Below are 56292 nucleotides of genomic sequence, written 5' to 3' on the forward strand. Positions count from 1 at the left end.
CGGCCAGCTCGGCCTCGGCCTGACGCAATTGCTGATCCACCTCGGGCGCGTCGATTTCGGCCAGCAACTGGCCAGCCTTGACGGCATCGCCGATGTCCACCAGGCGGCGCTTGAGGTAGCCACTGGTGCGCGCATAAATGGGCGCGTCGGACCAGGCCTGCACGGTGCCGGGCAGCACCAGGTCTTCGGTCGACTGACCCTTCGAGGGCGCGGTGACCAGCACCGTCGGCTTGGAGGCGCCTTGGGTCGCTTCGCGCAAGGCGTCCTTGGCCTGCACCGTGCTGAACAGGCGCCAACCCACCAGGGACAGCAGCACGACGGCGGTCAGCAGCACCGGCAGGGACAGGCCTGTGCTGCGGGAAACGCGAGACGCAGGGTTGGGATGAAGTCGCATGGTGACCTTCCGGATCAGGACGCCACGGCGTCGCCAGAGCGGCGGCCGTGCACAAGGGAAAACACAATCGGGACGAAAAAGAGCGTGGCCACGGTGGCGAAAAGCAGGCCGCCGATGACCGCGCGGCCCAGCGGCGCGTTCTGCTCGCCACCTTCGCCAAAGCCCAGGGCCATGGGCACCATGCCCACGACCATGGCCAGCGCCGTCATCAGCACGGGGCGGAAGCGCGTGAAGCCGGCTTCCAATGCGGCACGCAAGGCGGGGATGCCGTGGTCCAGCCGCTCACGCGCGAAGCTCACGATCAGGATGCTGTTGGCGGTGGCCACGCCCATGCACATGATGGCGCCCGTCAAGGCTGGCACGTTGATGGTGGTGTGCGTGAGGAACAACATCACCACGATGCCCGCCAGCGCGGCCGGCAAGGCGCTGATGATGATCAAGGGATCGAGCCAGCTCTGGAAGTTGATGACGATGAGAAGGTAAACCAGCACGATGGCGCCGGCCAGGCCCAGCAGCAGGCCGTTGAAGGACGAGGTCATGGTCTGGACCTGGCCGCGCACGTTCACCTGCGACCCCTTGGGCAGGTCCTTCTTGGCCTCGCCCACCAGGCGGTACAACTCATCGGCCACCGAGCCCAGGTCGGTGTCCTGCACCGAGCCGTAGATGTCCAGCGTGGGCAAGGCGTTGTAGTGGCTGACCACCGCCGGCCCCACGCCACGTTTGAAGGTCGCCAGGTTGGCCAGCACCTGCGGCTCGGGCGCATTGGCCGAAGTCACGGGCAAGGTGGCCAGGTCGTTGAGCGATTGCATGCGCAATTGCGGCGTCTGCGTGGCGATGTTGTACTGGATGCCGCTGCGCGGGTCCATCCAGAAGGTCGGGTTGGTCTGGAAGCTGCCCGACAAGGACACCAGCAGGTTGGAGGCCACATCGCGCTGCTGCAGGCCCAGGCGCTGCGCGTTGGTGCGGTCCACGTCGACGAAGAACTGGGGATAGTCGAGCGCCTGGTGGATGCGCACGTCGACCGCGCCGGGCACCTGGCGCAGCTTGGCCAGCAGCTGGTTCATCCAGTCCATGTTGGCCTTGACGTTGTAGCCGGTGACCTGGATGTCGAAAGGTGCGGGCAGGCCGAAGTTCAGGATCTGGCTGACGATGTCGGCGGGCAGGAAGGAGAAGGTCACACCCGGGAACTTCTCGTTCAAACGCTGGCGCAACTCGCGCACGTGGTCGGCCGTGGGCTGGTGGTCTTCGGACAGGGCGATCAGGATGTCGGCATCACCCGGGCCGATGGGCGCCGAGCTGCTGTAGGTCAGGTTGATGCCGCTGTAGGGCAGGCCCAGGTTGTCCACCATGCTGCTGATCTCGTGCGCGGGGATGACCTGGCGGATCACCGCCTGGACCCGGTCGCTGATTTGCGCGGTGGTCTCGATGCGCGTGCCGCTGGGCGCGCGCAGGTGCAACTTGATCTGGCCCGAATCGACCGAGGGGAAGAAGTCGCGGCCCAGCATGGGCAGCAGCACGAAGCACAGCAGCACACCCGTCATGAACACGGTCGCAAAGCGCTTCGGGTGCGTCAGCGCACTTTCGAGCACATGGTGATAACGCTGGCGCACGTGCGTGAAGCGGTGCTCGAAGCCGCGCTGGAAACGCACGCAGGCCGCGAACACGCCGCTGGGTGCGCGCGTGTGGGCATCGGCGTCGTGCGGTTTCAACCAGTACTTGGCCAAGGTGGGAATCAAGGTTCGCGAGAGCACGTAGGACGCCAGCATGGCGAACACCACCGCCTCGGCCATGGGCACGAAAAGGAAGCGCGCGATGCCCGTCAAAAAGAACATCGGGATGAACACGATGCAGATGCACAAGGTAGACACCAGGGCCGGCACCGCGATCTGCTCGGCACCTTCCAGGATCGCCTGCTCCACCGGCTTGCCTTGCTCGAGGTGCCAGTTGATGTTCTCGATGGCCACCGTGGCATCGTCCACCAGGATGCCCACGGCCAGCGCCAGGCCGCCCAGGGTCATGATGTTGATGGTCTCGCCCAGCCACGACAGGATCACGATGGACGCGATCACCGACAGCGGGATCGAGATGGTGATGATGAGCGTGCTGCGCCACGAGCCCAAAAACAGCAGGATCATCAGCGCCGTCAGGGCCGCCGCGATCACGCCTTCATGGATCACCCCATCGACCGCGGCGCGCACGAATTTCGACTGGTCGCCCAGCATCTTGATGCTGAAGTCGCGCGGCAGGCCGGCCTGGATGTTGGGCAGCAGGCCGCGGATCTGGTCGATGATGCTGAGCGTGGAGGCGCTGCCTGTCTTGAGCACGCTCATCAGCACGGCGCGCTGGCCATCGACGCGCACGATGTTGGTCTGCGGTGCCGAACCGTCGCGCACATGGGCCACGTCGCGCACATAGGTCACGCCCTCGTTGAAACTGCGGATGGGCAGGTCATTGAGTGCGGCCACGGTGGTGGGGCTGGCGTTGAGCTTGATGTTGTATTCGATGTCGCCGATCTTCTGCGTGCCGGCCGGGATGATCAGGTTCTGGCTGCCGATGGCGTTGGTCACGTCTTGCGCCGACAGGCCACGGGACCGCAACGCGGCAGGGTCCAGATCGACCTGGATCTGGCGCTGCTTGCCACCGAAGGGAAAGGGCAAGGCCGCGCCAGCCACCGGCGCCAGGCCTGTGCGAATGACCGTGTTGCCGGTGTCGAAGATTTCGGTTTCGGACAGGGTGTCGCTGCTCAATGCCAGTTGCACGATGGGCACGGTGGACGCGTCGTACGACAGGATGAACGGCGGCGCCGTGCCCTGGGGCGTGAAGCGCAAGGCCGCCTGAGACACCGCCGTGATCTGCGCCACGGCCAGTTCGGGGTTCACGTTCGGCTGGAAGAAGTACTTCACCACCGAGACCCCGCCCACCGATTGAGATTCGGTGTGCTCGACCCCCGTGACGACCGTTTGCGCCGTGCGCTCCGAAAAGGACACGATGCGGTTGGCGATCTCGTCCGGCGGCAGGCCGGAGTAATTCCAGATCACCGCCACGATGGGAATGCGGATGGCCGGGAAGATGTCCGTGGCCGTGCGCATGATCGTGAAGATGCCCATCAGCACCAGCATGACAGCGAGCACGATGAAGGTGTAGGGCCGCCGCAGGGCGACTCGGACGATCCACATGGACACAGACTCCGGAGAAATCCACCCGCGCGGAAGATGCCGCCGGCATGTATTGATTATCGATAATTTGAAGGGACTCAAATACCTTCAAACAGGGGGAGCGCCCTGGCCCCTGGGTTTGATGAAACCGGGTGTCGAAAAATCAATGCCCCGCCTTGCGTTCCGCAAGCACGTCCCTGGCCGCCAACATCGCGTTGATGGCGGCAGGAAAACCGGCATAGGCCGCGACATGAATGATGGTCTCGGTCAGCTGTTCATGGCGACCACCCACATTGAGGAGGCCATGGATGTGAACCTTCAATTGAGGTACCGCGGTACCCAAAGCGGTCAGCGCGGCGATGGTGACCAGCTCGCGGTCGATCAGCCCAAGGCCTGACCGGGTGTAGACATCGCCGAAGCCGAATTCGATGACCAGCCGCCCCAGATCAGGCGAGATATCCCCCAAAGAGGCGATCACCTTTTCACCAGCCTCGCCATCGATCTTCAACAGCGCGTCCCAACCCGCCTGGTAGCGCGAGGGCTCGGGGACGGTGCTGGCAAGGCTGGGCACGATGCCCCGTTCAAGCAAGGCCTCCTTGACGACGAACATCCCATTCAATCCGACAGGGAAGCCGGCATAGACCACGAGGTGGATCATCACCTCGATCAACTCTTCAGGCGTGCAGCCCACATTGAGCGCGCCCAGAACGTGGAACTTCAACTGAGGCCGGGCATTGCCCAGTGCAGCCAGCACCGCGACCGTGGCCAATTGCCGCTCCCTCAAGCCCAAGCCAGGACGGCTGTAGATGTCGCCATACACGAAGCGAATGGCCAGGTCCGCAAGGTCGGGCGCGATGCCGCTCAGGGAGGTGACGATCGACGGCTGATCGGCCCCTTCGACTTGGCGAAGGTGGTCGATGCCTTGGAGGTAAGTGGCGTCTCTTTTCATGATGATCCCGCTGTTGATGAGCCACACGTTATCGAAGGAACATGGCCTCGACCAATGCTTTTTCATCTGATATCTTTCAGGTATCACGCACTGCAGACAGACACGGAATAGGGAGAAGCGCCGCCATGGGGCACCAGATCAATCTGAAGCAGATCAAGTGTTTTATCGTCGTGGCTGAAGAACTCAACTTTCGGCGCGCAGCCGATCGGCTTTTCATGAGCCAGCCACCGCTCAGCAGGCACATCAAGGCGCTTGAAGCCTCCCTGGGAATCTCCCTGTTCGACCGCGATCGGCAAGGCGTCCAGCTCACCGACGCGGGCGAGGCCTTCATGCCAAAGGCCAAGGCCTTGCTCCAGCAATCAGACGAGCTCCTGACCGAGATGGGCGCCAGGGACCTCTCGGCCACACGGTCATTGCGTGTGGGCATCACGACGGCGGTGAATCCCGATTTCTTCACCGACATCACGCCCTTGTTCGAACGCGACTTCCCCGATCACCGGATCGACATCAAGCGCCAGATCTCATTGCGCAGCATCAAGGATGTCGGCCGTGGGGCACTGGACGTCGCCCTGATCGGCATGCCGTCTCAAACGGATGGGCTGCCCTTCAAGCTCCTTCTGGAAGACCCCCTGGTGGTTGCCATGCCGGCCACCCATCGCCTGGCCAAGAAACGCAACATCTCCCTGATCGAACTTCGGGAAGACCACTTGTTCTGGTTCAACCGCAAGCTCAACCCAAGCTACTACGACCACTGCGAACAGGGGTTCAATCGATTCAACTTCCACCCCGAAAGGCTGCCTGAGCCAGAGGAGCACCATGTGCTTCTCGGCCTGATCGCCGCGAGCCAGGGCGTGGCACTGATGCCCAGTTCCTTGCGCGCCATCCAGCACCGGAGTGTGGTCCACAAGGAATTGCGGGAGGCTTCCCATTTCAAGATCGGGGTGGCCATCATCTGGCAGCAGGACCAGCCTCCATCGCACGTGTCGGCCTTCATCAACATGCTGACGGCGCATTGCGCGAACCCCGCTCAGGCATGAGCGCCCAGCACCTTCTTGATGAAATCTTGATGCCCGGCCCCGCAAGCTTGAGCACATCTTGAGGCGCTGATTCCTAGGATTCCTCCATCGCTGAAGGAATCCCCATGGACCTCGTTTACCTCGCGCTCATGGCGCTCATGTTCCTGGCCGTCGTCGGCCTGGCCCGGGGCTGCGCCCTGCTCACCCGGAGCCGAGCATGAACGGCGGCCTTTACCTGGTGGGCGGCCTGCTCGCGGCCGGCTTGCTGGTCTACCTCCTCGCCGCCCTGCTGAATCCGGAGGACTTTTCATGAGCACCTCCGCCTGGACTTTGCTCGGCGCATTCCTGGCCGTGTTGGTGGCCCTGGCCTGGCCCTTGGGCCGCTACCTCACCCAAGTGATGGAAGGCCGCCTGCGCTGGACCGCGCGCCTCGAAGCGCCGCTGTACCGCCTGGCCGGCATCAAGCCCGAGGCCGACATGGGCTGGCTGCCGTATGCGACCGCCTTGCTGGTCTTCAACCTGCTGGGCGTGCTGGCCGTTTACGCGCTGCAACGCCTGCAAGGCGTGTTGCCGCTGAACCCACAGGGCCTGCCCGCCGTCAGCCCCGATTCGGCCTTCAACACCGCCATCAGCTTCGTGGCCAACACCAACTGGCAAGGCTACGCGGGCGAGGCCACGATGAGCTACCTCACGCAGATGCTGGCGCTGACGGTGCAGAACTTCTTATCCGCCGCCACGGGTTTGGCCGTCGTCATGGCCTTGGTCCGCGGTTTCGCGCGGCACAGCGCGGCGGGCGTGGGCAACGCCTGGGTCGACCTGACGCGCGCCACCTTGTGGGTGCTGCTGCCCTTGTCATTGGTGCTGGCCTTGTTCTTCGTGGGCCAGGGCGTGGTGCAGAACCTGGCACCGTACCAAGAGGTGGCCACACTGCAAAGCGGCCCGAACCAGGTGATCGCCATGGGACCGGTCGCCTCGCAAGAAGCCATCAAGATGCTGGGCACCAATGGTGGCGGCTTCTTCAACGCCAACTCCGCCCACCCCTTCGAGAACCCCACCGCGCTGAGCAACTTCGCGCAGATGGTGGCCATGTTCCTGATCCCCACGGCCTTGTGCTTCGTCTTCGGGCGCGTGGTGGGCGATGCGCGGCAAGGCTGGGCGGTGTTGGCCACGATGGCCGTGATCTTCGCGGTCGCCGTGGTGCTGCTGACCCACTTTGAACAGGCGGGCAACCCGCGCCTCACCGCACTGGGCGTCGATGCCGCCATGGGCAACCTGGAAGGCAAGGAAGTGCGCTTCGGCATCGACGCGTCCAGCCTGTTCGCGGCCATCACCACGGCGGCGTCGTGCGGGGCGGTCAACGCCCTGCACGATTCGTTCACGCCCTTGGGCGGGGCCGTGCCGCTGGTGCTGATGCAATTGGGCGAGGTGGTCTTTGGCGGCGTGGGCACGGGCCTGTACGGCATGCTGGTCTTCGCCATCCTGGCGGTGTTCATCGCGGGCTTGATGATCGGCCGCACGCCGGAATACCTGGGCAAGAAGATCGAGGCCTTCGAGATGAAGATGGTGGCGATCGCCATCCTGGTGACGCCGATGCTGGTGCTGCTGGGCACGGCCGTGGCGGTGATGGCAGAGCCTGGCCGCGCCGGCGTGGCCAACCCGGGCGCGCATGGCTTCTCCGAGATCCTGTACGCCTTCACCTCGGCCGGCAACAACAACGGCAGCGCCTTCGCGGGGCTCTCGGCTAACACGCCCTTCTACAACATCGCCTTGGGGCTGGCCATGTGGTTCGGCCGCTTCGGCGTGATCGTGCCGGTGCTGGCCATCGCGGGCAGCCTGGCGGGCAAAAAGCGCCTGGCCGCCAACGCCGGGACCATGCCCACGCACGGCCCGCTCTTCGTGGTGCTGCTGATCGGCACGGTGCTGCTGGTCGGTCTGCTGAACTACGTGCCCGCGCTCGCGCTGGGCCCCCTCGTCGAACACCTGGTGCTGAACCCTTGAGGCCCGCCATGACACGCCAAACCTTCACCCTGTTCGACCCCAAGCTGGTCAAGCCCGCCATCTGGGATGCTTTCCGCAAACTCTCGCCGCGCCTGCAATGGCGCAACCCGGTGATGTTCGTGGTCTACGTGGGCGCCCTGTTCACCACTGGCTTGTGGCTGCAGGCTTTGACTGGCCAAGGCGAAGCGCGCGCCGGCTTCATCCTGTCGGTGGCGCTGTGGCTGTGGTTCACGCTGCTGTTCGCCAACTTCGCCGAGGCTTTGGCCGAGGGGCGCAGCAAGGCCCAAGCCGCTTCCCTGCGTGGCTTGAAGAAGCAGACCTGGGCCAAGAAGCTCCATGAGCCCAGGCATGGCGCCCAGTTCCACCCCATCGAGGCCGACAGCCTGCGCAAGGGCGATGTGGTGCTGGTGCAGGCCGGCGACACGGTGCCCGCCGATGGCGAAGTGATCGAAGGCGTGGCCTCGGTGGACGAGAGCGCCATCACGGGCGAATCGGCCCCGGTGATCCGCGAATCGGGTGGCGACTTTTCATCGGTCACGGGCGGCACCCGGGTGCTGTCCGACTGGGTCGTGGTGCGCGTCACCGTCAACCCGGGCGACACCTTCGTCGACCGCATGATCGCCATGGTCGAGAACGCCAAGCGCCACAAGACGCCCAACGAGATCGCGCTGTCGATCCTGCTGGTCGCGTTGACCATCGTGTTCCTGGTCGTCACCGTGACCTTGCTGCCGTATTCGCTGTTCAGCGTGCAGGCGGCGGGCAGCGGCTCGCCCGTGTCGATCACGGTGCTGGTGGCCTTGCTGGTGTGCCTGATCCCGACCACCATCGCGGGCCTGCTGTCGGCCGTGGGCGTGGCGGGCATGAGCCGCATGATGCAGGCCAATGTGATCGCGACCTCGGGCCGCGCGGTGGAAGCGGCGGGCGACGTGGACGTGCTGCTGCTGGACAAGACCGGCACCATCACCCTGGGCAACCGGCAGGCGGCGGGCTTCTTCCCCGCGCCAAATGTGAGCGAAGCCGAGCTGGCCGATGCGGCGCAATTGGCCTCGCTGGCCGACGAGACACCCGAAGGCCGCAGCATCGTCGTGCTGGCCAAGCAGAAGTTCAACTTGCGCGAGCGTGACATCACGGCCTTGGGCGCCACTTTCGTGCATTTCTCGGCGCAGACGCGCATGAGTGGCGCCGACCTGCCTGGCGCGTCGTCAGACCATGCCGTGCGCCAGGTGCGCAAAGGCGCGGCCGAAGCGGTCAAGAAGCACGTCGAAGCGCTGGGGGGTGCCTATCCCGCCGCCGTGCAAGCCAGCGTGGACGAGGTCTCGCGCCGGGGCAGCACGCCGCTGGTCGTGTCCGACGGCACCCGCGTGCTCGGCGCCATCGAGCTGAAAGACATCGTCAAGGGCGGCATCAAGGAACGCTTCGCGCAACTGCGCCGCATGGGCATCAAGACCATCATGGTGACGGGCGACAACCGGCTCACCGCTGCCGCCATCGCGGCCGAAGCCGGCGTGGACGATTTCCTGGCCGAGGCCACCCCGGAAGACAAGCTCAAGCTGATCCGCAGCCACCAGGCCGAAGGCCGCCTCGTCGCGATGACGGGCGATGGCACCAACGACGCCCCCGCCCTGGCCCAGGCCGACGTGGCCGTGGCCATGAACAGCGGCACCCAGGCCGCCAAAGAGGCCGGCAACATGGTCGACCTGGACAGCAACCCCACCAAGCTGATCGAGATCGTCGAGACCGGCAAGCAGATGCTGATGACGCGCGGCTCGCTGACCACCTTCAGCATCGCCAACGACATCGCCAAGTACTTCGCCATCATCCCGGCGGCCTTCGTGACGACCTACCCCCAGCTGGCCGCGCTGAATGTGATGCGGCTGGCCAGCCCCTCGTCGGCCATCCTGTCGGCGGTGATCTTCAACGCGCTGATCATCGTGGTGCTGATCCCCCTGGCCTTGAAGGGCGTGACCTACCGACCATTGGGGGCGGCCACGCTGCTGCGCCGCAACCTGCTGGTCTATGGGCTGGGTGGCGTCATCGTGCCCTTCATCGGCATCAAGGTGATCGACCTGCTGCTGTCCGCATTGCACCTGGCCTGATGTTCAGGCATCAAGAAAGCCCCACCATGAACCAACCCCTCCTGCGCCCTGCCTTGAGTCTGTTCGCGGTCTTGTCGCTGGTCACCGGCTTGGCCTACCCCCTGGCCACCACCGGCCTGGCCCAACTCACCATGCCGGCACAGGCCCATGGCAGCCTGGTGTTCAACGCGCAAGGCCAGCCCATCGGCTCCGAGCTGATCGGCCAATCCTTCACCGACCCCCAATACTTCTGGGGCCGCCCCTCGGCCACCAGCCCCACGCCTTACAACGCCAGCCTGTCGGGCGGCTCCAACCTCGGGCCGCTCAACCCCGCCCTGGTCGAGGCGGTCAAGGCCCGCATCCAGGCCTTGCGCGCGACCGACCCAGGCAGCAGCGCCCGCGTGCCCGCCGACCTGGTCACCACCTCGGCCAGCGGTCTCGACCCGCACATCAGCGTGGCCGCCGCGCGCTACCAGGCTGCGCGCGTGGCACGCCTGAGGCAGCGGCCGCTGGACCAGGTTCAGGCTTTGATCCAACAACACAGCGAAGGCGCCTGGCTGGGCCTGCTGGGGGAGCCCCGCGTCAACGTGCTGGCGCTCAACCGCGCGCTGGATGGCGCACCGGAAGCCCCAGCAAAGCACCCGGTTTCGCACTAGCATGGGGGCTGTGCAGTGACCAACCAGGACCTCCGCCCATGCTGATCAATTGTGTGGCCTACCAGGACGGCAAGCGCCTGGCCGACATCGAGCCCGACGCCATCAGCGACCACCTGGCCCGGCCCGAATGCTTCGTCTGGATCGCCCTGCGCGACGCCACCGAGACCGAACTGGCCAAGATCAAGGAAGAGTTCAACCTGCACGAATTGGCCATCGAAGACGCCCGCAACGGCCACCAGCGGCCCAAGGTCGAGGAGTACGGCGACATCGTCTTCGCCGTGGTGCAGACGCTGGAGTTCACCGCCACCGACGAGCTCCATGTCGGCGAGGTCGACATCTTCGTCGGCCCCAACTTCGTGATCTCGATCCGCAACCGCTGCCAGCAGGCCCTGCTGGGCGTGCGCGAACGCGCCGAGCGCGAACCCCACTTGCTCAAGATCGGCGCGGGCTTCGTGTTCTACGCCCTGATGGACGCGGTGGTCGACCGCTACCTGCCCATCATCGACGCGCTGGAGGACGAACTCGAGGCCATCGAAGGCCAGATCTTCGAGCCCGGCACGGCGCGCGGCAACATCAAGCGCCTGTACATGCTCAAGCAGAAGATCACGGTGGTCAAGCACGCCGTGACGCCGCTGCTCGAATCGGCCGGCAAGCTCACCAGCGGCCGCGTGCCCATGGTCTGCCTCGGCACGCGCGACTACTTCCGCGACGTGTACGACCACCTGGCCCGCATCAACGCCTCGCTTGACACCTTGCGTGAAACCATCGGCACCGCCATCCAGGTGAACCTGTCGATGACCACCATCGAAGAATCGGAAGTGACCAAGAAGCTGGCCGCCTGGGCCGGCATCTTCGCCGTGGCCACGGCCTTCGCCGGCATCTGGGGCATGAACTTCGAGCACATGCCCGAGTTGAAGTGGCACTGGGGCTACCCCACCGCGCTGGGCGTGATCGCCGCCACCTGCGTGGTGTTGTACTGGCGCTTCCGCCGCGCCGGCTGGCTGTGACCCCTCGATGAACGAGCCGCGCCCCGACCCCGATGTGCTGCTGGCGCGCGTTCAGCAGGACGACGCGGACGCACGCCGCGGCAAGCTGAAGATCTTTTTCGGCGCCAGCGCGGGCGTGGGCAAGACTTGCGCGATGCTGTCGGCCGCGCAGGCGGCGCGTGCCCAAGGCCTGGACGCCGTGGTCGGCCTGGTCGAAACCCACGGCCGCGCCGACACGCAGGCCCTGGCCGGTGGCCTGGAACACCTGCCCTTGCGCGATGTCGTCCACCGCGACCGCGCCTTGAAAGAGTTTGACCTGGACGCCGCCCTGGCTCGCCACCCCGGCCTGCTGTTGGTGGACGAACTGGCCCACACCAACGCCAGCGGCTCCCGCCACCCCAAGCGCTGGCAGGACATCGACGAGCTGCTCGATGCCGGCATCGATGTGTGGACCACGCTCAATGTGCAGCACCTGGACAGCCTCAACGACGTGGTCGGTGGCATCACCGGCATCCGCGTCTGGGAGACGGTGCCCGACAAGGTCCTCGACGAGGCCGATGAGGTCGTCATCGTCGACCTGCCGCCCGACGACCTGCTTCAGCGCCTGAAGGAGGGCAAGGTCTACCTGCCCGACCAGGCCGAGCAGGCCGTGCGCCACTTTTTTCGCAAAGGCAACCTCATCGCCCTGCGCGAACTGGCGCTGCGCCGCACCGCCGATCGCGTGGACGACGACATGCTGCAGTACCGGCAACGCAGCCACACCGTGCAGCCGGTGTGGAGCGTGCGCGATGCCCTGCTGGCCTGTGTGGGCCCCGGTGAGCATGGCGAGAAGACCGTGCGCGCCACCGCCCGCCTGGCCGCGCAACTGAACGCGCCTTGGCACGCGGTCTACGTCGAGACCCCTGCCTTGCAACGCTTGAATGACACGCGCCGCCAAGGCATCCTGCGGGCCTTGAAAGTGGCGCAGGACCTGGGCGCCACCACCGCCACGCTGGCCGGCGACGATGCCGCGCCCTCGCTCGTCAAGTATGCCCGCGACCACAACCTGTCGCGCGTCGTGCTGGGCCGCAACCAGGCCCGCCGCCGTTGGCCTTGGCGCCGCCCACTGGCCGATCGCATCGGCGCCTTGGGCGATGACCTGGACCTCGTCACCATCGCCCTGCCCGCGGCCAACCGCGATCCGGCCGCGCCGAACCAGACATCCGACACGTCAGAAGTGCCTTGGCGCGGCCACGTCTTCAGCGCCGCCATCTGCGGCGGCACCGCCCTGCTGGCCGCGCCCTTGACCAGCGTGCTGGACCTGGCCAACATCGTCATGCTCTTTTTGCTGGCCGTGGTGGTGGTGGCCGTGCGCCAAGGCCGTGGTCCGGCCGTGCTCGCGGCCTTCCTCTCGGTCGGCCTCTTCGATTTCTTCTTCGTCACGCCACGCTTTTCCTTCGTGGTGCGCGATGCGCAATACCTGCTGACCTTCGGCGTGATGCTGGGCGTGGCCCTGCTCATCGGCCAGTTGACGGCGCGACTCACCTACCAGGCCAAGGTCGCGCAACGCCGGGAAGACCGCATGCGCGCGCTGTACGAGATGTCGCGTGACCTGTCCGGTGCCTTGCTGGTCGAGCAAGTGGCCGAGATCGGTGCTCGCTTTTTGTCCACCGAGTTCAGCGCGCGCTCGGCCTTGCTGGTGGCCGATGACCACGGCCAGTTGCAGCCATCGCCAACACCCCAAGCCTTGCCCGACCATGCCCCCGAGCTGAACCTGGCTATCGCCCAATGGAGCTTCAACCAAGGCGAAGCCGCAGGCCATGGCACCGACACCTTGTCGGCCAGCCCCGTGCTCTACCTGCCCTTGTCGGCGCCCATGCGCTTGCGTGGCGTGCTGGCGGTGCAGGCGCGCGACCCTGCCCGGCTGGCCGTGCCCGAACAACGCCGCCTGCTCGACACCTGCGCCTCGCTGCTGGCCATGTCGCTCGAACGCCTCCACTACATCAACGTGGCCCAGACCACCACCGTGCAGATGGAGTCCGAACGTTTGCGCAACGCCCTGCTGGCCGCCGTCTCGCACGACCTGCGCACGCCGCTGGCCCTGGTGGTCGGCCTGTCCGAGTCCTTGCTGATGGCGCGCCCACCCTTGCAAGGCCCCGCGGTCGAAACCGCCCAGGCCTTGGGCGACGCCGCCCGCCGCATGAACACACTGGTCGGCAACCTGCTGGACATGGCCCGCCTGCAATCGGGCAACACGCCGTTGAACCTGCAATGGCAGCCGCTGGAAGAGGTCATCGGCAGCGCACTGCAGGCCACGCGGGCCACGCTGGGGGCACGCGCCCTCCAGGTCGACCTGCCCGACGACCTGCCCTTCGTCCACATCGATGCCGTGCTGATCGAACGCGTGCTGGTGAACCTGCTGGAAAACATCGCCAAGTACACGCCGCCCGACACGCCCGTCGAACTGCGCGCCCGCATTCACGAAGGCCAACTTGAACTGCAAGTGGACGACCACGGCCCCGGCCTGCCCAAGGGCCGTGAAGAACTCATCTTCGACAAGTTCGAACGCGGTGGCCACCAGGAAAGCGCCCTGCCCGGCGTCGGACTGGGCCTGGCCATCTGCCGCGCCATCGCGCAAGCCCATGGCGGCAGCATCCACGGCCACACCCGCGACGATGGGGGTGCGCGCTTCATCCTGCGCCTGCCCCAAGGCACGCCGCCGCCCCTGCACCAGCCCGACCCCGAGACCACCCTGCATGAATGACACGCCCTCGCCGCGCCTGCTGATCATCGAAGACGAAGCGCAGATCCGCCGCTTCGTGCGCCTGGCGCTGGAGGCCGAAGGCATGGCCGTGGTCGAGGCCGACACGCTGCAACGCGGCTTGATCGACGCCGGCACCCGCCACCCCGACCTCATCGTGCTGGACCTGGGCCTGCCCGATGGCGATGGCGTGGGCTTCATCCGCGACCTGCGCACCTGGTCAGAAATCCCGGTCATCGTGCTGTCGGCCCGCAGCACCGAGCAGGACAAGATCCTGGCGCTGGATGCGGGCGCCGACGACTACCTGGTCAAGCCCTTCGGCACGGGCGAGTTGCTGGCGCGGGTCCGCTCGCAACTGCGCCGCCATCAACGTGGCCAAGATCAACAAGGCCCGATCATCACTTTCGGCGACACCACCATCGACCAGGCCCGGCGCGTGGTCGAACGCCAGGGCCAGGCCTTGCACCTCACCCCCATCGAGTACCGCCTGCTGGTGCACCTGGCCCACCACGTCGACCGCGTGCTCACGCACCGTCAACTGCTGGTGTCGCTGTGGGGCCCCTCGCACGCCGAGGACGTGCACACCTTGCGCGTGCACCTGGCCAACCTGCGCAAGAAGATCGAAACGGACCCTTCGCAGCCTCGCCACCTCATCACCGAGGCGGGCGTGGGGTACCGATTCCTGCGCTGACATTCGCCCTTCCCCCTAAAAGCCAGGGCTTGAACCCCTAGGACAAGGGCTCGGAAAACCCCCTCCCCTGCAGTCAAATGCCCTCGGTACACTTCGGCGCCGTTTGACGAAGACCGTTTTTCCCAGAAGGGACCACGGACGCCGCCCTGCCCACAGTCCGCCCGCACCCATGCCACCTTTTCGCCCGTCCAACCGACCTTTCTTGCTGCTGACGCTGGCCCTCGCCATGTCGTCGTGGCAAGCCGTGGGGGCAGCAGGGGCCGGCTTGCCTTTGCGCTGGTCGGCCACCTTGGGCACCGCGGACGCAGGCGCGCCAACGTCGGCGTTCTTGGCGGACCCCGCGCCCGCCGCCGGGGCCACGCAAGGCAGCGCCACGCCCTGGACGCAGTTGCTGTCCACCGCCAGCGAGCAAGCCGCCGCCAACCGCGTGGCCGATGCGGGCATTCAGGCCGCCGAAGGACTGAGCCAACAGGCCCGGGCCAGCGCCTGGATGCCTCGGGCCGACGCCAGCGCCAGCGCCAGCCGACGCCGCCAGCAGATCAACGACACCACGGTCAACACGCCAGCCACCTCGCTGTCCCTGTCGGCCACCCTGCCTTTGTGGCGTGCCGCCGAGCAGGCCAATGCTCGTGCCCAGGCGGCCCAGGTCACGCAGGCCGAATGGCAGGCACGCAGCAGCCGCGCCAACGTGGCCCGCGACTTGAGCATCGCCTACCTGACCGCCATCGAAGCGGCCGAGCAACGCCGCCTGACCCTGGCCCAGCAAGACCTGCTGCAAGCGCAGTTCCGCATCAACGACCGGCGCTTGCAGGCCGGCGCGGGCACCATCCTCGATGTGCTGGAAACGCGCACGCGCATCGACCAGCGCCACGCCGCCCTGCAGGACCTGGACACGCGCCTGGCCACGCAGCGCCTGACCCTGCAACGCATCAGCAACCAGCCTGTCACCTTGCCCGCCGGCTTCCGCGGCGGGTCGGGCCAGGCCGTGCCGAGTGCCGTCCCTTCGCTGGACGACGCCTTGCTGATGGCGCCCAGCCGCAACCCGGCCCTGCGCGACGCCATCGCCCAGATCGCCTCGGCCACCGCCATCGACCAGGCCCGCACCGCGGAGCGCTGGCAGCCCACAGTGGACGCCGTGGCCAGCACCAGCCTGGTCCGCGAGGTGCCGCAGCTTGACGGCTTCAGCCAGCGCCAGACCACCAAGGAACGCGCCATCGGGGTGCAGATGAACTGGGCACTTTTCACCGGCGGCGCACAGCAAGGCCGCACGCGCGAAGCCGCCGCCCTGTTGATCCAGGCCCAGGCCCGCCGCGACGACGCCCAGGCCCAAGCCGAGTCCGGCCTGCGCGACGCTTACCAGACGCTTTCGCAAGCGCGCCAGGTCATCGCCCTGCAAAGCCAGGTCGAGCAAACGGCCACCGCCACGCACGATGCACTGCGCAAGGCCTTCGTGGCGGGCCTGCGCACCAACCTCGATTTGCTCAACGCGCAGGAACAGATCTACACCGCGCGGCAGAACCTGGTCACCGCGCGCATCAACGCCCTGGCCGCACAAGTGAACATCCTGGCCCTGCTGGACCAGCTCGACGCCGAACACATCGCGCCCCTGCTGGGCCTGTTCGACACCGCCCCCCTGGCCTCACGGCCTCCTTCGATCTCGCTGGCCGAGCCCACACCATGAGCGCCGATCCCCAATCACTGTTCCGCCAGGAAGTCCTGACCGCTCGCTCGGACACCGCCTCCGGCCCCTCGATCAACATCCGCCCAGTGGGCGCCAACCGCCTGACCGCCTTCTTCCTCGCGCTGGCCGCGATGGTCCTGGCCGTGCTGGTCTTTGGCCAGTACACCAAGAAGGAACGCGTGCAGGGCGTCGTGCAGCCGCGCGAAGGCGTGGCCATGGTCGTGCCGATGGAGCCGGGCACCGTGCAGCGCGTGCTGGTCAGCGAGGGCCAGGCCGTGAAGGCCGGCGACGTGATCGCCGAGATTGGCAACGAACGTTTCAGCGATGCCGGCAGCACGCAGCAACTGCTGCAGAAGAACCTGGAAGGCCAGCGCAGCCAGATGCGCGCGCAGGCCGAAGGCCAGGCCCAGGCTGGCGCGGCCGCCATCGCCGGGCTGGACCAGCGCATCGCGCAAAGCCGCCGCGACCTGCTCACCCTGGGTGAAGAAGTCAGGCTGCAGGAACAGCAGATCGCCTCGGCCCGCAAGCTGGTGGACCAGTTCAAGCCGCTGCTGGACGAACGCATCATTTCGGACCTGCAGTACGAACAACAGCGCCAGTTGCTGCTGGACCAGACCGCGCGCCTGCAGACGCTCAAGCGCCAACGCAGCGCCGCCGAAGGCGACCTGGCTTCGTCGCAAGACGAACGCCAGCGCCTGCAGGCACAGCACCGCATCGACCGCGCCGGCCTGGACCGCGACCTGCTGACCTTGCAGCAAGAAGAAGTGCAACGCCATGGCGCGCGCCTCGTGCTGCTGAAAGCGCCGGTCGCCGGCATCGTGTCGGGCCTGCTGGCCACACCAGGGCAGAGTGTGTCGAGCGGGGCTTCGCTGGCCTCCATCGTGCCGGCGCAATCGAAACTGGAAGCCGTGCTCTACCTGCCCAGCACCTCGGTCGGCTTCATCAAGGCCGGCCAGCATGTGCGCATCAGCTATGACGCGTTCCCGTATCAACGCTTCGGCCAGTACCAGGGCACGGTGCGCAGCGTGTCGCAGACGGACGTGCCCATCGGCACACCCGCGGCCCATGGCGGCACCGACCGCCGCGCCGTCTTCATGGTGCGCGTGGCCCTCGACCAGCCCAAGGTGCGCGCCTACGGCACCGACATCCTGCTGCGACCAGGCCACACGCTCACCGCCGACATCGAGATCGACCGCCGGCGCCTGATCCGCTGGATGCTCGACCCCCTGTTCGCCTTCAGCGGGAAGCTTTGAACATGAACACGAATCTGCTTTCCCTGTGGCCGCGCAAGCAAGCGCCCATGATCCTGCAATCGGAAGCGGCCGAGTGCGGCCTGGCCTGCCTGGCCATGGTCGCCAGCGCGCATGGCCACGAGACCGACCTGCTGACCCTGCGCCGCCGCTTCGAACTGTCATCGCGCGGCGCCACACTGGCCCGCTTGATGGACATCGCCGAGCAACTCGGCTTCGCCAACCGTGCCGTGCGCCTGGACCTGGAAGAGCTGCCGCAACTGCAAACGCCCTGCATCCTGCACTGGGACTTGAACCACTTCGTGGTGTTGACCCACGCCGACGCACAACGCATCACCATCCTCGACCCCGCCATCGGCGAGCGCACCTTGAGCACCAAGGAAGTCAGCCCGCATTTCACCGGCGTGGCGCTGGAGATGTCGCCCAGCACCAGCTTCGAGAAGAAGCAAGAGAAGACCCCCTTCAACCTGCGCCTGCTCTTCACCGGCCAGAAGGGCCTGTGGCGCGCCTTCGCGCAGATGGCGCTGCTGTCGGTGGTGCTGGAAGTCTTCGGCATCCTCATGCCGATGCTGAGCCAGTGGATCATCGACGACGTCGTGGTCACGCGCGATGCCCCGCTGCTGGCCGTGCTGGCCATCGGCATCTTTTTGCTGGCGGTGATGTCGCTGGGCACGCGCCTGGTGCGGACCTGGATCGTGCTGGGGGCCAGCCTGTCGTGGCGGGTCTCGTCCAGCGCCAATGTGTTCCGCTACATGCTCAAGCTGCCGCTGGCCTATTTCGACAAGCGCCACACGGGCGATGTGCTCTCGCGCTTCGGCGCCGTGCACACCATCCAGGACACCATCACCAACCACCTCGTCGAAGTGGTGCTCGATGGCGCGGTCAGCCTGATCACCCTGGGCCTGATGTTCGTCTACAGCCCGGTCATGGCGATGGTGGTGCTGGCCGTGGCCTTGCTGCAGACCATCGTGCGCTTCGCGGTGTTCAAACCTTATCGGCAGGCGGCCGAAGAGACCATCGTGCGCGAAGCCAATGCGCAGACCTACCTGCTGGAGACCTTGCGCGGCGTGGCCGCCATCAAGTTCTTCGCCAAGCCAGGCTGGCGCGTGGGCGGCTGGATGAACCAGCAGGTGGCCATGGTCAACGCCTCGGTCAAGCAGCAGCGCATCAGCCTGCTGTACCAGGGCATCAACGGCCTGATCAGCGCGGTCGAACAATCCCTGGTGCTGTACCTGGCGGCACGCATGATCCTGGACGAGCAGTTCTCCATCGGCATGCTGGTGGCCTTCCTGGCCTACAAGGCGCAGTTCCTGCAACGCGCGTCTGAATTGCTGGAGCGCGTCATCAACCTGCGCCTGTTGAAGCTCCAAGGTGAGCGCCTGGCCGACATCGTGCTGACCGAGCCCGAGCCGCCCTCGCCAGCCCAGGCCGAGGTTTCGCTGAAGGGCGATGGCCCCATGACCCTGGCGCTGCGCAACGTGACCTTCCGCTACGCCGCCGGCGAAGCGCCCGTGCTGGACGACGTGAGCATGACCCTGCACACCGGCCAGGCCATCGCCGTGGTCGGGCCTTCGGGCTGCGGCAAGTCGACCCTGCTCAAGGTGCTGTCGGGCCAGGTCACGCCCGAATCCGGCGAAGTGCTGGTCAATGGCGTGCCGATCAAGCGCCTGGGCGCCGAGGCCTTCCGTTCGGTGCTGGGCACGGTGTTCCAGGACGACCAGTTGTTCTCGTGCTCCATCTACGACAACATCGCCATGAACGACACGCAGGCCACGGCCGAGCAGGTGATGCTGGCCGCGCAACAGGCCTGCATCCACGAGGACATCACGCGCATGCCCATGGGCTACCAGACCCTGGTCGGCGGCATGGGGGCCACCTTGTCGGGCGGGCAGAAACAGCGCCTGCTGCTGGCCCGCGCGCTGTACAAACAGCCACGCTTCCTGCTGCTGGACGAATACACCAGCCACCTTGACTTTGAAACCGAGCGCCATGTGCAGGAGGCCATCAACGACCTGGGTTGCGGCCGCTTCATCATCACGCACCGCCAGCACAGCCTGAGCGAGGGCGACGAGATCCATGTGCTGTCGGGTGGCAAGCTGCTCAAGCTGGTCGAGCAGGACAACCCCGAAGGCGGGCCCGAGAACGTGACCCCGCTGCTCACGCCCCGCAGCGGCCAGGGCGCCTGATCAGGCCTGGGTCTGCTCCACCTTGCCCAGTGGCAGGGTGACGGTGAAAATCGATCCTTCGCCCTGGCGGCTGTCCACCGTGATGCTGCCCTCGTGGGCCTCCACCAGCTGCTTGGTGATGTACAAGCCCAGCCCCAGGCCAGTGTGCGCGGCCGGGTTGGCCTCGCGCACGAACTGCTCGAAGATGCGCTGTTGCGCATCGGGCGCGATGCCGATGCCCCAATCGCGCACGGTGATGCGCGCGGCCTCTGGTGTGGCGTGAAGACTCACCTCCACCGGCTTGCCCGCGCCATAGCGCAAGGCATTGCTCAGCAGGTTGATGACCACCTGCTCGATGCGGAACTCGTCCCAGAAACCCGTCACGCCCGGCTCGATGTTCAGGCTGATGACGCTGTCGCTGTCCTGCCTGGGAAAGTCGCCCACCAGGCGCTCCAGCAAACGCGACAGGTCGGTCGTGGACGGCCGGATCGACAGCTTGCCGTTGCGGATGCGGGACACGTCCAGCATGTCCTCGATCAGGCGCGTCATGCTCTGCGACTGGCGGCGGTATTTGGCGAACATGCCCGACAACTGCTCCGGCCCGAAGAAACTCGCGTTGCCCTTCTCAAGGTGCTTCTGGCGCACCTGGATGTCGATGGACAGGGCGCTCAGCGGGGTGCGCAACTCGTGTGCCACCAGCGACATGAAGTCGTCGCGCATCCGCAAGGCGTTCTGCAAGTCCACCTTGGTGGCCTGCAACTCGGTCAGCAGGGTCTGCTGCTGGCGGCGGCTTTCTTCCAGCGCCACCAGCTGGCGCTGTGTCTGCTGGCGCTGGCGGTGCAGGTCCACGAACACGTTCACCTTGCTCCTGACCGCGCAGACGTCCAGGGGCTTGTACAGAAAGTCGACCGCCCCGTTTTCGTAGCCCTTGAACGCATGGTTGTGGTCACGGTTGGCGGCCGTCACGAACACGATGGGGATGTGCCGCGTCTTCTCGGTGCCGCGCATCAGCTCGGCCAGCTCGAAGCCGGTCATGCCGGGCATCTGCACGTCCAGGATGGCCAGGGCAAAATCGTGTTCCAGCAAGAGGCCCAAAGCCTCCTCGCCCGATGAGGCCTGGAAGATGAGGTGGTCGTCGTGTTGGATCAAGGCCTTCAATGCCAGCAGATTTTCCGGCAAGTCGTCCACGATCAACAGCTTCGTGCGGTCGTCGGTCATGATCTGTCTCGTCCCAGTTTGAGCAGCAATGCGTGGATGTCGGCGAGCGACAAGATGAGGTCGGGCGCCTGGCGCCGGATGGCCGCGGAGGGCATGGTGGCGGCTTGCGCCTGTTCAGGGCTTTGCACCACCGTCCAGCCACCCCGGGCCTTGATGTGGGCCATGCCTTCGGCGCCATCGTGGTTCGCGCCGGTCATCAGGATGCCGAGCAGGCCCGCCCCGAAAGCGTCGGCCGCCGAGCCCATGAGCACATCGATGGAGGGCCGGGAGTAGTTGACGGGCATCTCGCCGCTGAGCGAGAAGCTGTGGTCGCTCTCCACCGACAAGTGGTAGCCCGGCGGCGCGATGTAGACCGTGGAGGGTTCGATGGGTTGCTTGTCCATCGCTTCGAAGACAGGCACGCTGAGCCGGTAGGCAAGGATCTCCGACAGCAGGCTGGGCCGGTCCTCCGGCAGGTGCAACACCACGATGATGGGCGCCGGATAGGGCGCGGGCAAGCCCACCAGCACCTTGAGCAGGGCCTCGACGCCGCCCGCGGACGCGCCCATCACCACGGCCTGGATGGCGCGGGTATCGAGTTCCGGAACCGGGGTGCTGGGCATGGTGCGGCTTTCGGCGGTCAACGCTTGCGGAAGATCCGCTCGGCCTTGATCACCGGGTCGAAGTGGTCGGCATAAGATGAAAAGTCCAGGCTTTCTTTCGAGCCCAGGCCCAGGAAGCCACGGTGGCACAGCGACTCGTGGAACAAACCCAAGGCGCGGTCCTGCAGGTTGCGCTTGAAGTAGATCAGCACATTGCGGCAGCACACCAGGTGGGTCTCGGAGAACACGTGGTCGGTGGCCAGGCTGTGGTCGGCGAAGGTGACGTTGTCGGTGAGCGTGCGGTCGAAGCGCACCGCGTTGTAGGCAGCGGTGTAGTAGTCGGAAAAGGCCGCCGTGCCGCCCGAAGCCTGGTAATTGGCGGTGAACAGTTGCATGCTGGCCGCGGGGAAGATGCCTTGCCGTGCCTTGTCCAGCGAAGCCGGGTTGATGTCGGTGGCGTAGATCATGGTGCGGTCCAGCAGGCCTTCCTCGCGCAGCAAGATGGCCATGGAATACACCTCTTCGCCCGTGCTGCACCCTGCGATCCACACCTTCAGCGAGGGGTAGGTGCGCAGCACCGGGACCACGTGCTGGCGCAGCGCCAGGAAGTAGCTGGGGTCGCGGAACATCTCGCTGAACGGGATGGTCAGGATGTCCAGCAGCTTTTGAAAAGCCGAGGGATCGTGCAGCACCCTGGATTGCAGGGTCGAGATCGTGTCGCACTCCAGCTGCTGCAAGGCGTAGAGCACGCGGCGCTTCTGCGACGAACCTGAATAATCGCGGAAGTCGTGGCTGTACTTGGCGAAGATCGCCTCCATCAGCAGGCGCAGCTCAAGGTCGACGTGCGGCATGCTCATGCGTCCTCACAGCCTGGCCATGGCGGGCATCCACACCCGAAGCAATGAAAACAGGCGCTCCAGTTCCACCGGCTTGGCCAGGTAGTCGTTGATGCCCGCGCGGCGGCATTGCTCCTGGTCGTCTTTCATGGCCTTGGCCGTGATGGCGATGACCGGCAGCTTGGCCAGCGCCGGGTTGGCGCGGATGCGGCGCGTGGCCTCCAGGCCATCCATGCCGGGCATCATGATGTCCATCAGCACCAGGTCGATGTCGTCCACCTGGTCGAGCTTGGCCAGCGCCTCGAAGCCATTGCGGCCGACCTCGACCAGCAGACCGCGCTGTTCCAGTGCGCTGGTGAGCGCGAAGATGTTGCGCACGTCGTCGTCCACCAGCAGCACCTTGCGGCCTTCCAGCACCTTGTCGCGGTTGCGCGCGGTCTTCAGCATGGTCTGGCGTTCGGCCGACAGGTGCGACTCCACCGTGTGCAGGAACAAGGTCACCTCGTCGAGCAGGCGCTCCGGCGAGCGCGCGCCCTTGATGATGATGGAGCGCGAGTACTTGTTCAGGTCGGCTTCTTCCTGGCGCGTCAGGTTGCGGCCGGTGTAGACGATGACGGGCGGGAAGGAGCAGATGTCCTCGCGCGTCATGCGCTCCAGCAATTCGCTGCCCTCCATGTCGGGCAGCTTCAGGTCGATGACCATGCAGTCGAACACCGTGCTTTTCAGCAGGTCCAGGGCCTGCTCGCCACGCTCGACGGCCGAGATCTCGATGTCCTCGTCCCCGATCAGGTGCACGATGCTGTCGCGCTGGCGGGCGTCGTCCTCGACCACGAGCACGCGCTTGACCTTCTTCGCACCTTTCTCTTCCAGCTTGTTGAAGACCTCCATCAAGGCCTCGCGCGTGGTGGGCTTGATGGCGAAGCCGACCGCGCCCATGTGCAAGGCCACCTCGCTCACGTCCTCGGCGGCCACGATGTGGACGGGGATGTGGCGCGTCTGCGGGTGGTCCTTGAGTTGCTGCAACACGGTCAGGCCGGAATCGTCCGGCAGCCGGATGTCCAGCAGGATGGCATTGGGCAGGAACTGCGTGGCCAGCTGGAAGCCCTCGATCGCGCCATGGGCCACCAGGCACTGGTAGCGCATCTCGTGCGCCAGGTCGAACAGGATGGCGGCGAACTCGGGGTCGTCCTCGATGACCAGCACCAGGCGTCCGCCCGCCGAAATCGCTTGCCGATCATCGGCGAACATCGGGATGGGCTCCGCGGGCACCGTGGGGATGGGTGGCGGGACGACCACCCTGGCGCTGGCGACACGGGGCATGGCCACGGGCGCATCGACCACCGCGGGCAGCTCGGCCTGGTCGGTCCACCGCACCGGCAGGTCCAGCGTGAAGGTGCTGCCCCGACCCAGCTCGCTGTCCACGCTGATGGCACCGCCCAGCAGGCCCGCCAGCTCGCGCGAGATGGACAGGCCCAGGCCCGTGCCGCCGTATTGGCGGTTGATGGTGCCGTCGGCCTGGCGGAAGGCCTCGAAGATGACGTCCTGCTGCTCGGGCGCGATGCCGATGCCCGAGTCCGAAACCGCGAAGGACACCCGGTCGTCGCCCCGTGCCTGCACGGTCAGCGAGATCTTGCCCTTGTCGGTGAACTTGATGGCGTTGGACAGCAGGTTCTTGAGCACCTGCTCGACACGCTGGCGGTCGGTGAAGATGGAGGCCGGGGCGTCCCCGGTCTGGCGCACCTCGAAGGTCAGGCGCTTCTCATCGGCCAGCGGCGTGAAGGTCATGCGCAGCGATTCCAGCAGGCTGTCCAGCGACAGGAACTGCGGCGTCAGCTCCAGCTTGCCAGCCTCGACCTTGGAGATGTCCAGGATGTCGTTGATCAGGGTGAGCAGGTCGTTGCCCGCGCCATAGATGGTCTTGGCGAACTTGACCTGCTCTTCGTTCAGGTTGCCGGGCTTGTTGTCCCACAACAGCTTGGCCAGGATCAGCGAGCTGTTCAGCGGCGTGCGCAGCTCGTGCGACATGTTGGCCAGGAACTCGGACTTGTAGCGGCTGGCGCGCTGCAGTTCATCGGCCCGGGCTTCCAATTCGTCCTGGGCCTGCTTGAGGGCTTCGTTCTTGCGGTCGACGATCAGGGCCTGCTCGCTCAACTGCGCGTTGGTCTGCTCCAGTTCGGCCTGCTGGTGTTCCAGGTTGGTCTGAGATTCGGTCAGCACGCGCGACTGCTCTTCCAGCTCTTCATTCGCGGTGCGCAGCTCTTCTTGTTGGGTCTGCAGCTCTTCTTGTTGGGTCTGCAGCTCTTCGTTGAGCTGGTGGGTTTCTTCCAGCGCGTCCTGCAGGCGCTGGCGGTATTGCGCGGCCTCGACCGAGGCGCCCACATTGGACGCCAGGATGCGCAGCAGCTCCAGGTCACGCTCGGTCACGGCCCTCATGAAGCCCAGCTCGACCACGCCGTTGACGCGTCCCTCGTTGCTGATGGGCAGCAGGACCACGTCCGTCGGCGCCCCGGTGCTCAAGCCGGTGACGACCTTGAGGTGGTGGTCGGGCACCTGGGGCACGTGCTTGAGCTGGCCGTCCATGGCGGCCTGCCCGATCAGGCCATGCTCGGCGTCCAGGATTTCATCGGCCTGCGATTCGTGCTTGCCGAAGCCGTAGGTGCCGGCGCGTTGCAACTGCCCGGTCTGGTTGCGCACATAGACAGCGCCCACGGTCACGCCCAGGTAGCCCGCCATGAACTCCAGCACATTGCGGCTCAGGATGGGCAGGCTCAGTTGGCCCAGCAGGCGTCCGGCCAGTTGCGTCTGGCCGATGCGCAGCCAGGCCTTTTCCTGCAGGGCCTTGGTGCTGATCATGTGCTCGCGCAGCGCATCGCCATAGCTGGTCGACAGGGTCATGATCTGGCGCCGACCGCTCCAGGCGATGAGGCCACTCAGCACCAGCAGCATGGTCACGTAGACCACGATGACCCAGAAGGTGGCGCGGCGGGCCGCGTCGTTGCGCTCCTGCAGGAGTTTGCTTTCCACGTCGACGAAGATGCCGGCCTCTCGGCGGATCTCGTCGAACAGCTGTTTGCCGGTTTCGGCACGGATGACGCTGAGGTAGTCGCCCTGGTTGCGTCGCAAACCGATGATGCGCTGTGCGAACTGGTCCCACTGGGCTTGCAAGGTCTCGATGCGGACCAGCCGGTCCAGCTGAGGCGGGTTGTCCTGCACCAGGGTCTTCAAGGTCTGCAGTTCGGCCGCCAGCTTGGGCTTGGCCACGGTGTAGGGCGATAAAAAGCGGTCGTCGCCCGTGATGAGGTAGCCACGCGTGCCGGTCTCAAGGTCCACCACCAGGGTTTTCAATTCATTGGCATTGCCAATGACCTGCTGCGTGTGCTCGACCCAGTTCAGCTGCGACACCAGGAAAAAGATCAGGCCGATGAACACGGTGGCACTGAACGCGCCCACGGCCAGTGGCAGGGTCAGATGCCGGGTGAGGACACGTTGGAAATGCGCTGTTTCTGTGGAGGTCTGGTCGGGCATCTGGAATCCGCTTTGAAATCCTGAAAGGGAAACCCCGGAATTGTCGGGCAGTTGAGCCCGCGTCCCGGGGTCGGGCATGCAAGACGCGGCGATGTCCTACAAGATCCGCCGCCCACGTCCGGTGTTTTGAAGCCAGCACCCGGGTCAGACTGGTGTTTGAACCACGAGATCAGGCCATGGCGAGGCGCACCAAACATTCCATCTGGACCCGATCCTTGCTGCGCGCGGTGGGCAGCTTGACCCGCCGGACCCTCAAGTCCGCCGCCAACTCCAAGCCCACCCCATCCAGGAGGACGCCCGCTGCCCGACACGGCGAATGGATCTCCGGCCTGGCGATGGCCCCCACTGGCGCGCGCCGCTACCACCTGTTCAAGCCTGCGGGCGTGCAAGTGCAGGAGCGCCTGCCCCTGATGGTGATGCTGCATGGCTGCGGCCAGGACGCGAAGTCCTTTGCACTCAGCACCCGCATGAACAGCCTGGCCACGCGCGAACGCTTCCTGGTGCTCTACCCCGAACAAGACCGCCGGGCCAACCCACAGGGCTGCTGGAACTGGTATGGCACGCGCACCCAACTGGCCTATGGCGAGGCCGCCATCCTGATGGCCGCGGTTCAACAGGTCACCCTTTTGTACCCGGTGGACCCGAACCGCATCGCCATCGCCGGACTGTCGGCCGGGGCCAGCATGGCCGCCTTGATGGTGACCCGCTACCCTGGCCAGTTCAAGGCGGTGGCGATGCATTCGGGCGTGCCGCCTGGCGCCGCGGAATCCACGGTGTCGGCCCTGGCCGCCATGCGAGGGCGCGGCGCCCACACCGCCTTGGCGCCTGACACCGACTGGCCAGCCTTGTTGGTCATCCATGGTGACCAGGACGCCATCGTGGCGGCCAGCAATGGTCACGCGGCCGCCAAGCTGTGGGCGGAAGCCGCCGGGCCGCACGTCGAGAAAAGCCGCCAGCTCAGCCGGGGGAAACGCCACCCCATGACGGTGACCGATTTCAAGGTGCGCGGCGGGCGAACCGTGGCGACCTTGTGCGCCATCGAAGGCCTGGCCCACGCCTGGAGCGGCGGCCACGCCAGGCAGGCCTACAGCGACGCGCAAGGCCCTGACGCCTCTCGGATGATCTGGTCTTTTGCGGCCAAACAGTTCCCCAAATGACAGCGGGCGCGCCATTTGCTAACGAGATGCAAAGACCCACTTTCACTTTCTCATCACCACCATGAACACCGCTTCCCCGCGAACCGACCAGGCCAAGCGCACCAACGGCCTTTCCACACGTGCCCAGGCTGGCACACGCCGGCGCCCTGCGCCGCTCACGGATGACCAGTACCTGGCCACCAGCCTGGCCCTGGTGGCCGACCTGTCGCGCCGCGTGCGCGGTGGAGCACATCGCCATGGTTGATCGCGCCTCCAGAAAGATTTGCAGCACGGGTTTCAAGCCCTCATGAGCCCCACCCCGCGCCTCTTCAACATCGATTGCACGCTGTCGTACAAGCTGGCCCAGACCACGGACTTCGTGTTCCAGATCCATGCGCTGGAAAGCGCCGATCAACACATCCAGTCCGAATCGCTCAAGCTCACGTCCAGCGCCTTCTACCGCGTCTATGAAGACCCGCACGTCGGCCAGCGCTTTCTGCGCGTGCAGGCCAAGCCCGGCAACTTCAACCTGCGCTACAAGGCCAAGGTGGCCGTGGCCCGGCCACCGCGCCGACGCAAGGCACCCGAAATGGCCATCGCAGAGTTGCCCGATGAAGTGCTGCACAACCTGATGCCGACCCGCTATTGCGAATCCGACCTGCTGGCCTCCGCCGCGAACAAGCTCTTCGGCCACGTGGCGCCGGGCTGCTCACGCGTCGAGACCATTTGCGACTGGATCCACGAGAACATCGAATACCGCACGGGCTCCACCGACAGCACGAGCACCGCCTGCGATGTGTTCCTCAAGCATGCCGGTGTGTGCCGTGACTTTGCCCACCTGGGCGTGACACTGTGCCGCGCGCTGAACATCCCCGCACGCCTGGCCGTGGGCTATGCCATGTTCGACACGCCACCACCCGACTTCCACGCGATGTTCGAAGCCTATGTGGGCGGGCGCTGGGAGTTGTTCGACCCGACCCGCATGTCGGACCCGCGCGAGCTGGTGCTGATCGCCACGGGCCGCGACGCCAAGGACGTGGCCTTCTCCACCATCTTCGGCCCGGTGCAAACGCTGGCGATCCTGCCCGAGGTGGAACGCGCCTGAACAGCGTTGACTGCCCTGGCCCGTTTCTGGTCAGGGCACGTTGAGGACCGCCGCCGAGTCCTTGCTGGACTCGACACCGCCCATCAATTCGCCGACCGCCTTGAGCTCGTCCACCCGGTCACAGACCGCCTTGATGGCCATCATGATGGGCGTGCCGAGCAACAGGCCCCACACACCCCACAACCAGCCCCAGGCCAGCATGCCCACGAACACCACCACCGTGTTCAGACGGCTGGTGCGGCTGGTCAGCCAGGGCGCGATCATGTAGCCGGAGATCACATGCAGGATCACCGACACGCTGGCCACCAGCAGGGCCTTGTCCAGCGATCCGAATTGCGTCAATGCCGCCACGGCCGACAGCGCGCACACCGCGATCGAGCCCAGGTAGGGGATCAGGTTCAGCACCCCGGCCACGATGCCCCAGACCGCCACGTGGTTCATGCCAATGGCCCAGAACACCAGGCTGGTGGCCACGCCCACCCCAATGCTGGTCAGGATCTGCACGACGAGGTAGCGGCGCACCTGTTGCGTGATCTCGTTGAGGGCCTGCACCGTGATCTTTCGCTTGGCGAAGTTGGGCCCGGCGATGTGCGCCAGCTTGCGCCGGAAGATGTCGCCCGAGGCCAGCATGAAGTAGGTGATGAAGCACACTGCCGTGAACTGCCCGATCATCTCGACGATGCCCAGCGTGCCGACCACCAGGTAGTCGTTGATGTTGAACACCGGTTTTTCGATCTGCACGCGGGTGATGCCCCGGCCACCCGCGTTGCTCGCCTGGCTCAGTTGCGCGGCGGCCAGCTGCAGTTGATCCGCGGCCTTCTGCACCTTGTCCATGTTGCTGTCCGCTTGCACATGCTGGCCGCGCACGGCTTTGCGCAAGGCCCGCGCGGCCTCGGGCATCGACTTGATGAGGTTGTCCACATCGTCCTGCAGGGTGTAGGCGCCCGCCCCGATGGCCGACACCAGGCCCAACATCAGCACGGCCGCGCTCAAGGCGCGAGGCATGCGCCAACGGCACAGCGCATCGACCACCGGCGTCAAGGCGTAGGTGAACATGATGGCCAACAGCAGAGGCACGAACACGGCGCGGGCCCAGTGCAGTGCAAAGAGGCCCATCAGGGTGGCGATGACGGCCAGCGAGGCGCTGCGCACGTCCACGGGCATGTGCAACAGCACGCGCTCGGCTTCGGGCTTGAGTGGCGGCGGGGCTTCGTCGGTGTCGCCCGCGATGCGCATGAGGGGCTTATCCATGGCGCTGATTCGTGGCGGAGAGGTGGCACATACCAAGCCTTGGGAATGAGGATGGGCCATTGGGCCCAAACACCTCCGAAATATCCAGCAGCGTTCACCGCAAGGCGTTGTCAGCCATGTCCTACCCCGTTCGAGGGGTGCGGGGACGCGCAGATCCGTTTCAGCGGGGCCCATTTGCACCATCCACTTGGATGGTGATAGGATGGTGCCATGCCAGCACTCAGCCCTTCCATCTCGTCGAACAAACCACTCGACGAAAAAATCACCATCAACCTGGGTGTGGTCGATCTGGGACAGATCGACCTGCTGGTGCAAGAAGGTTTCTACGCCAACCGCACCGACCTGATCCGCACCGCGATCCGCAACCAACTGGCCACGCACGCCGAGGTGGTGAAGCAAGTGGTGGCCCGGAAGATGCTCGTGCTCGGCATCCAGCATTTCAGCGCCGACGACTTGCGAGCCTTGCAGGCGGCTGGCCAGACCTTGCAGATCAGGGTGCTGGGGCTGGCCACCATCGCCCTCGATGTGAGCCCTGAACTGGCGCTCGCCACCATCGATTCCCTGACCGTGATGGGCGCCCTGCACGCCAGCGCGGCCGTCAAAGCAGCGCTGGCCGACCGGCTGCGCTGATGAACCGCCTGACCCCGTGAAGGACACCATGAACCCACTCTTGAAACAACTGATGGGCCAGGCCTCGCGCCTGACCCTGGCTGGCGACCTGGGCGCGGCCACCGCCGCCATCCAAGAGGCCTTGACCCAGGCTTCTTCTTCACCGCCCCGACCAGACCCCGGCGTGATCGACGTGGTCGCCCGCGAGGTGCTGCCACCGGCAGACGCCCAACCCACTGCCAAGGATGCGACACCGAACGATGCCGGCCGTTTTCTGGCGGGCCGACACACCGACGCCATCGGCGCGCGGGATTACAAGCTGTATGTGCCGCCCGGCCACGCAGGCCAAGCCTTGCCACTGGTGGTGATGCTGCACGGATGCACCCAGGACCCCGACGACTTCGCGGCAGGCACGGGCATGAACGAGGCGGCGCGGGCCCAGGGTTTTTTCGTGCTCTACCCCGCGCAGACACAACATGCCAATGCCCAACGCTGCTGGAACTGGTTCAAGCACAACCACCAGAAGCGCGACCGTGGCGAGCCCGCCCTGATCGCCAACATGACGCGCGAGGTGATGCACCGCCACGGCATCGACCCTGACCGTGTCTACGTGGCGGGCCTGTCGGCCGGCGGTGCCATGGCGGCAATCGTCGGCGCAGCCTACCCCGATCTTTTCAAGGCCGTGGGCGTGCATTCCGGCTTGCCCGTGGGTTCCGCCACGGACATCAGTGGCGCCTTGATGGCCATGAAGAACGGCGCGCCGCAGCCTGCTGCGAAGCAGGCCGGTGCCCCACCCCTCATCGTCTTCCATGGCGACCGCGACAGCACGGTGCACCCCGCCAATGGCGAGCACTTGGTCGCGGCCCATGCCGGCGCCACCACGGTCGAGCAGGAAAAGATGCGGTCGGACACGGGGCGCGCCAGCACCCGCCGCGTGCACCGCGATGCCGAAGGCCGCGTGGTGGCCGAGCACTGGGTGGTCCATGGGGCCGGCCATGCCTGGTCAGGCGGCCGGGCACAGGGCAGCTACACCGATGCCAAGGGGCCCGATGCCACGCAGGAGATGCTGCGTTTCTTCAAGGCCCACGCCCGCCGCCGCGTCAATGCAGGTGGCTCAGCAAATTGAGCAGCAAGCCGGTGTCGCACGGCTTTTGCAGGTAAAGATCGAACTCGGCCAGGGGATTGATGTCGGCCCGCCGTTCCTGCGCGGTCAAGGCCACCAGCACCATGTCACGGTTCGGAAAGGCCTGACGCAAGGCCCGCGCGGCCTGCTGGCCATCCATCACCGGCATGTTGATGTCCAGGATCACCGTGTCGGGCGCGAAACTTTTGGCCACCTCCACCGCCTCGGCCCCGTTGTAGGCGGTGGCAGTTTCATAGCCGGCCAAGCCCAGCAACATCGCCAGGCTCTCGGCACCGTCCCGCCAGTCGTCCACCACCAAGACCTTGCCCATGTCGCCCGAATGATTCATGCCGTACTCCTGATTGAAAGCCGCTGACCTGTTGGCCAGGATCCCTGTCCTTCGTGTGGCAATCAGCGGACCCGCTGTGGAAGAATGGCCCGTGTCCCGGACTTCAGCGAGGTCAAGATGAGCGTTCAAGCGTGGCGTGTCCTGGCAAAACGATGGTGGTCGGTGGTCGCCGCCTTCGCTCTGGGCCCCTGTTTTTGCCCCGGGGCGAGCGCGCAACCCGCCCCGCGCTGCGAAGTCTCGACTCCCGTGGTTTTTGCCGGTCTGGATTGGGCGTCGAACGCCTTTCACACCGCCGTGGCGCAACGCATCGTGCGCGACGGCCTGGGGTGTGCCGTGGACACCGTGCCCGGCACCACCGTGGCCCTCATCAACGGCGTCGCGCGGGGTGAAGTTCACGTGGTGATGGAGGTCTGGAAAGCCAACACGCCGGCCAGTTGGACCAAGGCCTTGGCCGCGGGCAAGGTGGTCGAGGCTGGCGTCAACGTGCCCGACGCCACGCAAGGCTGGTACGTGCCCCGTTACGTGGTCGAAGGACCGGACGCCCGGGCGCCGGGGCTCAAGTCGGTGGCCGACCTGCCGCGCCATCAAGCCGTGTTCAGCGACCCGGAAGAACCCGGCAAAGGCCGCTTCATGAACTGCCCCGCTGGCTGGCAGTGCGAGCTGTTCAACACCAAGAAGCTGGCCGCCTACGGCCTGGACGCGCACTACGCCAACTTCCGACCCGGCACGGGCGCGGCGCTGGACGCGGCCATCCTGTCGGCGGTGAAACGGAAGCGGCCGATCTTGTTTTACCACTGGGGGCCTTCCTGGTTGATGGGCCAACTTGGCCAGGACCTTCTGATGCTCCAGGAACCGCCTTTCGATGCCGCGAAGTGGCAGGCGCTCGACCAGGCCAAGGACCCGCGCTCGGTCAAGGCGGCCACGGCCTACCCGGTGGTGCAGGTGGTGGTCGGTCTCAGCAAGGCTTTTGCCGACCGGGCACCCCGCGTGCACGCCTTCCTGCAGCACTACCGCCTGTCCAGCCTTGTCGTCTCTGAAGCCCTGGCCGACATGCAATCCCGCAAAAGCAGCCCCGATGACGCCGCCCGGCGTTTCCTCAAAACCCGCGAAGACATTTGGACGCCTTGGGTCACGCCAGACGTCGCCGCGCGCGTGAAGGCCCGCTTGTGATTGACTTGATGTCGGCCACGTTTCCCGACTGGGGCACACCCCTGCGCGACACCGCCAATGCGCTGCTGGACGCGTTGATCACGCGACATGGCGACCAGTTCGAAGCGGTGTCGAACCTGCTGCTGACCCTGCTGATGCCCCTGGAGCAAGCTTTGCGCGGTGCGCCGGCCTGGGCGATCTTGCTGGCCACGGCGGCCCTGGGCCTGGCCCTGAGCCGGCGTTTGACGTTCACCTTGGCGACGGTTGCCGGCCTGTGGCTCGTCGGGGCACTCGGCCAATGGGACCAGGCCATGCAATCGCTGGCGCTGGTCAGCGTGGCGGTGCTGCTGTGCCTGGTGCTGGGCCTGCCCTTGGGGGTGCTGTGCGCCCGGTCCCGCTGGCTTCGCGGCCTGGCCACCCCGCTGCTCGACACCATGCAAACCATCCCCAGTTTCGTCTACCTGCTGCCGGCGGCCATGCTGTTCGGGCTGGGGAAGGTGCCCGCCATCCTGGCCACGGTGATCTACGCCTTGCCACCCCTGGTGCGCCTGACCGAGCTGGGTTTGCGCCAGGTGCCCCTGGATGCCGTCGAAGCAGGCCGCGTGCTGGGCGCCAGCCGCTGGCAGATCCTGACGCGCATCCAGTTGCCCATGGCCCTGCCCTCCATCCGGCAAGGCCTCAACCAGACCACCATGATGTCGCTGGCCATGGTCGTCGTGGCCTCGATGATCGGGGCGCGAGGGGTGGGAGAAACGGTGCTGATCGGCTTGCAGCGCAACGACGCAGGCACCGGCCTGGTCGGGGGCCTGGTCATCGTGATCCTGGCCATCGTCCTGGACCGGCTCCTCCAGGCCGCGGGTCGGCACCCCAGGCCGCCGTCGGGCCCATGATCATGCGCTGGCAGGTGGACCGGGTTTGAAGCCCAGGGCCTTCATCGCGGCACCCAAGGTCTGCTTGCTGGCCCAGTAGTCTGCCCAGGGGTCCACCGACTGGAAGGACAGGCGATCGCGCGCAGTCGAAATGGTCCAGTGCGCCCCGCTTTTCAGGTTCGGCAATTCATCCCAACTGACCGGCATCGACACCCCCAGGCCAGGCCGGGCCCGGGCCGAGAACGCGGCGGCCGTGGTCGCGCCATGGCCATTGCGCAGGTAATCGACAAAGAGCTTGCCCTTGCGGTTCGCGGGCCCGCTCTTGGCCACGAACCGCGCCGGGATGGTGGTGGCCAGGTGCTGCACGATGGCCTTGGAAAAGGCCTTGACCACGTCGGCTTCCAGGCGCGGGCTCAAGGGCACCACCACGTGCAGCCCCTTGCCACCGCTGGTTTTCAACCACGAGGTCAACCCGAGGTCGGACAGGAAGGACCGCACCAGCACCGCCGCCTCCTGCACCTGCGGCCAGGGCGTGCCTTCACCCGGGTCCAGGTCGAAGACCATGCGGTCGGACTTGTCGATGGTCCGGCTGCGCGAATTCCAGGTGTGGAATTCGATGACGTTCATCTGCGCGGCGCTGAGCAGGCTTTGCAAGGTGTTCACCTCCAGCAAGGCCTCGTGGTCCGGCCAGAGCGCGGGGTCCAATTGTCGAACGCCCGGCATCTTCATGCCCCCGGCATGCTTCTGGAAAAACAACTGGCCGGCGATGCCTTCGGGCCCCCTCACCAGGGAGCAAGGACGCCCCTTCAGGTGCGGCAGCATCCAGTCGGCCACCGATTCGTAGTAGCGCACCAGGTCCAGCTTGGTGAGCCCGGTCGACGGGTCGATGACCCGCTCGCCATGGCTCACCTTGACCTTGCCCGATGGCTTGGACGCCTTGGCATGGCCCACGTCCCGGGCGGTCTCGCGGACGATGTCGCTGGCCGGCTTGTCGGTGCGCAACGCCACGTAGGAAGCGTGGCGGATCTGGCCATCGGGCGTCCATTCGGCGAACTGCACTTCGGCCACCACTTCAGGCTTGACCCAGCGCTCACTGCCCGGGGCGCGTTTCGACCAGCGGCCCGGTTTGGCCACGCCCGCGGCGAACGGTGGCGCATCGGTGTGCAGCTTGGCCAGGTGTGCCTTCAGCGCGCGGGCTTCCTGGGCGCTCCATCCCGTGCCGACGCTGCCCACCGAGACCAACGATCCATCGGGCGAATGCACCCCCAGGATCAGGCTGCCGACCTGGGCCGTGCCGTCGCTTCGGTCGGTGTAGCCGCACACCACGAACTCCTGCCGCTGGATGCACTTGAGCTTGAGCCAGGCTTCCGAGCGGGCCGAGGTGTAAGGCGAATCGGCCCGCTTGGCGATCACGCCTTCCATCTTCAACTGGCAGGCCGAGTCGAGGATGGTGGCAGGCTCGGCCTCGAAGGCGGCGCTGAAGCGCAAGGGGTCCCGCCCTTTGGCTTCCAGCAATTCCTGGAGCAGCGCTCGGCGAGACTCCAGCGGCACTTCGCGCAGGTCTTCCCCGTTCAAGAAAGGCACGTCGAACAGGAAGTAGACGATGCCCTTTTGCGCGGTGTGGTGCGTGAAGGCGTTTTGAAGTGCGTTGAAGTTGGGCGTGCCCTGTTCATCGAGCACCACGATCTCGCCGTCCAACCACCCCGAGCTCACGCCAAGCCGCTCGACGGCCTTGGCCACCTGGGGCATCTTGTCGGTCCAGTCGTTGCCCGCGCGGGTGATCAATCTGGCCTGGCCATCCTCCACGCGTGCCAGCAGGCGGTAGCCATCGAACTTCAACTCGAACAACCAGCGTCCGTCCTCGGGCACGCCCTTGGCCAGGGTGGCGAGTTGAGGGGCCAGGGTCTTGGGCAAGGCGGCCCGGCCGGTGGCCTTGGGCGCGGGCTTGGGCACGGGCTTGGGCAACCGCGTGGGCTTGGCGATGACGCTGTCGGGCAGGGCCGTCACCACGTCGTACTCCGACCGCGGGCGTGCGAACTCGTCGCGCTTCTTGAACAACAGCCAGGCTTCCTGCTTGTCGCCGGGCTTGGCGATGCGCACCAGCTCCCACAAACCTTGCAGCTTCTCACCCTGCAGTTTGAAGACCAGCTTGCCTTTCGCCAGGCCCTGGCGCGGATCGCCCACCGGCTCCCACCGCCCCCGATCCCAGACGATGACCGTGCCGGCACCGTATTGCTTCGGCGGGATGGTGCCCTCGAAGCTGCCGTAGGACAAGGGGTGGTCTTCCACGTGGATGGCCATGCGCTTGTCGGCGGGGTCCTGGCTCGGCCCCTTGGGCACGGCCCACGACACCAGCACCCCGTCCAGCTCCAGGCGGAAGTCGTAGTGCAGGCGGGAGGCCGCGTGTTTCTGGATCACGAAGGACCAGCCCTGGGTCTTCGAGACCTGCTGGCCGCGTGGTTCCGACGTGATGGCGAAATCCCGCTTGCCCTGGTAGCGGGCCAGGGGGTTGCCTGGCGTCGAGTGCGTGTGAGTCGTGCCCATGTCATCCTCGCCGTGACTTGAAGACGATGCGGGGCCAGGCCTGGTCGGAGGCGGGCACCGCGCCCTGCACCTGCCAGGGCCTGCCGCCGATGCTGAACACCGGCCGCACGGCGTCGCCGCGCACCGAGTCATCCCAGTCGAAGCACCGTGCATCCACGCCATGCATGGTCTGCAACTGGCGCCACATCAGCGATTCGAAATGGCGGGCATCCCGGATCGCAGGGCCCTTGAACACCGCGATCAGGGTGTCGGGAGACTGGTCTCGCCGGGCGGAGGCCAACGCCCACAGGTCCCGGCACACTGCCTCGGCCGACCGGGCGCTGCCCATGGCGGGATAGAACCGCATCCGCTCGGGTGGCTTGCGGTCCTTGCCGCAAGATTTTCCAGACAAGGACTGGCGCCCTCGCCGCGCATGCCGGTCGAAGTCGTCCACCGCGTTCAGGAAATCATCGGTCGCGAAAGCGTGAAGCATGGCCCATGCCCTTTCATCAAGCCCGCTTGCGCGCGGCGGTGGTTTTCCGGGCGGCGGTTTTGGCCGTGGCCTTTTTGGCCGCAGGCTTCGAAGCTTTGTCTGGGCCGGCACCCTGCCCCTTGTTCAGGCTGCGTTTCAGCAATTCCGTCAGGTCGATCACATTGGAACCACCGCCACCCGAATCTTCCGCCGTTTCCAGGGACTTGACCTCGCTCAGTTGCCCCGCCTGGGCCTTGGTCTCGATCAGCGACATCACGGCATCGCGGAACTTGTCGCTGTACTGGCCGGGATCGAAATCGGCCGACATGTCGTCCACGAGTTGCGAGGCCATCGTCAGCTCGCGCTCGCTCAAGCCGGCGGCTTTGGCCCCCTCGGCGGGCAGCTTCAGCTCATCCCACGGGCGAATTTCGGACGGCCAGCGCAGGGTGTTGAGCATCAGGGCCGGGCCGACCGGGATCAGCGCGGCCAAGTGCTCCTTGGTCTGGATGACGACGCGGGCGATGCCGATGCGCTTGGACGCCAGCAGGGTTTCGCGCAGCAGGGCATAGACCTTCTCGCCCTTAGCGATGGGGCCCAGGTAGTAGGGACGCTCCAGGTGGACGAAGGGGATGTCGGTGGCCTTGACGAAGGCTTCGATCTCGATGGTTTGCGTGGTCTTGGGATAGGCCTTTTTGATCTCGTCGTCGCTGAGCACGACGTAGCGGTCGTCCTCGTACTTCACGCCCTTGACAATGTTCTCTTTGGTGATTTCCTTGCCGGTGCGCTTGTTGATGCGTTTGTAGCCGACCGGGTCCATGGAACGCTTGTCCAGCCAGTCGAAATCGATGGCGTCCTCGCGCGACGCGGGGTACAGCGCCACGGGGATGTGAACGAGGCCAAACGAGATGGCGCCTTTCCAGAGACTGTGCGGCATGGCAGCGGCCTTGACGGAAGTGAAGGTTCCCATCGACAGGCAGTTGGCGTGCCCGCGCCTTGGCTGGCGGGCCGGCCGGCTTCAGCGCTTGGGCAGGTCGAACACCAGGCAGGTGGTGGTGGCGTGCGCGTACAAGGTGCCATCGGGGCCGACCAGGCGCGCCTCGGCGGTGGCCAGTTGCCGCCCGCAGTGGATGACCTTGCCCTCTGCCCGCACGCGCTGCACTTTAGGCAAGAGGCCCTTGACGTAGTTCACGCTCAGTTCGGCCGTGGTGTAGGAGCGGCCTGCCGGCATCAGGGTGTGGACCGAGCAGCCCAGCGCCGAATCCAGCAGCGTGGCGAACCAGCCGCCGTGGATGGTGCCCAGCGGGTTCAGGTGCTGTGGCAAGGGCGTGCCCTGGAAGACGGCGCGGCCTGGGCTGACCTCGAGCACCGTGAAATCCAAGGTCTTGGCAATGGCCGCGTAGGGGATGTCGCCCCGCAGCATGGCCTCCATGATCTCCAGCCCGGTTTTGCCGGCCAATTGTTCGGGGCTGGCCAGGCCGGGGCCGGGGCCCGCTTCCAGGCGCGCCAGCACCTCGCGCTCTTGCGCCAGCCAGGCCTCAAGCAGGTTGTCCGTGCTCATGCAATCTCTCCTGAAGGGTTGTGAAGCGCGCCCATGCGCCGTGGCGGTGGGGCCTTGATAATGGTTCCAGTCCCACTGACCACCACACTACCGCATGTTCGATCACCTGACACCCTTCCTGCTTCACTGGGGCATCACCGCCCTGTCCTTGTGGGTGGCCAGCCACCTCTTCAAGGGCCTGCGGTTCGAAAGCGCCTCGTCGCTGATCATCTCGGCCCTGCTGCTGGGCTTCGCCAACGCCATCGTCAAGCCACTGCTGATCCTGCTGACGCTGCCCTTGACCTTGCTGACTTTCGGCCTGTTCCTGCTGGTGATCAACGCCTTGATGATCATGCTGGTGGCCGCGCTGGTGAAGGGCTTCACCGTGTCGGGCTTTTGGACGGCCTTCTTCGCCGCCATTTTCATCGCCTTGCTCAGCGTCTTCATCGGCTCGTTCATCACCAACGACAGCCCCGCCAACACCATCCAGATGCCGCAAGGCAACGGCACCTGGCTTTGACGACCACGCTCAGAGGCGGCCCAGGAGTTCAGACTTCTTGGCCGCGAACTCTTCCGTGCTGATGATGCCCTTGGACTGCAAGGCCGCCAGCTTCTCGATGGTGGCGAAGATGTCCGACTGATCGCCGCCTTGCGCGGGCGTGGCGTTGTACTGGGGCTGCGACGGCGGCTGAAACTGCGGCGCCGGACGGTGAGCGCCCTCGCCCGAAACCACGGGCAGCGAGGCCACGTCGACCAAACCGTGCTGGCTGTTGAAGCTGAGGGATCCGCTGCCGGATTGCTGCTGCGAAAAGCCGCCGATCTGGTGGTCCAGCGTGTCGTACACCGTCACGCGGCCGCCCACATCGATGGCCAGCCGGCGGGCCTGCGCGAAATAGGCGTAGCGCACGCCGTTCTGCGCACCGGTGCTGTTGGGCCAGCGCAAGTCAGATGGCCACCAGTCGTTGCTGGTGCCGGGCACGAACAGGCTCACCGGCTCGTTGAACCCGCCATGGTTCTGTGACTGGCCTTGGTACCCACCATGGTTCTGCTGTTGCTGGCCACCAAAGCGGTCATGCCCCCCTTGGCTTTGCGACTGGAAGCTGCCTGTGCGGACCAGGTCGGGCTGGCTGGCCACCAGGTTGGCCAACTCGGAGCACAGGCCATCCACGCGCCCCTTCAGGTGGTTGTTGAACATGTCGGACACCATGGTCATGCCGCCGCGCATCCATTGGCCGTAGCCGCCGAACTCGGGGTGGTTGAACTGGGCCATGCCGCCATTGCCGTTGATGACAGAGTCGAGCATGCTCATGACCGCGTCGGGGCTGAAGCCCGTGCGTTGGGCGATGTCTTGGATGGCCTGTTGGCCGCTGTGGGAGAGTTCGCGCATGGTGGGTCCGCCTGGATTTGCTGAAGTCGAGTAGCCATTCAGCAATTCGCATGCCGATCGGGCCATGCTTACCCCAGGGGCGGCGTGTGCGAGGGCACGCGGTCGAATGACCGGAGCACCAGGGCCAGCACCAGCGCGGCCACGGGCATGGCCAGGGGGTTGACCAGGCCCGCGATGATCGGCGCCAGGAAGAGGAACAAGCGCAGCCCCCAGCTGTACAGGATGCCTGCGCGCCGGATGTAGTCGCTGGCCATGGGCAGCCGGCTCTGGCGCTCGGGCGAATCCACCGGAATCGACATGATGAAGCTGACGTGGCTGAAATAGCGCATGGCCATGGCCGAGCACACGTAGGACGAGAACAGCGTGGCCAGCATCAGCAGCTCCAGCGCCAGCCGCACCGACAGCTTCTGCATGCCGAACAGCGCCATCTCTTGCGACGATGCCGTCACGGTGAGCGTGCCCATCAAGGCCAGCGCCGCGGTCGAACCCGTGATGGTGGCCGACATCAGGGAGTTCCGCAGCGCCTGCACGGCAACGATCTCGGAGCCGACCTGCCGGGACAGGGCCTGCACCCATTCGGCCCGCAAGAGCGCGTGGGCCGAACGGGCCGTGGCCAGGGGGTGGCGGCGCGACAGCAGCGCCAGGTGCACTTCGTAGGCACCGAGGATGGCCAGGGACAGGAAGAGGGCAAGCCAGGGGATGGTGCTGCTGTTCATGCCCTCTGTTTACCACATCAGGTGGACGCCGATGAGCGCCTGCGCACCGATGAAAAGGGTGTCCAGCAACAGCAGGGTGGGCAGCTTCCAGCCCGCCTCGAACAGTTGCCTCAGGGAGGTGCGCAGGCCCATGGAGGCCATGGCCACCAGGATGAAGAACTGCGAGGCCATGGTCAGCCCCGACCTCATGGCGGGCGTGAACAGGCCCGCCGAGTTCATGAACACGAGCAAGGCGAATCCAGCCAGGAACCAGGGCCGTGGCGGCGCCACCGCGCTCGCGTGCTCGACACGCTCCCGGAAAAACCAGGCGATCACCAGCACGGCCGGCACCAGCAAGGCCACACGCATCATCTTGGTGACCGAGGCCACATCGCCTTCGGCCGGCCCCATGTGGTAGCCCGCGCCCACCACCTGGGCGACATCGTGAACCGAAGCCCCCAGAAAGACACCCGCCTGGACGCCGCCCAGGTGCATCGCGTGCAGCATGGCCGGGTACAGGACCATCGCGCTGGTGGACAGGCAGGTCACGGTCACCACCACCAGCAGGACCAGCGCGGGCTTGACGCGTCTGGGGGTCAAGGCATCGGCCACGGCCAGCGCCGCGGAGGCGCCGCAGATGCCCACCGCCGCGCCCGCCACCACCGCATCGGCCAGGGGCGTGCGCAGCCAGCGGCCGATCACCACGCTGACCAGGATGGTGGACACCACGCACAGCGTCAGCAGGGCCAGGGTGTGCAGCCCCAGTTCCGCGCATTGGGCCCAGGTGATGCGGGCCCCCAGCAAGGCGACGCCGATGCGCAGGCCGCGCGACCCGCAATGCAGACAGGCCTGCTGGATGTGGGGCTGCTCGTGCAGGAAGTTCAGCACCATGCCCAGGAGCAGGGCGTACAGCAAGGCCGGTCCGCCCTGGTGATCGGTGAGGAACCGCGCCGCGGTCGCAATCGTGACGGGCAGCAAGGCACCTCGCGCCGTGGCCCCCCAGCGCAACCACCAGGATGGCGGACGAGCCAGGGCCAGGCCGGTCATGGTGCCGTGGGCAGTTCGGTGGCCTGGGCCTCGGCCAAGGTCAGCAGATAGGGATAGGGGTAGATGCCCCGCGCGTGGCCGTCCGAGAACTTCAGGTGGATGGCCGCGCCCATGGACTCCCAGCCCACGATGTGCGTGCCTTCGGCCACCAGCGGTGGCTCGCCCTTGCGCCGGCCCGACTCACAGAAGGCGCATTTGCAGGAAGCCCGCAACATCGCGTCCGGGAGGTCGATGCGGCGACCATCCTCCAGGCGCAAGGTCAGGACCTCGCGCTGCTGGTCGATCAACAGCTCTTCAATCATGGTCTGATCCCTTCTTATTCAATGCATGAGGCCTTCGACCCCACCGGGGCCGATCTCGGTGCTCAAACCTTGCAAAGCCCCGTCCTTCAGATCACCGCCCATCGCACTCAGGCTTTCCTCGCGGATCAATTGCTTGATCTGCTGCACGATGCGCAGGAACTCGGGCGAGCTGGTCATGGCGGGTGTGCGTGGGCGAGGCAGTGGCACGCGGATCTCGGCCTTGATGCGCCCAGGTCGCGCGGTCATCACGTAGATGCGGTCGGACAGGAACACGGCCTCGTCGATGTCGTGGGTGATGAACAGCACCGAGATGCGCAGGCGTTGCCACATGTTGGTCAGGATCTCCTGCATGACCACGCGCGTCTGCGCATCCAGCGCGCCGAAAGGCTCGTCCATCAGCAGGACCTGCGGCGACGTGGCCAGGGCCCGCACGATGCCCACGCGCTGCTTCATGCCACCCGACAACTGGTCGGGGTAGTGGTTCTCGAAAGCCAGCAGCCCCGCCATGGACAGCAAAGTCCGCGCGGTGGACACGCGCGAGGTGCGGTCCACCCCTTTCATCTTCAAGCCAAACTCCACGTTCTTGCGCACCGTCATCCATGGAAAGAGCGAGTACTGCTGGAACACCACGCCCCGGTCGGCCCCCGGCCCCTTCACGTGCCGGTGGTCCACCTGCGCGGTACCCGACGAGGCCTGCAGAAAACCCGCGACCACGTTGAGCAGCGTAGATTTGCCGCAGCCCGACGGCCCGATGATGGAAACAAACTCGCCGGGCTGCACCTGCATGGACACGTCGTCCACGGCCTGCACCAGGCGGCCCTGCGCTTCGAAGCTCACCTCGAGGTGCTCGACCTGGATCAGGCCCTTGACGTCACTGTGCGGATGTCGGTCCATGGTGTTTCTCCTTCAATCGTGGTTGGCGGCGTCGTAGGCCATCCAGGGCATCACCGAGCGCCCCACCAGGCGGATCAGGCCGGAACACAAGAGCCCCAGCACACCGATGACGATCATGCCGAGCGCGATTTCGGAATAGCGCACCAGCGAGTAGGCTTCCCAGGTGAAATAGCCGATGCCGAACTGGCCCGAGATCATCTCGGCCGCGATCAACGAGACCCAGGCCACGCCCATGCCCAGGGCCAGCCCGGTGAACACATGCGGCAAGGCACCCGGCAGGATGACCTCGAAGAACATGGCTCGCTGCGTGACGCCCAGGCTTTGCGCGGCGCGGACCAGCACCTTGTCGACCGCCTGCACGCCCTGCATGGTGTTGAGCAAGATGGGAAAGAAGGCGCCCAGGAAGGTGATGAACACGATGCTCACCTCGTTGCTGGGCCACAGCATGATGGACATGGGCACCCAGGCGATGGCCGGGATGGGCCGGAGCACTTCCAGCGCGGGGAACACCAGCTCCCGGGCTGTGCGAAACCGCCCCAGCAGCAGGCCCAGCCCCACGCCGATCACCGAAGCGATCGCGAAGCCCAGGAAGATGCGTTGCAGGCTCAGGTAGATGTGCTTCTGGAAGCGTGCGTTGGCGAACAGCGTCTGCGCGTCCTCCCACACCGCCGCCGGTGCAGGGATGTTGTTGAAGCGGATGTAGAAATCCAACCGGTACTTGACCGCCAGGTGCCACGCCAGCAGCAGCGCACCCAGCGACAAGGCGGCGCTCAGCGCGGTGCGCAAGGCGCGCCATGGCAGGCGGCGCGCGGGTTTGGCGGAAGCCGGGGCCGTGGCGGGCGCCACGACCACCAGGGGGGCCCCCGCCGCGAGGGACTTGGCCGAAGGGGCCATCACAGGTTCGGCGATGCGCATGGCGGACTCCTGTTCAATGGTTCACTTGATGAGCGCGAGCACTTGCTCGTAGGCCAGCACCCTGCCCTTGACCTTGGCGGCCATCTGCTCGGCATCCTTCCTGAGCAGGAAGGGTTCGATGACCAGGGCCTTGGGATCCTGGTCGTTGACCGCGAAGAAGGCCTTGTCGGCGAAGACCTTGATGTTCAGGTTCTGGTCGAAAAGGTAGGACGCCCCCACGGCCTTGCCCTGCCCTGTGAATTGCTTGATGGCCCCCAAGGTGCAAGCCGCGCTGCTGTAGGCGCTCAGTTCCCCAGACTTGAGCCAGACTTCGCCCGCCTCGATGGACTTGGCGATGGGCTTCTTGCAGAAAGCGTCCTGACCGGCGATCTCGCTGCCCGCGAAGCTGGCCTTCTGCGCTTCATAGTCCTCGCCGCGCTCCTTGAAGGCGGCGCGCACATAGCTGTCATCCACCCAGGCATTGACATCGAATTGCTTGACCCGGCCCAGGCGCTGCAGCACGCCGGTGTCGTACTTGATGGTCTCGATCCACTTGGGCTTGAGGGTCGGGTCCAGCGTGTGAATACCGGCCGGGCCCAGGAACATGTAGACCACTTCCTTGTCGATCTTGGTCCATTCGGCGATCTTCTCGGCGGCCAGCTTGGGGTTCTTACGCACCCAGTCGTTGGCCTCCATCACCGCCTTGAGGTAGCCCACCACGAACTCCGGGTACTGTTTGGCGAAGTCCTCGCGCACCACCACGCCGTGGAAGGTCGGCAGCTTGGTCTCCACCCCGTCGAAAATCTTGCGGGCGAAACCCTTGTGCGGCAGCAGCTCCATGAAGGGCACGAAGTCGGCGTGCGCATCCAGCTTCTTTTCCTGCAGGTTGGTGGTGCCCACTTCGGGGCTTTGCGAGGACAGGTCCCAGAAGTCGTCCTTCCAGCCGCGGTCCTCCATGGCCTTGAGCAACATGCCGTGCGCGGCCGAGCCGAAAGGGGCGGAGATGCGCTTGCCCTTCAGGTCGGACAGCTGGTAGTAAGGCGAGTCCTTGTGCACCACCACGCCATTGCCGGCGCCGAACTGGTTGTAGGCCAGGATGGCGATCAGCTTGCTCTTGGTGTCATTGCTCGCCTGGAAGGTGGCGCCGTTCACCAGCAAGGGGTAGTCGCCCATCATGCCGATCTGCAACTTGCCGGCCATCATGCCGTTGGTCACCGGCGGCCCCGAGGTGAAGTTCTGCCAGTCGATGACGAACTTGATGTTGGCGTATTTGCCGGTTTTGGGCAGGTTCTTTTCCAGCAGGCCCAGCTTGTCCAGCACGATGCCGCCAGTCACGGTGTTGGTGGTGGTGTTCTGGGTGCCGATGCCCACAACCACCTCTTGTGGAGCGGCCTGGGCCACGGTGGCCAAGACCCCCCAGGCCGCGCCCAGGGCCCAGCGGGTCAAGCTTCGATTCGATGAACTGCGGATCATGAAAGAACTCCTGATGCAATGCGTTGAAACTGGTCTTGGCTTGTCATGACATCTGCATGACGCGTGCCATGGCGATGGGCTTTTCCTCAATCGAGCACCGGGGTCTCCACACCCAACACCTGGTGCAATTTGGGGCTGGTGGTCGTGTACTGCAGGTGGATGCGCTTGTCGGGAAAGATCAGGGGCGCCGCCGCGAAGGCCGCCAGCGCGGCCTCATGGAAGCCACTGAGGATCAGTTTCTTCTTGCCCGGGTAGGTGTTGATGTCACCCACCGCGAAGATGCCCGGCACATTGGTGGCAAAGCGCTCGGTGTCGACCTCGATCTGCTTGCGGTCCAGGGCAATGCCCCAGTTGGCGATGGGCCCCAGTTTGGGGCTGAGTCCGAAGAAGGCCAGCACCGCATCGCAAGGCATGACCCGGGTCACCCCATCGCCCCCGGTCACCTTGACGGCGCTCAGGCGGCCATCGCTTTCCTGGTAGCCCGTGACCTGGCCGACCTCGAACTGCATCTCCAGCGCGGCGCAGTGCTCGCGCATCTTGGCCACGCTGGCCGGCGCGGCGCGGAATGCATCGCGGCGGTGCACCAGCACCACGCTGCCGGCCTGCTGCGGCCCGGGCTGCACGAAATTGAGCGCCCAGTCCAACGCCGAATCCCCACCGCCCACGATCACCAGGTTCTTGCCCGCGAAGTCGCTCGGCTTCTTCACGCGGTAGAACACTTGCGTGCCTTCGAAGCGGTCCAGCCCATCGACACGCAAGGCGCGTGGCTGGAATGAGCCCACGCCACCAGCGATGAAGATGGCCTTGGCCAGGAACTGCGTGCCTTTCGAGGTGGCGACCAGGTGGCGGCCATCGGCCTGCGGGATCACCTCTACCACTTCCTGCCCCAGGTGGAAGGTTGCCCCGAAAGGCTCGATCTGTTTCAGGAGGTTGTCCGTCAACTCCTGCCCGGTGCACACGGGCACAGCGGGGATGTCGTAGATGGGCTTGTCGGGATACAGCTCCATGCACTGGCCGCCCGGGTGGGCGAGCGAGTCAACGATGTGCGCCTTGATCTCCAGCAGGCCCAACTCGAACACCTGGAACAGGCCCACCGGGCCGGCACCGACGATGAGGGCATCGGTTTCGATGGGCTGGTCGGTGGGACCGCTGCAGGTGTTGAAGCTGGGGCGTGGCTCCAGCGCCGACAAGAGGGTGGGTGCATTCATGCTCGGGCCTCCGCGATGAGTTGGTCATGCTTGCCCTGCACATCACGCCAGTCATCGGCATCAGGCAGCGGCGCTTTGCTGGACGAGATCACCGGCCAGGTCTTGGACAGCTCCGCGTTCAGCGACAGGTATATCTGCTGGTCGGCTGGCAGATCACCTTCATCGACGATGGCGTTGGCGGGGCACTCAGGCACGCACACGCCACAGTCGATGCACTCGGTGGGGTTGATGACGAGGAAGTTCGGGCCTTCGTGGAAGCAATCGACGGGGCAGACTTCCACGCAGTCGGTGTACTTGCATTGGATGCAGGCTTCGGTGACGACAAAGGTCATGACACGCTCCTTCGTGTGTGTGATGCGCAGTTCGGTTCAGGCCGCCAGCCGCGACAGCGCCAGGCGCGCGAGCTTGCGCACATCGGGGTCGGGGTCGTTGGCGGCGTTCTCCAGCGCGGGCCGGGCCTCCGGGTCACCCACCTCGCCCAATGCCACGGCGGCTTCCTTGCGCAGGTTGCTGACCTCGTGGTTCAGGGCCTCGATCAAGGTGGGCAAGGCAGGCCGGGCCTTCAGCTTGCCGAGGGCGCGGGCGCAGGCCACGCGCACCTGCCAGTAGGTGTCGGCCATGGCCTGCATCAGGGCCGGCACGCAACCCGCCAGTTGCAACTTGCCTGCGGTGTTGGCCGCTTCCTGGCGCACTTGCCAGGACTCGTCGGTCAGCGCCCGCACCAGGGCCGGGCTGGCATCGGCGCCACTGGCAAAGCCCAGCCCGCCCACCGCCACCCGGCGCACTTCGGCATCGGGGTCGGACATCGCGGCTTGCGTCAGCTTGTGCAGGGCGCCGGGGTTCTTCAAGTAGGCGAGCACGCCCAGGGCCTCGCGCCGCACGCCGGCATCGCCGGAAGCGGTGGCGGCCATGGCCGGTTCGAAGGCGGCTTCGACACGCAAGGCGCGCAAGGCCTTCAGGGCATTGGCCTGCACCTGGGGTTCCGGGTCGCCCACCATGCCCAGCAGCAGACTGCCCCATTGCGGCTCCTTCAACTCGGTCAGGGTTTGCGCCACGGCCTGGCGCACCTCGGGGCTGTCGTCCTTGAGCATGGGCACCAGCAGGGACACCACCTCTTCCTGCTCGATGCCCTCCAGGGCCAAGGCCGCGTCGGCCCTCACGCCCGCATGCGCATCGCCGAGGGCGGCCATCAGCAAGGGGATGTAGTCGTCCTCCTCGCTGTAGGGCAGTTCGCGGATGGCCACGCGGCGCACCTCGGGATCGGCGTCGACCAGTTGCTGCCGTATCAGGCTGGGCTGCGCGAAGGGATGGGAAGCAATCATGGTGAGCCTTTCAGCGCAGCAGGTAGGGGATGCTGACCTCGACCGCACCGGTGGGGCAGTCGGTTTCGCAAGGCATGCAGTACCAGCACTCGTCGTACTTCATGTAGGCCTTGCCCTTGACCATGTCGATGGCCAGCACGTCGAGCGGGCACACATCGACGCACACGGTGCAGCCTTTCTGGGCAATGCATTTCTCTTCATTGATGACCACCGGGACGCTGGTGGGCGCGAGGGCTTGGGGCATGGTGTTCTCCTGGTATCAGGGCAATGTGGGATCAGGCGGCTTCGGCCTGCTTGACGACGCGCAGGCGGTCGTAGGCCTGCTTCTCGTCGTCGTCCAGCTTGAAGAGGTAAGGCTCGACCGGGCGCTTGAGGCTTTCCATGCCCTGGGCGCCCTTGCGCAGGTGGCAGTGGGTGAACCACTCGGCGTCGTTGCGCTCGGGGTGGTCGGCGCGAAAGTGGTAAAGGCCCCAGCGGCTTTCCTCGCGGAACAGCGAGGCGCGCGCGGCCATCTCGGCGCAATCGATGATGTGGTGCACCTCCATGCAGCGCATCAACTCGTGCGGGTTGCGCGCATGCATGGACGGCAGGTCGGCCCGAACCTGCGCCAGGCGGTCCAGCCCGATCTCCATCTTGCGGGTCACCTTGGGTGGCTGCAGGTAATCGTTGACCAGCCGGCGGATCTTGTACTCGACCTGGTTGGCGGGCAGGCCGTCGTCACGCTTGAAGGGGGCTTCGATGCGGGCCTTCTCACGCTCGATCAGACCCTCATCGACACGCCGCGCATCTCCCTTGGTGGCCACGTGGTCCGCCGAGTTTTCGCCGCAGAACCAGCCATACGTGAAGGCGCCCAGCATGTAGTTGTGCGGCACGGCGGCCATGTCACCGGCCGAGTACAGGCCGGGCACCGTGGTCTCGCCCCGCTCATTGATGTAGACGCCCGAGGCGCTATGGCCACTGCAAAAGCCGATCTCGGAGATGTGCATCTCCACCATCTTGTTGCGGTAGTCGGTGCCGCGCCCTTCGTGGAAGCGGCCGCGGCTGGGCCGCTCGTTGGTGTGCAGGATGGTCTCGATGGTCTGGATGGTCTCCTCGGCCAGGTGGTCCATCTTCAGGAAGACCGGGCCATTGCCGCTTTGCAGCTCGTTGTAGAACTCCATCATCATCTGGCCCGACCAGTAGTCGCACTCGATGAAGCGCTCGCCCTTGTTGTTGGCCGTGTAGCCGCCGAAGGGGCCGGTCACGTAGGCGCAAGAGGGTCCGTTGTAATCCTTGATCAGCGGGTTGATCTGGAAGCATTCCAGGTTGGCCAGCTCGGCCCCCGCGTGGTAGGCCATGGCGTAACCATCGCCAGCATTGGTGGGGTTCTCGTAGGTGCCGAAAAGGTAGCCGGAGGTCGGCAGACCCAGCCGCCCCGCCGCGCCACAGCACAGGATCACCGCCTTGGCCTTGATGACCACGAAGTCACCGGTGCGGCAGTCGAAGCCCATCATGCCGGCGGCCTCGCCGTGCTCGTCGAGCAACACCCGCGTGGCGATCACGCGGTTGGTGACCTCGACGCGGTGGCGCTTGAGCTGGCGGTACAGCACCTTCTTCATGTGGTGCCCCTCTGGCATCGGCAGCACATAGGTGCCGATGTGGTGCACCTTGCGCATGGCGTAGTCGCCGGTCTCGTCCTTCTCGAACTTCACGCCCCAGCGGTCCAGCTCCTCGATGGTCTTGTAGCTGTTGGCGGCGTAGGCGTGAACGGCGGCCTGGTTGACGATGCCATCGTTGGCGATGGTGATCTCTTTCACGTACTGCTCGGGCGTGGCGTGGCCCGGCACGACGGCGTTGTTCAGGCCGTCCATGCCCATCGAAATCGCGCCGCTGCGCTTGACGTTGGCTTTTTCCAGCAGCATCACGCTCAACTTGGGATTGCGTTCCTTGGCCTTGACGGCCGCCATCGGACCGGCCGTGCCGCCCCCGATCACCAGGACATCGACTTCGTATTGCACCGTGTTCATGGGCTTGCTCCGTGAATCAAGATTGGGGTTGGGACTGGCGGTCGATCCGCAGGCGGTACTGGAAGGCATCGCCGCGGTAGTAGAGGAACTCGTAGTCGACGGGGCGGCCGTCCTGCGTGAAGGTCAGGCGCTCCATCTTCAGGACAGGCGAGCCCTCCTCGACCTTCAACAGCTCGGCCAGGCTCTCGTCGGCCAGGATGGCTTCGATGCGCAACTCCGCCTGGCCCAAAGGCAACGCCATCTGGTTCTCCAGGATCGAGAAGATGTCGCGTTGCGCCAGGTCGGCGCGCTTGAGCTGCTCGCCGATGCTCTTTTCGAAATAGCTGACGTCGAGCGAAATCGGCTCGCGGTTGAGCAGGCGAACGCGGCGGATCTCAGTCACGGCGCTGCCCGTGGCCAGGCCCAGGCGCTCGGCCACCTGCCGCGTGGCTTTCTGCGTGCGCACGCTGATCAGGCGGTTGTAGGTTTCGTGGCCATGGCGGCCCATGGCTTCGCCAAAGCCTTCGAGCTGCCCCAGTTCCTGGAAGGCCTTGGGCTTGGACACGAAGGTGCCTTTGCCATGGATCTTGAAGATCAGGCTTTCGCTTTGCAGATCGCCCAAGGCCTGGCGCACCGTGATGCGGCTCACGTTGAAGGCTTCGATCAACTCGCTCTCGGAGGGCAGCTGCTGGTGCGGCTGGTAAGTCCCCTCCAGGATGCGGCGCCGCAGCTCTTCCTTGATCTGCGCGTACATCGGCTGGGGCGACAAGCGCAGAACCGGTGCGATTTTTTGAGGCTTGGGCGTCATCTTGGGGCGAACCATGTCGGGTTTTGGGGCAAGACGGCCAAACCACACTTGTTCTGACTCGTCATGACAAGTTCATTGCAAACCCTGTGCCAGAAGCCGCGGGCCGACTCGGCCCCGTCCAAAGCCTCAATCGAGGTGCAAGCGGAGCGGCACCATGGACGAAGCCCGGAAGCCGTGCCGTTCATAGAAGCGGTGGGCCATGAGGTTGTCGGCATCGGTCAGCAAGGTGATGCGGCGGCAACCGTGTGCGCGGGCCAGCGCGATCGCACCGTCGATCAGCAGCGCGCCCACGCCCTGGCCCCGGCATCCCGCATCCACGACCATGTCTTCCAGCCAGGCCACGCGCTCGCCCAAGGCTGTGGACACGGTGAACAAAAGGGTGACCATGCCGACCACCCGCCCCGCTTGCCGGGCCACCACGATCAGGCCGGTGTCAGCGCTGCCGATGATGCGCGCCAGTCCCCGCCGCTGCGCGGCCTCGTCGGGCCTGAACTCGGCCTCCTGCGTGAAGAGGGCCGTGAGCAGGGCGCTCAGGGCCGGCAGGTCGTCCAGCGTGGCTGGGGTGATGTCGATGCTCATGCGCCAAGGCCTCTCATGCGGAGGGCTCGTCGTACACTGAAACCAGTGACGACGAACCAGTTTGCCCACAGGATAGCCATGCCCACAGGAACACGCGCAGCCCCCCCAGGACAAGCCCCGTCGCTGGAAGAATCCGTGGGGGCGGCCATCCGCGAACTGAGGCAACGCCACGGCCTGACCATCGCCCAGGTGTCCGAGCAATCGGGCATCAGCCGGGGCATGCTGTCGAAGATCGAGACGGGGCAGACCTCAGCGGGCATGGACTCGTTGGCGCGCATCGCGCGGGCTTTGGGCGTGTCGATGTCCATGCTGTTCCGCAAGTACGACGCGTCGTCCAGCACGGCGCAGCACATCAAGAAGGGCATGGGGATGGAGGTGGTTCGGCGCGGCACGAAGAGCGGCCACACCTACCACCTGCTGGCTTACGACCAGGGCCCGAGCAAACTGTTCGAGCCCTTCCTCATCACCATGGACGACGACTCGCAGCGCTATCCCACCTTCGAGCACCCGGGCACCGAGTTCATCTACATGCTCGAAGGCGAGATCGAGTACCGCTGCGGGCAGGAGACCTTCGTGCTGGAGCCTGGCGACACACTGACCTTCGAAGGCTCGGTGCCCCATGGCCCCGAGCACCTCACACGCTGCCCCATCAAGTTCCTGTCGGTCATCATCTACCCGAAGGCCGTGGAGTAAACCGCCACGGCCTCTTGCTGATCAAGCGTGGTACGCGCTTTCGCCGTGCGCCGTCAGGTCCAGGCCCGTGCGCTCGTCTTCCACGCTGACGCGCAGGCCGATGGTCACGTCCACCAGCTTGAAGGCAATCACCGAGACCACGCCCGACCACACCACCGCGACGCCCACGCCCCACAGCTGGCTGAGCAGTTGCGCGTGCATGTCGAAGTCCCCGACCTTGTTGGCCACGTAGTCGTACACGCCCGGGCCGCCCAGTGAAGGCGACACGAACACGCCCGTGAGGATGGCCCCGAGGATGCCGCCCACGCCGTGCACGCCGAACACATCCAGGCTGTCGTCCATGCCCAGCAGGCGCTTGAGGCCGTTGACGCCCCAGTAGCAGGCCACGCCGGCCAAAAGACCAATGACCATCGAGCCCATGACACCCACGAAGCCGCACGCCGGCGTGATGGCGACCAGGCCCGCGATGGCACCCGAGGCCGCGCCCAGCATCGAAGGCTTGCCTTTGAAGATCGCCTCGACCAAGGTCCAGGACACCGTGGCCGCGCAGGTGGCCAGAAAGGTGTTGAGGAAGGCCAGCGAGGCGGTGCCCGTGGCTTCCAGGTTGGAGCCGACGTTGAAGCCGAACCACCCTACCCACAGCAGCGAGGCGCCGATCATGGTCATCGTCAGGCTGTGCGGGGCCATCAGCTCCTTGCCGTAGCCCGTGCGCTTGCCGATCATGAAGGCGCCCACCAGCCCGGCCATGGCCGCGTTGATGTGCACCACGGTGCCGCCCGCAAAATCAAGCGCGCCCTTCTGGAACAGGAAGCCCGCAGTCGCGGTGGCCTTGGCGGCCGCATCGGCATCGGTGTAGGCATCGGGCCCAGTCCAGTACCAGACCATGTGCGCCATCGGCAGGTAGCTGAAGGTGAACCACAGCACCATGAAGGCCAGCACCGCCGAGAACTTCACGCGTTCGGCCAGCGAGCCGATGATGAGGGTGGGCGTGATGGCCGCGAAGGTCATCTGGAAGGCGATGTACATGAACTCGGGCACCACCACGCCCTTGCTGAAGGTGGCGGCCACGCTGTCCACCGTCACGCCTTTCAGGAAGAGCTTGTCGAGCCCGCCGATGAAGGCGTTGCCTTCGGTGAAGGCCAGGCTGTAGCCATAGATGCACCACAGCATGCCCAGCAGGCAGAAGGTCACCATGACCTGCATCATCACCGAGAGCATGTTCTTGGTGCGCACCATGCCGCCGTAGAACAGTGGCAGGCCCGGCACGGCCATCATGATGACGAGCAGGGTCGCCACGATCATCCAGCTGGTGTCGCCCTTGTTGGGCACCGGGACCGCCGCCCCGGCAGCCGCCACGCTTGAGGCGGCCTCGACGATGGGGGCCGCGGCATCCTGGGCCAAGGCGGGCAAGGCCAGCACGCCAAGGGCCGTGGCCCCAAGCAATGCCAGCGTGGCGGTCAGACGTTTCATGGGGACATCCTTGTGGGTTGGTGGCCGGGTGATCCGTGGGGCGGGTGGCCTGTATGCAATCCACATGCCAAAGTCAGAGGGTGATGTGGGTGTGCAGCAGGAGGGTTTCGGGGGTTCCGAGGTGGATGAGGCCAGTGGCCGTTGTTGGCAGCGACAGCAGGTCGCCGGCTTCATGGTGCGTGTCGGCGCCTGGGGCGGCCAATGAGACTTGGCAGGCGCCGGCCAGCACCAGCACGATGTGGCGAGAGCTTGCTGATGCGTCAAGCGTCAAGGGGCCGAGCCCATGGCGGATCAAGCTCACCGTGGCCGAGACACGGCCACGCCGCGTCATCACATTCCAGAAGCGCGCCGGGCGGCCAGTCAAGGTCACGGCGCTGTCGGCCTCGCCGCTGAAGCGCACCGTGTCGCCGACCTGGGCCATGGTGTGCGGGGTGCAGGCCACGATCAAAGTCAGGGGGCCGCCAGCGATCAGCATGGCCTGGCGGTCCATGTGCGGGAAGCGTGAGAAGGCGCCGCTGGCCGTGATCTCGGCCGCGCTGACGCGCCACAACTCGCCACCGGCGTCTGACTCGCCACGCGCCACGGTGCGGGTCACGCCGCCACCATTGCGCCACGGCTCGGGAGGCAGCTCAAGCAGCTTCATGCTCAGGACACCGCGCCTTTGCCATACAGGCCGGTCAGCAATTGGCCGGTGCGGAATCGTTCCAGCGCATAGGGCGCCAGCGACACATCGGTGGGCAGCTCCAGCGCCTCTTGGGCCAGCAACCTGCCCACGCCCGGCGACAGCTTGAAGCCATGGCCCGAGAAGCCATAGCCCACGATCAGGCCTTTCACATCGGGCAGGCGGCCCAGCACCGGGTTCCAGTCGGGCGTGACGTCGTAGACGCCGGTCCACGACGAGGCCAGGCCTGCTTCGGTGTAGGTGGGAAAGCGCTGCGCCACCTGCTCGCCCACCTCGACCATGTAGTCCAGCGAGATGTCGCCCTGCTCGTTGTCGGGCGCGGGCAATGTCTCGCCCACGGTGCCCTCGCTCACCAGCATCTGCGTGCCACCATAGCTGCGGCAATACAGCATGCCCGGTGAGCCCAGGTCCTTGAACACGGGCATCTGGAAGGTGTAGGGCTGCGGGCCTTCCAGCGCCAACACCGCGTGGCGCTCGGCGCTCACGGGCGTGGGGATGCCGGTCCAGCGTTCGATGTCGGTGGCCCAGATGTTCTGCGTGCTGATCACGGTGCTGCTGTGGAAAGTGCCGTGCGAGGTCTCGACGCCAACCACCTGGCCGCCTTCGACCCACAAGCGCTGCACCTCGACGCCTTCCATGATCTTGGTGCCCAGGCGACGGGCCGCGCGCGCGAAGCTCGTGGCCGTCAGGTAGGCATCCGCGAAACCGGCGTCGGGCTCGTGGCCGATCAGCGCGGCATCATCGAAATGCGCGATGGGCAGCAGTTCCCGCGCCTGCTTCGCGTCGATCAGGTTCACCTCGATGCCTTGGGCCACTTGGCCGGCCAGGGCTTGCCGCAGCGGCGCCAGCTTGGGGCCTTCGGGCGCGCAGATCAGGTAGCCGCATTTCACCAAGCCGCTGGCCGCTTCCTCGTCGCCCAGGTAGCCCGCGAAGTCCTGGAAGATGGACCAGGAGGATCGGGCCAGCTCGACGTTCTCGCGCACGGAATAGTGCGTGCGCAAAATGCCGGAGGACTGCGAGGTGGTGCCCGCACCGATCTGGGTCCGGTCCAGCACCAGCACGCGCCGTGCACCGAAGCGCGCCAGGTGGTAGGCCACCGAACTGCCGATCACGCCGGCCCCGATCACGATCACGTCGTAGCTGTTGCTCATGGGAAGTCTTCAAGTCCGAAATGCAGGGTGAGCTCAGCGTAGAAGCGAGAAGCTGGCCCGCGCCTTGCATCAGCAAAACTTATTCAATGCTGAAGTTTTTCTGATGCATGACCCCGCCTGCTGCAAGGCAGCCCACCATGGAGTCCGCCATGAACGCCGCGCCAACCCTTGCCACCACCACCGCCCCATCCAGCACGGCGCACTGGCCCGATCTGCGCGCCCTGCACGCCTTCGTCACCGTGTGCGAACTGGGGTCGATGTCGCTGGCCGCCACGCGCCTGGGCGTGAGCCAGAGCGCCGTCAGCCAGATGGTCAAGGCCCTGGAAGCCAGCCATGGCTTGCAACTCTTCGACCGCGAGGTGCGCCCCGCCCAGCCCACGCGCGCCGGCCGCGCCCTGTTAGCCGCCTCGCAAGACTTGCTGACCCAGGCCCGTGCTCTGCACGAGCAGGTGCGCGCCAGCGCTCGGCAAGACATCGCCCACATCCGCCTGGGCTGTGTCGATTCCTTCGCCGCCACGGTCGGCCCTGAATTGATCCGGGCTTTGTCGGGCACCGCCCGCCAGATCCAGATGTGGTCGGGCCTGACGCCCGGCCTCAGCGCGCAACTGCAGAGCCGTGAACTGGACTTGGCCATCTGCACCGAGATGAAGCTGGACGACGCCCGCATCCAGCAGCGCCTGATCTGCTCCGAAGCCTGGGTGCTGGTGCTTCCCAAAGACCATGCCGTGCCGCCTTTGACATCGGCGCGCGAACTCGGCGCCGTGGCCGGCGCCCTGCCCCTGATCCGCTACAGCCAGCGCTCGGTCATCGGCCAGCAGATCGATGCCCTGCTGCGCCACCTGGGCATGCAGGCGCCGCGCCGCTTCGAGTTCGACGCGACCGACCCGCTGCTCAGCCTGGTGGCCGCCGGCCTGGGCTGGGCGATCAGCACGCCGCTGTGCCTGTGGCAGTCGCGCCAATACCTCGACCAGGTGACCGTGCTGCCCTTGCCGCCCACGCGATTGGGCCAGCGCGATTTCTACCTGTTGTCGCGCGAAGGCGAATGGCCTGGCCTGGGCCAGAACGTGCTGCGCGTGGTGCGCCAGCTGATTCGGCAGGACACCGCGCCCGCGATCGCCCGCGCCATGCCGGCCTTGCCGCGGCCCGCCTTGATCTGTCCCGACGACGACCTGAGCTCCTCTTCGCCATGACGAACCTCGACACCACCGACCACCCCATCTACACCTTGAAGCGCGGCCACCAGCCGCTGCTGATCTCGATCCCGCACCTGGGCACGTTGCTGCCCGACGAGGTGCGCATGCAGTTGCTGCCGCAGGCCGACGAACTCTGCGACACCGACTGGCACCTCGACCACCTCTACGACTTCGCGCTGGACATGGGCGTGTCGGTGCTGGGCGCCAAAGTCTCGCGCTACGCCATCGACCTGAACCGCCCCGCCACGGGCGAAAGCCTCTACCCCGGGCAGGCCACCACCGGCCTGTGCCCCGTGCAAACCTTCCGCGGCGACCCTTTGTACGCACCGGGCCACGAGCCCGACGACGCCGAGGTTCAACGCCGACTGGAGGCTTACTGGCGCCCCTACCACCAGGCCCTGCAAGCCGAACTCGATCGCCTGCGCGCCCTGCACGGCCAGGTCGTCTTGTGGGAAGCGCATTCCATCGCC

The 56292-nt window shown here is 66.0% G+C and carries 52 protein-coding genes and 1 pseudogene (2 of these 53 only partly in view); 23 read left to right on the forward strand and 30 right to left on the reverse strand.

The window, feature by feature from the left end; genetic code table 11:
- From ACREB4_RS02410 to ACREB4_RS02420, 3 genes are all read right to left on the reverse strand, one after another.
- A protein-coding gene (locus tag ACREB4_RS02410) for an efflux RND transporter periplasmic adaptor subunit (RefSeq protein ID WP_431586595.1) crosses the window boundary here: on the reverse strand, positions 1-394 show its 5' end (the start). It extends 797 nt beyond the left edge of the window; the window shows 394 of its 1191 coding nt (coding positions 1-394); it begins with the start codon at positions 392-394; its stop codon lies beyond the left edge, outside the window.
- A 14-nt stretch (positions 395-408) separates the two neighbouring features.
- Complete coding sequence (locus ACREB4_RS02415; RefSeq protein WP_431586596.1) at positions 409-3570, reverse strand: efflux RND transporter permease subunit; 3162 nt, start codon at positions 3568-3570, stop codon at positions 409-411.
- A gap of 142 nt (positions 3571-3712) precedes the next feature.
- Positions 3713-4498 carry a carboxymuconolactone decarboxylase family protein gene (locus ACREB4_RS02420; RefSeq protein ID WP_431586597.1) on the reverse strand — a complete coding sequence of 262 codons (786 nt, stop codon included), beginning with the start codon at positions 4496-4498 and terminating at the stop codon, positions 3713-3715.
- 125 nt (positions 4499-4623) lie between these two features.
- Here ACREB4_RS02420 and ACREB4_RS02425 point away from each other — a divergent pair.
- From ACREB4_RS02425 to ACREB4_RS02480, 12 genes and pseudogenes are all read left to right on the forward strand, one after another.
- Positions 4624-4761: pseudogene (locus tag ACREB4_RS02425) on the forward strand (LysR family transcriptional regulator); the annotation flags it as partial.
- A gap of 84 nt (positions 4762-4845) precedes the next feature.
- Positions 4846-5535 carry a LysR family substrate-binding domain-containing protein gene (locus ACREB4_RS02430; RefSeq protein WP_431586654.1) on the forward strand — a complete coding sequence of 230 codons (690 nt, stop codon included), beginning with the start codon at positions 4846-4848 and terminating at the stop codon, positions 5533-5535.
- Positions 5536-5731: 196 nt separating this feature from the next.
- The gene (gene kdpF, locus ACREB4_RS02435) at positions 5732-5827 is read left to right on the forward strand and encodes a K(+)-transporting ATPase subunit F (protein WP_431586598.1); all 96 of its coding nucleotides are present in this window, start codon (positions 5732-5734) and stop codon (positions 5825-5827) included.
- Complete coding sequence (gene kdpA, locus ACREB4_RS02440) at positions 5824-7512, forward strand: potassium-transporting ATPase subunit KdpA (RefSeq protein WP_431586599.1); 1689 nt, start codon at positions 5824-5826, stop codon at positions 7510-7512. Before kdpF ends, kdpA begins: the two co-directional genes overlap by 4 nt.
- 8 nt (positions 7513-7520) lie before the next feature.
- Positions 7521-9608, forward strand: coding sequence for a potassium-transporting ATPase subunit KdpB (gene kdpB, locus ACREB4_RS02445; RefSeq protein WP_431586600.1), 2088 nt, complete (start codon positions 7521-7523; stop codon positions 9606-9608).
- Between the two features lie 26 nt (positions 9609-9634).
- Complete coding sequence (gene kdpC / locus ACREB4_RS02450; protein WP_431586601.1) at positions 9635-10243, forward strand: potassium-transporting ATPase subunit KdpC; 609 nt, start codon at positions 9635-9637, stop codon at positions 10241-10243.
- A gap of 38 nt (positions 10244-10281) precedes the next feature.
- Positions 10282-11250 (forward strand): magnesium/cobalt transporter CorA, encoded by a 969-nt coding sequence (gene corA / locus ACREB4_RS02455; protein WP_431586602.1) that lies wholly within the window; start codon positions 10282-10284, stop codon positions 11248-11250.
- Between the two features lie 7 nt (positions 11251-11257).
- Positions 11258-13972: a two-component system sensor histidine kinase KdpD gene (gene kdpD, locus ACREB4_RS02460; RefSeq protein WP_431586603.1), complete on the forward strand. Its 2715-nt coding sequence runs from the start codon at positions 11258-11260 to the stop codon at positions 13970-13972.
- On the forward strand, positions 13965-14660 hold the full coding sequence (gene kdpE / locus ACREB4_RS02465; protein WP_431586604.1) for a two-component system response regulator KdpE: 696 nt from the start codon (positions 13965-13967) through the stop codon (positions 14658-14660). Before kdpD ends, kdpE begins: the two co-directional genes overlap by 8 nt.
- A gap of 169 nt (positions 14661-14829) precedes the next feature.
- Positions 14830-16341, forward strand: a complete 1512-nt coding sequence (locus tag ACREB4_RS02470) for a TolC family protein (protein ID WP_431586605.1) — start codon at positions 14830-14832, stop codon at positions 16339-16341.
- Complete coding sequence (locus ACREB4_RS02475) at positions 16338-17594, forward strand: HlyD family secretion protein (protein ID WP_431586606.1); 1257 nt, start codon at positions 16338-16340, stop codon at positions 17592-17594. The genes ACREB4_RS02470 and ACREB4_RS02475 overlap by 4 nt, the downstream gene beginning before the upstream one ends.
- A gap of 2 nt (positions 17595-17596) precedes the next feature.
- Positions 17597-19777 carry a peptidase domain-containing ABC transporter gene (locus tag ACREB4_RS02480; RefSeq protein ID WP_431586607.1) on the forward strand — a complete coding sequence of 727 codons (2181 nt, stop codon included), beginning with the start codon at positions 17597-17599 and terminating at the stop codon, positions 19775-19777.
- Here ACREB4_RS02480 and ACREB4_RS02485 read toward each other — a convergent pair whose 3' ends face one another.
- The 4 genes from ACREB4_RS02485 to ACREB4_RS02500 are packed head-to-tail and all read right to left on the reverse strand — an operon-like array spanning position 19778 to position 25916.
- Positions 19778-20974: a hybrid sensor histidine kinase/response regulator gene (locus ACREB4_RS02485; RefSeq protein WP_431586608.1), complete on the reverse strand. Its 1197-nt coding sequence runs from the start codon at positions 20972-20974 to the stop codon at positions 19778-19780.
- The gene (locus ACREB4_RS02490) at positions 20971-21576 is read right to left on the reverse strand and encodes a chemotaxis protein CheB (protein ID WP_431586609.1); all 606 of its coding nucleotides are present in this window, start codon (positions 21574-21576) and stop codon (positions 20971-20973) included. The genes ACREB4_RS02485 and ACREB4_RS02490 overlap by 4 nt, the downstream gene beginning before the upstream one ends.
- A gap of 17 nt (positions 21577-21593) precedes the next feature.
- A complete protein-coding gene (locus tag ACREB4_RS02495) occupies positions 21594-22412 on the reverse strand; it encodes a CheR family methyltransferase (RefSeq protein ID WP_431586610.1) in 819 nt (272 codons plus the stop codon).
- Between the two features lie 6 nt (positions 22413-22418).
- A complete protein-coding gene (locus tag ACREB4_RS02500) occupies positions 22419-25916 on the reverse strand; it encodes a response regulator (RefSeq protein ID WP_431586611.1) in 3498 nt (1165 codons plus the stop codon).
- 176 nt (positions 25917-26092) lie between these two features.
- Between ACREB4_RS02500 and ACREB4_RS02505 the strand changes: the two genes are divergently transcribed.
- The 3 genes from ACREB4_RS02505 (at position 26093) to ACREB4_RS02515 (ending at position 28157) form a co-directional block, all read left to right on the forward strand.
- The gene (locus ACREB4_RS02505; RefSeq protein WP_431586612.1) at positions 26093-27073 is read left to right on the forward strand and encodes an extracellular catalytic domain type 1 short-chain-length polyhydroxyalkanoate depolymerase; all 981 of its coding nucleotides are present in this window, start codon (positions 26093-26095) and stop codon (positions 27071-27073) included.
- Between the two features lie 61 nt (positions 27074-27134).
- The gene (locus tag ACREB4_RS02510) at positions 27135-27317 is read left to right on the forward strand and encodes a hypothetical protein (protein ID WP_431586613.1); all 183 of its coding nucleotides are present in this window, start codon (positions 27135-27137) and stop codon (positions 27315-27317) included.
- A 42-nt stretch (positions 27318-27359) separates the two neighbouring features.
- On the forward strand, positions 27360-28157 hold the full coding sequence (locus ACREB4_RS02515) for a transglutaminase-like domain-containing protein (RefSeq protein ID WP_431586614.1): 798 nt from the start codon (positions 27360-27362) through the stop codon (positions 28155-28157).
- Between the two features lie 30 nt (positions 28158-28187).
- Here the strand turns inward: ACREB4_RS02515 and ACREB4_RS02520 are convergent, their stop codons facing one another.
- A complete protein-coding gene (locus ACREB4_RS02520; RefSeq protein ID WP_431586615.1) occupies positions 28188-29408 on the reverse strand; it encodes an AI-2E family transporter in 1221 nt (406 codons plus the stop codon).
- Between the two features lie 210 nt (positions 29409-29618).
- On the opposite strand from ACREB4_RS02520, the gene ACREB4_RS02525 reads away from it, so the two are divergent.
- Positions 29619-30038: a CopG family transcriptional regulator gene (locus ACREB4_RS02525; protein WP_431586616.1), complete on the forward strand. Its 420-nt coding sequence runs from the start codon at positions 29619-29621 to the stop codon at positions 30036-30038.
- Positions 30039-30066: 28 nt separating this feature from the next.
- The gene (locus ACREB4_RS02530) at positions 30067-31143 is read left to right on the forward strand and encodes an extracellular catalytic domain type 1 short-chain-length polyhydroxyalkanoate depolymerase (RefSeq protein ID WP_431586617.1); all 1077 of its coding nucleotides are present in this window, start codon (positions 30067-30069) and stop codon (positions 31141-31143) included.
- Here ACREB4_RS02530 and ACREB4_RS02535 read toward each other — a convergent pair.
- A complete protein-coding gene (locus ACREB4_RS02535) occupies positions 31118-31489 on the reverse strand; it encodes a response regulator (RefSeq protein WP_431586618.1) in 372 nt (123 codons plus the stop codon). The two genes, ACREB4_RS02530 and ACREB4_RS02535, sit on opposite strands and share 26 nt — an antisense overlap.
- Before the next feature lie 117 nt (positions 31490-31606).
- Between ACREB4_RS02535 and ACREB4_RS02540 the strand changes: the two genes are divergently transcribed.
- Positions 31607-32659: an ABC transporter substrate-binding protein gene (locus ACREB4_RS02540; protein ID WP_431586619.1), complete on the forward strand. Its 1053-nt coding sequence runs from the start codon at positions 31607-31609 to the stop codon at positions 32657-32659.
- A gap of 8 nt (positions 32660-32667) precedes the next feature.
- Positions 32668-33528: an ABC transporter permease gene (locus tag ACREB4_RS02545; protein ID WP_431586620.1), complete on the forward strand. Its 861-nt coding sequence runs from the start codon at positions 32668-32670 to the stop codon at positions 33526-33528.
- Here ACREB4_RS02545 and ligD read toward each other — a convergent pair whose 3' ends face one another.
- The 4 genes from ligD to ACREB4_RS02565 form a co-directional block, all read right to left on the reverse strand.
- On the reverse strand, positions 33529-36051 hold the full coding sequence (gene ligD, locus ACREB4_RS02550; protein WP_431586621.1) for a DNA ligase D: 2523 nt from the start codon (positions 36049-36051) through the stop codon (positions 33529-33531).
- 1 nt (position 36052) lies between these two features.
- Entirely contained in the window at positions 36053-36523 is a 471-nt protein-coding gene (locus tag ACREB4_RS02555) for a YqcI/YcgG family protein (protein WP_431586622.1), read from the reverse strand.
- 16 nt (positions 36524-36539) lie between these two features.
- Positions 36540-37436 (reverse strand): Ku protein, encoded by an 897-nt coding sequence (locus ACREB4_RS02560; protein WP_431586623.1) that lies wholly within the window; start codon positions 37434-37436, stop codon positions 36540-36542.
- Between the two features lie 81 nt (positions 37437-37517).
- The gene (locus tag ACREB4_RS02565; protein WP_431586624.1) at positions 37518-38060 is read right to left on the reverse strand and encodes a PaaI family thioesterase; all 543 of its coding nucleotides are present in this window, start codon (positions 38058-38060) and stop codon (positions 37518-37520) included.
- A gap of 94 nt (positions 38061-38154) precedes the next feature.
- Between ACREB4_RS02565 and ACREB4_RS02570 the strand changes: the two genes are divergently transcribed.
- Positions 38155-38559, forward strand: coding sequence for a phage holin family protein (locus ACREB4_RS02570; RefSeq protein WP_431586625.1), 405 nt, complete (start codon positions 38155-38157; stop codon positions 38557-38559).
- A gap of 9 nt (positions 38560-38568) precedes the next feature.
- Here ACREB4_RS02570 and ACREB4_RS02575 read toward each other — a convergent pair whose 3' ends face one another.
- The 14 genes from ACREB4_RS02575 to ACREB4_RS02640 form a co-directional block, all read right to left on the reverse strand.
- Positions 38569-39426 (reverse strand): SHOCT domain-containing protein, encoded by an 858-nt coding sequence (locus tag ACREB4_RS02575; RefSeq protein ID WP_431586626.1) that lies wholly within the window; start codon positions 39424-39426, stop codon positions 38569-38571.
- Between the two features lie 68 nt (positions 39427-39494).
- Positions 39495-40142 carry a DUF599 domain-containing protein gene (locus ACREB4_RS02580; protein WP_431586627.1) on the reverse strand — a complete coding sequence of 216 codons (648 nt, stop codon included), beginning with the start codon at positions 40140-40142 and terminating at the stop codon, positions 39495-39497.
- 9 nt (positions 40143-40151) lie between these two features.
- Positions 40152-41168, reverse strand: coding sequence for a YeiH family protein (locus ACREB4_RS02585; RefSeq protein WP_431586628.1), 1017 nt, complete (start codon positions 41166-41168; stop codon positions 40152-40154).
- The gene (locus ACREB4_RS02590) at positions 41165-41470 is read right to left on the reverse strand and encodes a gamma-butyrobetaine hydroxylase-like domain-containing protein (RefSeq protein WP_431586629.1); all 306 of its coding nucleotides are present in this window, start codon (positions 41468-41470) and stop codon (positions 41165-41167) included. Before ACREB4_RS02590 ends, ACREB4_RS02585 begins: the two co-directional genes overlap by 4 nt.
- Positions 41471-41488: 18 nt before the next feature.
- Positions 41489-42364, reverse strand: a complete 876-nt coding sequence (locus ACREB4_RS02595) for an ABC transporter ATP-binding protein (RefSeq protein WP_431586630.1) — start codon at positions 42362-42364, stop codon at positions 41489-41491.
- 12 nt (positions 42365-42376) lie between these two features.
- Entirely contained in the window at positions 42377-43279 is a 903-nt protein-coding gene (locus tag ACREB4_RS02600) for an ABC transporter permease (RefSeq protein ID WP_431586631.1), read from the reverse strand.
- A gap of 21 nt (positions 43280-43300) precedes the next feature.
- Entirely contained in the window at positions 43301-44731 is a 1431-nt protein-coding gene (locus ACREB4_RS02605; RefSeq protein WP_431586632.1) for an ABC transporter substrate-binding protein, read from the reverse strand.
- 86 nt (positions 44732-44817) lie between these two features.
- Positions 44818-45939: an NAD(P)/FAD-dependent oxidoreductase gene (locus ACREB4_RS02610; protein ID WP_431586633.1), complete on the reverse strand. Its 1122-nt coding sequence runs from the start codon at positions 45937-45939 to the stop codon at positions 44818-44820.
- Positions 45936-46271 carry a ferredoxin family protein gene (fdxA, locus tag ACREB4_RS02615; protein ID WP_431586634.1) on the reverse strand — a complete coding sequence of 112 codons (336 nt, stop codon included), beginning with the start codon at positions 46269-46271 and terminating at the stop codon, positions 45936-45938. Before fdxA ends, ACREB4_RS02610 begins: the two co-directional genes overlap by 4 nt.
- A gap of 36 nt (positions 46272-46307) precedes the next feature.
- Positions 46308-47261 carry a HEAT repeat domain-containing protein gene (locus ACREB4_RS02620; RefSeq protein ID WP_431586635.1) on the reverse strand — a complete coding sequence of 318 codons (954 nt, stop codon included), beginning with the start codon at positions 47259-47261 and terminating at the stop codon, positions 46308-46310.
- Between the two features lie 10 nt (positions 47262-47271).
- Complete coding sequence (locus tag ACREB4_RS02625) at positions 47272-47505, reverse strand: 4Fe-4S dicluster domain-containing protein (protein ID WP_230180168.1); 234 nt, start codon at positions 47503-47505, stop codon at positions 47272-47274.
- 31 nt (positions 47506-47536) lie between these two features.
- A complete protein-coding gene (locus ACREB4_RS02630; protein ID WP_431586636.1) occupies positions 47537-49267 on the reverse strand; it encodes a fumarate reductase/succinate dehydrogenase flavoprotein subunit in 1731 nt (576 codons plus the stop codon).
- A 16-nt stretch (positions 49268-49283) separates the two neighbouring features.
- Positions 49284-50069 carry a GntR family transcriptional regulator gene (locus ACREB4_RS02635; RefSeq protein ID WP_431586637.1) on the reverse strand — a complete coding sequence of 262 codons (786 nt, stop codon included), beginning with the start codon at positions 50067-50069 and terminating at the stop codon, positions 49284-49286.
- 111 nt (positions 50070-50180) lie between these two features.
- Entirely contained in the window at positions 50181-50633 is a 453-nt protein-coding gene (locus ACREB4_RS02640) for a GNAT family N-acetyltransferase (protein WP_431586638.1), read from the reverse strand.
- 78 nt (positions 50634-50711) lie between these two features.
- Between ACREB4_RS02640 and ACREB4_RS02645 the strand changes: the two genes are divergently transcribed.
- The gene (locus ACREB4_RS02645; RefSeq protein WP_431586639.1) at positions 50712-51326 is read left to right on the forward strand and encodes a helix-turn-helix domain-containing protein; all 615 of its coding nucleotides are present in this window, start codon (positions 50712-50714) and stop codon (positions 51324-51326) included.
- A 21-nt stretch (positions 51327-51347) separates the two neighbouring features.
- On the opposite strand, the gene ACREB4_RS02650 is transcribed toward ACREB4_RS02645, so the two are convergent.
- The 3 genes from ACREB4_RS02650 to ACREB4_RS02660 form a co-directional block, all read right to left on the reverse strand.
- Complete coding sequence (locus ACREB4_RS02650) at positions 51348-52796, reverse strand: ammonium transporter (protein ID WP_431586640.1); 1449 nt, start codon at positions 52794-52796, stop codon at positions 51348-51350.
- Positions 52797-52869: 73 nt separating this feature from the next.
- Positions 52870-53439, reverse strand: a complete 570-nt coding sequence (locus ACREB4_RS02655) for a HutD/Ves family protein (protein WP_431586641.1) — start codon at positions 53437-53439, stop codon at positions 52870-52872.
- A gap of 2 nt (positions 53440-53441) precedes the next feature.
- Positions 53442-54629 (reverse strand): NAD(P)/FAD-dependent oxidoreductase, encoded by a 1188-nt coding sequence (locus ACREB4_RS02660; RefSeq protein ID WP_431586642.1) that lies wholly within the window; start codon positions 54627-54629, stop codon positions 53442-53444.
- A 149-nt stretch (positions 54630-54778) separates the two neighbouring features.
- Here ACREB4_RS02660 and ACREB4_RS02665 point away from each other — a divergent pair, with 149 nt between their 5' ends.
- Together ACREB4_RS02665 and hutG are read left to right on the forward strand one after the other, a co-directional pair.
- A complete protein-coding gene (locus tag ACREB4_RS02665; protein ID WP_431586643.1) occupies positions 54779-55819 on the forward strand; it encodes a LysR family transcriptional regulator in 1041 nt (346 codons plus the stop codon).
- Positions 55816-56292, forward strand: the 5' portion of a protein-coding gene (gene hutG / locus ACREB4_RS02670) for an N-formylglutamate deformylase (protein ID WP_431586644.1). The gene runs 354 nt beyond the window's last position; the window shows 477 of its 831 coding nt (coding positions 1-477); its start codon is at positions 55816-55818; the stop codon falls past the right edge of the window. Before ACREB4_RS02665 ends, hutG begins: the two co-directional genes overlap by 4 nt.

The organism is Aquabacterium sp. (assembly GCF_050725395.1).
GTDB lineage: Bacteria > Pseudomonadota > Gammaproteobacteria > Burkholderiales > Burkholderiaceae_C > Aquabacterium.

Bases quoted from the DNA above. Each gene is read 5' to 3' on its own strand.
- ACREB4_RS02650 (WP_431586640.1), bottom strand. From the start codon at position 52,796: ATGAAACGTCTGACCGCCACGCTGGCATTGCTTGGGGCCACGGCCCTT.
- ACREB4_RS02655 (WP_431586641.1), bottom strand. From the start codon at position 53,439: ATGAAGCTGCTTGAGCTGCCTCCCGAGCCGTGGCGCAATGGTGGCGGC.
- ACREB4_RS02610 (WP_431586633.1), bottom strand. From the start codon at position 45,939: ATGAATGCACCCACCCTCTTGTCGGCGCTGGAGCCACGCCCCAGCTTC.
- ACREB4_RS02525 (WP_431586616.1), top strand. From the start codon at position 29,619: ATGCCAGCACTCAGCCCTTCCATCTCGTCGAACAAACCACTCGACGAA.
- corA (WP_431586602.1), top strand. From the start codon at position 10,282: ATGCTGATCAATTGTGTGGCCTACCAGGACGGCAAGCGCCTGGCCGAC.
- ACREB4_RS02520 (WP_431586615.1), bottom strand. From the start codon at position 29,408: ATGGATAAGCCCCTCATGCGCATCGCGGGCGACACCGACGAAGCCCCG.
- ACREB4_RS02500 (WP_431586611.1), bottom strand. From the start codon at position 25,916: ATGCCCGACCAGACCTCCACAGAAACAGCGCATTTCCAACGTGTCCTC.
- ACREB4_RS02505 (WP_431586612.1), top strand. From the start codon at position 26,093: ATGGCGAGGCGCACCAAACATTCCATCTGGACCCGATCCTTGCTGCGC.
- ACREB4_RS02635 (WP_431586637.1), bottom strand. From the start codon at position 50,069: ATGGTTCGCCCCAAGATGACGCCCAAGCCTCAAAAAATCGCACCGGTT.
- ACREB4_RS02565 (WP_431586624.1), bottom strand. From the start codon at position 38,060: ATGAGCACGGACAACCTGCTTGAGGCCTGGCTGGCGCAAGAGCGCGAG.
- ACREB4_RS02570 (WP_431586625.1), top strand. From the start codon at position 38,155: ATGTTCGATCACCTGACACCCTTCCTGCTTCACTGGGGCATCACCGCC.
- ACREB4_RS02665 (WP_431586643.1), top strand. From the start codon at position 54,779: ATGAACGCCGCGCCAACCCTTGCCACCACCACCGCCCCATCCAGCACG.
- ACREB4_RS02515 (WP_431586614.1), top strand. From the start codon at position 27,360: ATGAGCCCCACCCCGCGCCTCTTCAACATCGATTGCACGCTGTCGTAC.
- ACREB4_RS02585 (WP_431586628.1), bottom strand. From the start codon at position 41,168: ATGACCGGCCTGGCCCTGGCTCGTCCGCCATCCTGGTGGTTGCGCTGG.
- ACREB4_RS02590 (WP_431586629.1), bottom strand. From the start codon at position 41,470: ATGATTGAAGAGCTGTTGATCGACCAGCAGCGCGAGGTCCTGACCTTG.
- ACREB4_RS02545 (WP_431586620.1), top strand. From the start codon at position 32,668: ATGTCGGCCACGTTTCCCGACTGGGGCACACCCCTGCGCGACACCGCC.
- ACREB4_RS02625 (WP_230180168.1), bottom strand. From the start codon at position 47,505: ATGCCCCAAGCCCTCGCGCCCACCAGCGTCCCGGTGGTCATCAATGAA.
- kdpE (WP_431586604.1), top strand. From the start codon at position 13,965: ATGAATGACACGCCCTCGCCGCGCCTGCTGATCATCGAAGACGAAGCG.
- ACREB4_RS02540 (WP_431586619.1), top strand. From the start codon at position 31,607: ATGAGCGTTCAAGCGTGGCGTGTCCTGGCAAAACGATGGTGGTCGGTG.
- ACREB4_RS02485 (WP_431586608.1), bottom strand. From the start codon at position 20,974: ATGACCGACGACCGCACGAAGCTGTTGATCGTGGACGACTTGCCGGAA.
- ACREB4_RS02645 (WP_431586639.1), top strand. From the start codon at position 50,712: ATGCCCACAGGAACACGCGCAGCCCCCCCAGGACAAGCCCCGTCGCTG.
- ACREB4_RS02490 (WP_431586609.1), bottom strand. From the start codon at position 21,576: ATGCCCAGCACCCCGGTTCCGGAACTCGATACCCGCGCCATCCAGGCC.
- kdpB (WP_431586600.1), top strand. From the start codon at position 7,521: ATGACACGCCAAACCTTCACCCTGTTCGACCCCAAGCTGGTCAAGCCC.
- ACREB4_RS02595 (WP_431586630.1), bottom strand. From the start codon at position 42,364: ATGGACCGACATCCGCACAGTGACGTCAAGGGCCTGATCCAGGTCGAG.
- ACREB4_RS02640 (WP_431586638.1), bottom strand. From the start codon at position 50,633: ATGAGCATCGACATCACCCCAGCCACGCTGGACGACCTGCCGGCCCTG.
- fdxA (WP_431586634.1), bottom strand. From the start codon at position 46,271: ATGACCTTTGTCGTCACCGAAGCCTGCATCCAATGCAAGTACACCGAC.
- ACREB4_RS02605 (WP_431586632.1), bottom strand. From the start codon at position 44,731: ATGATCCGCAGTTCATCGAATCGAAGCTTGACCCGCTGGGCCCTGGGC.
- ACREB4_RS02480 (WP_431586607.1), top strand. From the start codon at position 17,597: ATGAACACGAATCTGCTTTCCCTGTGGCCGCGCAAGCAAGCGCCCATG.
- ACREB4_RS02475 (WP_431586606.1), top strand. From the start codon at position 16,338: ATGAGCGCCGATCCCCAATCACTGTTCCGCCAGGAAGTCCTGACCGCT.
- ACREB4_RS02560 (WP_431586623.1), bottom strand. From the start codon at position 37,436: ATGCCGCACAGTCTCTGGAAAGGCGCCATCTCGTTTGGCCTCGTTCAC.
- ACREB4_RS02620 (WP_431586635.1), bottom strand. From the start codon at position 47,261: ATGATTGCTTCCCATCCCTTCGCGCAGCCCAGCCTGATACGGCAGCAA.
- ACREB4_RS02510 (WP_431586613.1), top strand. From the start codon at position 27,135: ATGAACACCGCTTCCCCGCGAACCGACCAGGCCAAGCGCACCAACGGC.
- ACREB4_RS02415 (WP_431586596.1), bottom strand. From the start codon at position 3,570: ATGTGGATCGTCCGAGTCGCCCTGCGGCGGCCCTACACCTTCATCGTG.
- ACREB4_RS02530 (WP_431586617.1), top strand. From the start codon at position 30,067: ATGAACCCACTCTTGAAACAACTGATGGGCCAGGCCTCGCGCCTGACC.
- ACREB4_RS02580 (WP_431586627.1), bottom strand. From the start codon at position 40,142: ATGAACAGCAGCACCATCCCCTGGCTTGCCCTCTTCCTGTCCCTGGCC.
- kdpF (WP_431586598.1), top strand. From the start codon at position 5,732: ATGAACGGCGGCCTTTACCTGGTGGGCGGCCTGCTCGCGGCCGGCTTG.
- ACREB4_RS02535 (WP_431586618.1), bottom strand. From the start codon at position 31,489: ATGAATCATTCGGGCGACATGGGCAAGGTCTTGGTGGTGGACGACTGG.
- ACREB4_RS02420 (WP_431586597.1), bottom strand. From the start codon at position 4,498: ATGAAAAGAGACGCCACTTACCTCCAAGGCATCGACCACCTTCGCCAA.
- ACREB4_RS02630 (WP_431586636.1), bottom strand. From the start codon at position 49,267: ATGAACACGGTGCAATACGAAGTCGATGTCCTGGTGATCGGGGGCGGC.
- ACREB4_RS02495 (WP_431586610.1), bottom strand. From the start codon at position 22,412: ATGAGCATGCCGCACGTCGACCTTGAGCTGCGCCTGCTGATGGAGGCG.
- ligD (WP_431586621.1), bottom strand. From the start codon at position 36,051: ATGGGCACGACTCACACGCACTCGACGCCAGGCAACCCCCTGGCCCGC.
- ACREB4_RS02575 (WP_431586626.1), bottom strand. From the start codon at position 39,426: ATGCGCGAACTCTCCCACAGCGGCCAACAGGCCATCCAAGACATCGCC.
- ACREB4_RS02600 (WP_431586631.1), bottom strand. From the start codon at position 43,279: ATGCGCATCGCCGAACCTGTGATGGCCCCTTCGGCCAAGTCCCTCGCG.
- kdpA (WP_431586599.1), top strand. From the start codon at position 5,824: ATGAGCACCTCCGCCTGGACTTTGCTCGGCGCATTCCTGGCCGTGTTG.
- kdpD (WP_431586603.1), top strand. From the start codon at position 11,258: ATGAACGAGCCGCGCCCCGACCCCGATGTGCTGCTGGCGCGCGTTCAG.
- ACREB4_RS02470 (WP_431586605.1), top strand. From the start codon at position 14,830: ATGCCACCTTTTCGCCCGTCCAACCGACCTTTCTTGCTGCTGACGCTG.
- ACREB4_RS02660 (WP_431586642.1), bottom strand. From the start codon at position 54,629: ATGAGCAACAGCTACGACGTGATCGTGATCGGGGCCGGCGTGATCGGC.
- ACREB4_RS02555 (WP_431586622.1), bottom strand. From the start codon at position 36,523: ATGCTTCACGCTTTCGCGACCGATGATTTCCTGAACGCGGTGGACGAC.
- kdpC (WP_431586601.1), top strand. From the start codon at position 9,635: ATGAACCAACCCCTCCTGCGCCCTGCCTTGAGTCTGTTCGCGGTCTTG.